Below are 56184 nucleotides of genomic sequence, written 5' to 3' on the forward strand. Positions count from 1 at the left end.
GCCGAGACCCGGATCAGCAATGCCCGCGCCACCTTGTTCACCCTGTCGGCCATGGCGCTGGCGACCTGTTTCCTCGCGCTGTCGGGTGCGGGTGTGGGCCTGGTGGTTGCCTATGTGCTGGTTCAGGGCGGTGCCTTCGGTATCATGACCATCCTGCGGCCCGTGCTGATTGCCGATATGCTGGGCCCAGAGGATTATGGCGCCAACGCCGGGCGCATTCAGGTGCCCGCCATGGTCATCAATGCGTTTGCGCCGATGATTGGCGCATTGCTGTTGGAAGGGCCCGGCTTTTGGGCGTTGATCGGCCTGAGCCTCATGCTGTCCCTGACATCCATCGCGGCCTTGCGCGCCCTCAGGGGATGAGGGTGGCGCGACTTGCTAGTGCGGCATCCGCTGTTCAGATGCGGCGCCGGATCATGGGGCGATGATCGGCGAGGCTTTCAACCGTGACTCCGCCGGCGTCAGACCAATGAAATGTGACCCTTCCTCGAACCACGACCGGGGGGCGGGTGCGCCCCACAAAGTCTGTCGCTGCGGGTCTTTCAGATCCCATTTGATCGGCTCCAGATCCGGATCGCAGGTCTGGTAATCGGAACAGTAGATCTCGATCCGGTGCCCATCGGGATCGCGGATATAGAGGAAGAACGCGTTCGAGATCCCGTGCCGCCCCGGCCCACGTTCGATATTGGCCACCCAGCCCGTCGTCGCCATCAGATCCAGAAGGTCGATGATGTTCAAGGGCGTCGGCACCCAGAAAGCCGTGTGGTGCAGGCGTGGCCCCAACCCGTTGGTGAACGCCATATCGTGCACGCCGCCCTTGCGGTGCATCCACGCGGCCCATAGCTGCCCGGTGTCCTCATCCTCGGTATATTCGGTGGTGCGAAAGCCCATGTCGGTCCAGAAGGCGACGCTGGCATCGACATCGGGGGAAAAGGTATTGAAGTGGTCGATCCGCAGGGGTTTGACGCCGTGGTACAGCTTGTATTGCTGGTGGATCGGCGGCAGGCGATCCATCCGCGCATAGAATTCCAGCGGCACCCCGAACAGATCGCTGGTCCGCAGGGTGCGGCCCTGATGCGGGCGATCCACCCAGTCCACCGGACGGCCTCTGGCGCTGAACCAGCCATGGGCGCGATCCAGATCATCCTCGTGCCAGACCTTGAACCCCAGTGCCTCGACGCCCGCCTCTGGGGCCTGATGCAGCGCGACGCAATGGTGCCCGCGTTCCTCCATGGCGCGCAGGTACAGGGTGTCTGCGGTTTCCCCGGTGACTTGCAGGCCGAGTGTGTCGACATAGAACGCCCGGCTGCGCGCAAGATCGGTCACCCGGTACGCGACATGGCTCAGGCGGACAGTGTTGAAGTCGGGGTAGAGGTTCGGTGCAGGAACCGGCATCTTATCCTCCCAGTTTCGGAATGCCGTGTGCGGCAGTGGCAAAGGCCACGTTCTTGGTTTCCATGTAAAAGTCGAACGACCAATCGCCACCGTCGCGCCCGATCCCGCTGGATTTCACACCTCCGAAGGGCGTGGGTAGATGGCGGACATTCTCCGAGTTCACCCAGATCATGCCCGCCTGCATCGCCTCGGTCATGCGAAGTGCGCGGGTCAGGTCGCCGGTCCATAGATAGCCAGCCAGCCCGTATTGCACGTCATTGGCCAGCGCCAGCGCCTCGGCCTCATCTGCAAAGGGGATGGCGGTCAGTACGGGACCAAAGATCTCTTCCTGTGCGATGGCCATGTCGTTGCGTGCGTTTGTGAACAGCGTGGGGCGGACATAGCAGCCCGGCCCATCAAGCTTTTCGCCGCCGGTTGCAATGGTCGCCCCTTCGGCGCGGGCCTTTTCGAAATAGGACAGCACCTTGGCCTCGTGCACCGGGTGGATCAGCGGGCCGATCACCGTCCTGGGGTCCAGCGGGTGGCCAATCGGGATGCGCGCGGCCTTTTCGGCCACCTTGGCGGCAAAGGCATCGTAGACAGATTCCTCGACCAGCAGGCGACTGGACGAGGTGCACCGCTCGCCGTTCAACGAATAGATCATGAAGACCGCCGCATCGGCGGCACGATCAAGATCCGCATCTGCGAACACGATCACCGGATTCTTGCCGCCCAGTTCGAAATGCACCCGTTTCAGCGTCGCGGCGCCCTGAGCCATGATACGGCTGCCGGTCCGCGATTCTCCGACAAAACCGATGGCCTTGATCAATGGATGCTCGGTCAGCGCGCGGCCTGCATCTTCACCCATGCCGTTCACGAGGTTCCACACGCCGGGGGGCAGGCCCGCCTCTTCCGCGATTTCGATCAGCAGGCGGGCGGTCAGGGGGCTGAACTCCGCCGGTTTGTGCACCACGGTGCAACCCGCCGCCAATGCGGGCGCGATCTTCCACGTCGACAGCATGAAGGGCGTGTTCCACGGCGTGATGATCCCGACGGGGCCGATAGGGGCGCGGCTGGTGACGTTCATCTGGCCAGGGCCAAAGATCGACCGTCCATCGCGGGCCTCGGGGGCCTTGTCGGCGAAGAAGCGGAAGTTCTCGGCCCCGCGCAAGGCGGCCTTGGACATGAAGCGCAGCGCCTGCCCTGTGTCCAGGCATTCCAGAAAGGCGATTTCCTCGGCCCGTTTTTCGATGGCATCGGCGATGCGGTGCAGCAGCTTGCGCCGCTTGCCGCCGTCCATGCGGGCCCAATCGGCAAAGGCGGCCTGCGCGGCTTGCGCCGCCTGGTCGATATCCGGGCGGCCACCATGCGCGACTTTGGCCAGTGTAGTCAGGTCGACAGGTGAAATCGTGTCGAACCAGCCGAGGCTGCCCTCTACTGCGTGCCCGCCAATGTGGTTCAGCACGCCGCCGTCCTTGAAACGCTGCAGGTGCGCCCCGGCGCGGGACAGATTGCTCGCAAGATCGTTCATCTGAGCTGGCATGACATCCTCCGCTATTAATTAACACGTTAAGTTAAGGCTGGCGTTCTGTCAACCCTCCGTGTCTTGCGGTCTGGCGGCGCGCAGGAGTACACATGGTCATGGCCTCCGAAAAACCAGACTTCTTGCCGACGAACGTTCATCATTCGCTGCCCATGGCGTTGCTGAGGGCGCGCGAGTCGGTGATGCGCCAATATCGTCCCATGCTGGAGGCGCATGGGGTGAACGAGCAGCAGTGGCGTGTGTTGCGAGTGCTTGCCGAGGAAGACCAGCTCGATGCCAGCGAAGTCGCGGCGCGGGCCAATGTTCTGGCGCCGTCCCTGACCCGGATGATCCGCTTGATGGTCGAGAAAGGGCTTATCGAAAAGGGGCGCGATGGCGCGGACGCCCGCCGCGTGATGCTGAAGATCGCTCCGAACGGCGTGCAGGTGATCCGCACCGCAAGTTCGGAATCACGGCGCATCTATCAGGATATCGAGGCGCGATATGGTCCCGAACGGATGACGCTGCTTGTGACTCTTCTGAACGAACTCTCGGTGCTGGACGGCGACTAAAGCCGCTTTTCAAAGAAGAAATCTGCGTAGGGATTGTCGTTATAGCGCGGGATCTCGATCCATCCGTCGCGACGATAGAGCGCGATGGCCTCGGCAAGGTGGCGACTGGTATCCAATCTCAGGCAGATATAGCCGAAATCACGGGCCGCCTGTTCAACAGCCGCCATCAATCGCCGCGACAGGCCAAGGCCCCGCGCCTCGGGTGCAATCCAAAGACGTTTCACTTCGCCGCTTTCGCCATCCGGGCGCAAGCCGACACATCCCAGACAACGGCCATCGCGCTCGGCGAGCAGGAAAATTCCCTTGGGTGGATCGTAGCAGGCCGGATCCGGGTCCGCGCCCGGACTGAACACTTTGCCAAATCGACTGGAGAGTTCGTCATAATAGGCGGTCAGGCATTCCTGTGCCTGGGGATCGGTGACGGAAACGGTGCGCAGGGTGATGTCTGTCATAGTGCCTCGGTGCCGTTGATCAGTAGTGCCGCGCCCGGATATGCGTTGCAAGGGTTGCATGGCTGCTTCACTGCCCCCAAATTGTATTGAGACTTCGGGCCAAACCCGTTACACGCCGCCCGCGCACGCCCGCGCACTTTCGACCACCGTTGCCGGAAGGGCCCGCCATGCTTCCAACCCCATGCTATGTCATCGACAAGGCACGTCTGCTGCCGAACATGGAGAAAATCGCCTGGCTGCGAGAGCAGTCCGGCGCGAAATCTCTGTTGGCGCTGAAGTGCTTTGCCACATGGTCGGTCTTCGACTTCATGTCGCAGTACATGGACGGCACGACCTCGTCCTCGCTGTTCGAGGTGAAACTGGGGCGCGAGAAGTTCCCTGGCGAAACCCATGCCTATTCGGTTGCCTATGCGCCGGATGAGATCGACGAGGTGCTGGCAAGCTCCGACAAGATCATCTTCAATACCATCGGCCAGCTTGACCGCTTTGATAGCGTGTCCGCAGGTCATGTGCGTGGGCTGCGGGTGAATCCCGGCGTCTCGACCTCGGGCTTTGATCTGGCCGATCCGGCGCGGCCGTTTTCGCGCCTGGGCGAGCATGATCCCGACACCATCGTCACGATTGCCGACCGTGTGACGGGCTTCATGTTTCACAACAACTGCGAGAACGCTGATTTCGACAGGTTCGACGCGATGCTCGGCCATATCGAACAAAGGTTCGGATTCCTGATTCGCCAGATGGACTGGATCAGTCTTGGTGGCGGTATCCACTTTACCGGCGAGGGGTACCCCCTGGACAGGCTGGCGGAACGGCTGAAGCGATTTGCCGGCGAAAACCGGGTGCAGGTGTATCTGGAGCCGGGCGAGGCGGCGATCACCAATGCCGCCACGCTGGAGGTGACGGTGCTCGACACGCTGTTCAACGGCAAGAATCTTGCCATTGTGGACAGCAGCATCGAGGCCCACATGCTGGATCTGCTGATCTACCGCCAATCGGCCAGGATGGCACCCGATATCGGCCCGCATGAATGGATGGTCTGCGGCAAATCCTGTCTTGCCGGGGATATTTTCGGAGAGTTCCGTTTCGACAAACCGCTGAAACCGGGCGACCGTCTTTCGATTCAGGACGCCGCAGGTTACACAATGGTCAAGAAGAACTGGTTCAATGGCGTGAAAATGCCGTCGATCGCCGTGCGCGAGCTGGATGGCACGGTAAAAGTCGAACGTACATTCGGTTACGATGAATTCGTGACCGCCCTTTCGTAGAACTGCAATACCCCAAGGAGGTGCATGGGCGAAATGAAACGCAATGTCCTGATCATCGGCGCCGGTGGCGTGGCCCAGGTCGTCGCGCACAAATGTGCGCAGAACAATGACCTGCTGGGCGACATTCACATCGCTTCGCGGACCGTCTCGAAATGCGAGGCGATCATCGCAAGCGTCCGCGAAAAAGGCAGCCTGAAGGTCGATGGCGTGCTTCAAGCCCATGCCGTGAACGCCCGTGACACGGCAGAGGTCGCCGCGCTGATCCGTGAAACTGGTGCGCAGATCGTGATCAATGTGGCGCAGGCATTCGTGAACATGCCGGTTCTGGATGCCTGTATCGAGACGGGTGTGGCGTATATGGACACTGCGATCCACGAGGATCCGGAAAAGGTCTGCGAGGCGCCGCCATGGTATGGCAATTACGAATGGAAGCGGCGCGAGGCTGCGGCAAAGGCTGGCGTGACCGCAATCCTGGGCGTCGGCTTCGATCCGGGCGTCGTCAATGCCTATGCCAAGCTGGCGATTGACGACTATGTGCCGGAGCCTGCCTCCATCGACATCGTGGACATCAATGCCGGGTCGCATGGGCGCTGGTTCAGCACCAACTTTGATCCCGAGATCAATTTCCGCGAGTTCACTGGCACGGTCTACAGTTGGCAGAACGGTGGCTGGCAGGAAAACCGGATGTTCGAGGTGGGCAAGACCTGGGCTCTGCCGGTGGTGGGTGAGCAAAAGGCCTATCTGACCGGCCATGACGAGGTGCACAGCCTGGCGACCAACTATCCGCAGGCGGACGTGCGGTTCTGGATGGGCTTTGGCGATCACTACATCAACGTCTTTACCGTGTTGAAGAACCTGGGCCTGCTTTCGGAAAAGCCGGTGACCACTGCCGAAGGCTTGGAAGTGGTGCCGCTCAAGGTGGTGAAGGCGGTGCTGCCGGATCCCTCCAGCCTTGCGCCGGACTACACCGGAAAGACCTGCATCGGAACGCTGGTCAAGGGTATGAAGGACGGGCAGCCAGCCGAAGTCTTCATCTACAATGTCGCCGATCACAAGGAAGCCTATCTTGAGGTCGGATCGCAGGGGATCAGCTACACTGCGGGTGTTCCGCCGGTTGCCGCAGCGATGCTGATTGCGGACGGAACCTGGGATGTCGGCGCAATGAAGAACGTCGAGGAACTGGATCCCAAGCCGTTCCTGGACATTCTGAATCGCATCGGCCTGCCCACCTGCATCCGCGATGCACAGGGTGATCGGCCTCTGACGTTCTGAGCGCCAGGACAACGTGGATGTGAACCGGGGAAGCCGTTTTCCCCGGTTTTCGTTTCCCTGCTGCATTGCCCTTGATTCCGGGCTGTGCGACGCTTGATGTGTAGTTTGGGGGTGTCGCGGTGGGTCGGTTGCGTAATCACATCGTTGGGTCGCTTGCTCTGTCGGCCGTGCTGATCGCGCCGTCGGCAGGCGCGCTGGAATCCGTAAATTTCAATCTGAGCGGCGCGTCGGATGATCTTGCAGCCAGCCTCCAAGGCGCTTCCCTTGTCGAGGCTGCCCGGCGCGATCGGCGCACGGATCCCCAAGAGATATTTGGTGCCGCACAGGCCGATTATGCCCGATTGCTGGGTGCGCTTTATGCGGCGGGTCGGTATTCCGGCACCATCTCCATCAAGATTGATGGGCGCGAAGCTGCGGATATTGCGCCATTGAATGCGCCGGCCCGCATCGGGACCGTAACCATAGCGGTCAATCCGGGGCCGGAGTTTGTCTTTAGCCGCGCCGATGCCACGCCGCTGGCGCAAGGCACCGAATTGCCAGACGGTTTCGCGGTGGGCCAGCCTGCCTTGTCCGGCACGATCCGTCAGGCTGCCGATGCCGCAGTAGACGGTTGGCGCGCAGCAGGTCACGCAAAGGCGCAGATCGGCAGTCAGCAGTTGCTGGCCAGCCACCCGCGCCAGACACTGGACGCGCGCCTTGGCGTGGCTCCGGGGCCACAGGTGCGGTTTGGCAAGCTGACCTTTACCGGCCAGAACCGGATGCGGTTGGCGCGGCTGTACAAGATCGCAGGGCTGACCGAAGGGGTGGTCTATTCCCCTGAAGAGCTGCGCAAGGCGGCGGATCGTTTGCGCCGCACGGGTGTTTTCAGATCGGTTGCGCTGACCGAGGCGGAAACACTTGGTCCGGGCAATACACTGGACATCACGGCCAGCGTCGTAGAAATGCCGTGGCGGCGTCTGGGGTTCGGGGCGGAAGTGACCAGTACCGAGGGCGCCAGCGTTTCTGCGTTCTGGATGCATCGAAACCTGCGTGGCGGCGGCGAGCGCATGACCGTCGAGGCCGAGGTTTCCAAGATCGGTCTCAAGAACAGTGGCGGCGTGGACTGGACCCTTGGGGTCACGGTCGAACGCCCTGCCAGCTTTACGCCCGACACGACGGCCAAGCTGACCCTCGGGTTGGGGCGCGAAAGCGATGTCGGCACGCGCACCGATCTGGTCCGCTTTGGCTTTGGGCTGAGCCATATCTTCTCTGACCGGCTGACGGGACGCGCGGACATTCTGTACACGATTTCGCGGGCCACCGACTCGTCGGGCCGCCGCGTGTTCCGCAGCCTGTCCCTGCCGGTCGGTGCGACTTGGGACCGGCGGGACAACAAGCTGGACCCGAGCCGCGGCTTCTGGATCGACGCCGAAGCCATGCCCTTCCTGGGGTTCAAACAGACCGGATCGGGTCTGCGGGCCAAGATTGATGCACGGGGGTTCTATCCGCTGGGTGAACGGGTGGTTCTTGCCGCCCGGTTGCAAGGCGGCATCGTGACCGGCACGACGTTGCCGGAAACGCCGACCGACTACCGATTCTGGTCAGGCGGCGGCGGAACGGTCCGTGGCCAGCCCTACAAGTCGCTTGGTGTGACGATTGGGCGTCTGACGGTCGGTGGCACGCAATTCGTGGGTGGTTCATTCGAAGTGCGGGGCAAGGTGACGGACAAGATCGGTGTGGTCGGATTTGTCGATTACGGTCGCATCTCTGATGCAGATTTCTCGGCCGCGCCATTGTCCAACTGGCATGCCGGAGCGGGCATCGGGGTGCGGTATGCGACGCCGGTCGGCCCGCTGCGGCTGGATCTGGCGGCGCCCGCAGGTGGGCGCAAGGGGGATGGGGTGCAGTTCTATCTTGGCATCGGGCAGGCATTCTGATGCGGCGCCCTTTTCTTGTCGCCGCCTGTCTTGTCCCGCTGGCCGCATATGGTCAGGGCACCGATGATCGTAGTTTTCTGACCGGCTTGCTGGAGGACAACCTGTCCGGCGCCGGGCGTCAGGTGCGGATCGAGGGCTTTCAAGGGGCCTTGTCGTCACGGGCACAGATCGCAGAACTGACCATCGCCGATGATGAGGGTATCTGGCTGCGGCTGACGGATGTCGCGCTTGACTGGAGCCGCGCCGCCCTTCTGGTCGGGCGGGTCGAGGTCAACAGCCTGACCGCCGGTCGTATCGAGCTGACGCGGCTGCCCCAGACCGACCCCGAGGCGCCCAGCCCCGAGGCTTCGCCGTTTGCCTTGCCGGAACTGCCTGTCTCTGTGCGGATCGGCGCATTGACGGCGGATGCGATCAGTCTGGGGCCAACCATTCTGGGCGAGCCGGTGGTGGCGCGTCTTGAAGGCTCCGCCAATCTTGCGGGCGGGGATGGACAAGCCGAACTGCGCCTGGAACGCACGGATGGAACGATGGGCAGGCTGGCGCTGGAAGGCGCGTTTGCCAATGCCAGCCGGGAACTGTCGTTGGATTTGTCCTTGCAGGAACCACAAGGCGGTATCGCTTCACGTCTGATCGGTCTGCCCGGAGAGCCTGCGCTGGATCTGACCATTGCTGGCGCGGGACCGCTGGCCGACTTCACCGCCGATGTCGCATTGGCCTCTGACGGCGAAGACCGGTTTGCCGGCACGGTCGCGCTTGCCGCGGATGCCGATGGTACACAGCGGTTCGGCGTCGATCTTCAGGGCGATGTGACGCCACTGTTCCTGCCGGAGTATCGCGCCTTCTTTGGCCCGGATGTCGGGCTATTCGCCGAAGGCAGCCGCAGCCCAGAGGGGCTGATGTCGCTGGATGATCTGCGTGTGCGTTCTGCGGCCCTGACTGTGGACGGTGCGGCGTTGATTGCCCCGGATGGCCTGCCTCAAATGCTCAAGTTGGCGCTCAATCTTGGGTCTTCCGATGGAGAGCCGGTGCGGCTGCCGGTTGCAGGAGACCCCGTGCTGGTTGCGGGTGCGGTGCTGGACCTGAGCTATGATTCACTGACCGACGGGGAAGGCTGGGCGCTGAGCGGTCAGATTGCCGGGCTTGACGCCGCTGCGGGCCGTGCCGAACGGCTGGATCTGACTGGCAGCGGTCGCATCGCGCGCCAGCCCGATGGGCGGAACACCGTGGGCGGGGCGTTGGAGTTTGACGGTGTTGGCCTGCAACTCGCCGACCCGGCACTGGCCGAGGCGCTTGGGTCTGCCTTGCGTGGGACCCTGCGCTTTGACTGGGCCGAAGGGCAGCCGCTTTCCGTGCCGCAGTTGCAGTTGTCCGGAGCCGGTTTTGCCGCCGATGCCAATGTGACGGTCGGCGGCGAGGTTGCGGCTTTGGCAATAGATGGCCGGGTTCAGGCGCGGGTTGACGATCTGTCGCGCCTGTCCGCGATTGCCGGACGCGAGCTTGCCGGGGCGGGGCAGGTGGCGTGGCAGGGAATGGTCGTTCCCTTGTCGGGCGCGTTCGATGGCGTGGTATCCGTGCAGGGGACGGATATCAGCCTGGGTCAACCAGAGGCTGATGCTCTCTTGCGCGGCCGCAGTTCTGTCCGTCTTGATGCCGCCCGCACGCAGCAGGGAACCCAGATCCGGGCATTCTCGGTCGAGGCCCAGACGTTGACGCTTGGCGGGCAGGGCTGGATCCGCTCTACCGGCCCCGATCTGATGGTCCATCTCAATTTTGCGGATCTTTCCAGCCTTGGCGGTGGGCGCGGTGGTCGGCTCGTGGCGGATGCCACCCTCAAGGGTAGCGCGCTGGACAATGATCTGACAGTGACGCTGAACGGCACCGGAGCCGACCTGAGAACCGGCATCGCCGAGGTAGACGGTTTGCTGCGAGGCAGATCGACATTCGAAATGGCCGCGCATCTGCTGGACGGGACGGTCACGCTGCATAAGGCGATGGTCAATGGCAACGCATGGCGCGCAGATGCAACCGGCAGCGTTTCGGAAACCGCCCGAGATCTCTCGGCCCGTTTCGATTTTGCCGATCTCTCCGTCGTTGGCGCTGGTTTTGGCGGCGCGGTCCAAGGGGATGTGGCCTATACATTGCAGGCAGGCCGCGAACAGGCGGCGCTGTCGGCGAATGCGCAAGGCCTGTCCGTAGGTCAGGCCGAGGCCGATCGCCTGCTGCGTGGGGCGACCAGCCTTTCGGCCGATGTCAGCCGTGAGGCTGGCGTCATCCGGCTGGAAGGGCTGCGACTGGACAACCCGCAAGTGACCGCCCGTGCCGATGCGCAACAAGCCAATGGGCAACGGCGCGTCGATCTGACCGCGCGGCTGAGCGACCTTGCCTTGCTTGTCCCCGGCATTCCTGGGGCCCTGACGGCAACGGGCCGGGTGGACGAGGAGTCTGGCCGCCTGACCCTGGATCTGACCGCCCAGGGGCCGGGCGGGATCAACGCTCGATTGGGTGGAACGGCGGCAAGTGACTTTTCCACCGTGGCGCTGACGGTGGCAGGGTCTGCGGATGCTGCCTTGGCCAACGCATTTCTGGGTCCGGTGGCGATGCGCGGGCCTTTGCGCTTTGATCTGGCGGTGAATGGACGTCCTGCCCTGCAAGCTGTGTCCGGTGTTGTTTCCTTGGCCGATGGTCGCGTGACCCTGGCCAATCCTCCGTTCGCGTTCTCGGGCATCGCCGCCAGGGTAAACCTTGCCGCCGGGCAGGCAACGCTTGATCTGCGGGCACCGTCCGACGCCGGGGGCGTTGTCTCGGTTTCGGGCCCGGTGTCATTGACCGCGCCGTATTCAGGTACTTTGCGCGTTGCGTTGCAGGCGCTGACGCTGCGTGATCCGCAGTTGTACGAAACCCGTGCCAGCGGCGCATTGACCATCTCTGGCCCCTTGACCGGCGGCGCGCGCATCGCGGGTGACATCACGCTTGCGGATACCGAGTTGCGCATCCCCTCGACAGGTCTTGGTGGTGCGGCGGCGATTCCGGATCTGCGCCATATCGGAGAGCCTGCTGCCGTCCGGCGCACCCGCGCCCGTGCGGGTCTTCTGGGGGATGCGGGCGCTGCTTCTGGCGGAAGCGCCCGTGCCTTTCCGCTGGATGTCACGATCTCGGCCCCGAACCGGGTGTTCATCCGTGGCCGTGGGTTGGATGCAGAGCTTGGCGGCGCTTTCCGCATCACCGGCAGCACCGCGAATGTGGTTCCGGCAGGGGGGCTGGAACTGATCCGGGGGCGGCTTGACCTGCTGGGCAAGCGATTCTCGTTCACCGAGGGCCAGATGCAGATGGAGGGAAGTCTGATCCCGACAATCCGCCTGGTGGCAACGACGGAAACGGTCGATGGCACAGCCAGCGTGGTGGTCGATGGCCCTGCCGATGCACCAGCCATCAGTTTTCTCTCATCGCCCGAACTGCCCGAGGAAGAAGTGGTCGCCCGGCTGCTGTTCGGTCGTGGCCTGACCACACTTACGCCGATCCAGGCGGCGCAACTGGCCTCTGCGGTCGCGACACTGACCGGCAAGGGCGGGAGTGGGGTTGTCGATCGGCTTCGCAAGTCCTTTGGTCTGGATGATTTCGATGTGTCGACCACGGAAAACGGTTCGGCTGCCGTCCGTGCCGGAAAATACCTGTCGGAGAATGTCTACGTTGACCTGACTTTGAGCGGTGCGGGGGAATCTGAAGTGTCAATCAACCTTGACCTTAGTCCGACCGTCACAGTCCGGGGACGTACGTCTGCCAGCGGCGATACCGGCATCGGGATCCACTATGAGCGCGATTACTAGGCCTTGCCGTTCTGAACGGCATTGACGGCCGCGCCCATCAACACGGCCCAGGCGCTCAGGTAGAACCACATCAAAAGCGCAATCACTGCGCCGATCGAGCCATACACCTTGTTGTAGTTGGCAAAGTTCGAGAGGTAGATCGAGAACCCGGCCGACGCGGCCAGCCACAATAGCACCGCCACGCCCAGCCCCAGCGATAGCAGGGGCTGCCGCTGACCTTCGACATTCGGGCCATATCTGTAGACCAGCGCCACCCCCATGATGGTTGCCAGCGGCGCAATGGACCAACGGGCAAAGGCGACAAGATAGCTTTCAAACAGGCCCAGCGGGACAAAAGCCAGCACAAGGGGCACCACTATTCCGGCAGCAAGCGCCACGACGGCCGCGCCCACCATGGCCAGAGTCAAGGCCATCGACACCGCCTGATGATGCAGCCCGCCGCGATTGCCCTGCCCGAAGATCGCGTTGATTCCCTGAACCAGGGCAGCCATGCCCGCACGGGCCGACCACAGCGCAGCGCCAAGACTGATGATGGTTGTCCAGCCTAGACGACCCGCTCCGGCACCGACCAGCCCCTGCACCTGTCCATTCAGGATCTGGAATGCCTGAGGCGGCAGAAACTCTGCCAGATCGGCCATGTTGGCCGCGACAACATGGGGGTCCGCGAATAGGCCCCATATGGCCACAAGGGCTGCAAGTGCGGGAAAAATCGCCAGAACGCAGAAAAACGCAACGCCGGCTGCGATCAGGCCAAGATGGCGTTGGTCTGCGACATACCAGACACGCTTGATTGCCGCAAAGGTCGCGCGAAGCGCGGCGGACTTCGTTCGCGGCATAAGCAGTCACCCGAAAAACGAACAGGGGGCTGGAAATATCCCAACCCCCGGACGACCCCCGTCAGGGGATCAGGAACAGGCCGTTCAGTTCGAAGCAGGAGCCGCAGTCGTGGTGCCCGTTGCGTCGTCACCGCTGTTGGCCAGAGCCGCGACCAGCGCCAGGCCAGCCAAGCCAGCAACAACTGCACCACCGCCTGCGCCCAGCGAGCCAACGCCAGGTGCGCTCGACGGCACGATGACCGGCGGGGTGGGTTCTTTTTCGGTTTTCGTTACAACTGGTCCGCCGGCAAAGGCAACGCTGGACAGGGTCAGCGTGGCAACTGCAGCGATTGCCGTGATCATTTTCATGGCAAACTACTCCTTGGGTGAATTACTCTAGTGGTCTTGATACCATCGGCACCACCTCAAGTATAGGCCAAAATCCGTAGCTTATCCGTGAGGGTCCGATAGTCGCAAATTTCCAACACTTGTGCCGGTCCACTGACGGGACTGCCTGATTTTTCCGCGATTATCTACCCAGAACCGATTCTCGAACACCGATCCATCGCCGATACAGACCTCGTCGATCACGCGCGTTGCGTAGCGGCGGCCAGCAATTTCCAGCGTTTCCTGTCCTTCGGGGCGCAGGTGGCATTCATAGGTCAAGGTCACCGTGCGGTCGGCGCCATCGAGGCTCTGATAGCTGCGCGGGTGGCTGCCCTGACCCAGGGCAATCGCCTTGGCGGATGGGGCCAGCGACGACATCAGGTCCGGCGGAAGGCCGCGGGTCGAGATCAGCACCCCGTCGCGCAGTGTCAGGGTGATGCCGTCCAGCGAGGCGAAAGTCTCGGTTCCAAGGTTGGTTGCGATCCGTCCAAAGCCGGTGCCGCGCCCATCCGATTCGACGACGACAAACATCAGCTTGACAGGCGAGCTATCGACCTGCGCCGGCGTCAGGGCTGGCACACGCGATGGCGGCTTGCGGGAGTCGCCAATCGCACTCAGCGCCTGCCGGGCCTTGTCCCAGCCGACAGTGCGCGCCGGGTCGTTGGAACAGGCGGCCAGTCCCAGGCCCAGGGACAGGACCAAGGCGCTACGCAACGCGATTGTCATCGCCAGACTCTCCCCCACTGGTCTTCCAGCTTTTGGCTATGACCGCCGCGCACGGTTTCGTACAGGCGATTGTTCACATTCAGCCTCGCGCCGCCATCGCGCTGGATCGGGCGCAATGTGGTGGTCGAGGCGCCGCGTATGGGGGCGCCGCTGATCCAGTTGAAGGGAATCGAAAGCCGGATCCCCTTGTCAAACGACCCTTCGCCAAAGCGTGCGGCCGAGACGTTGGTCTTTGTGGCAAAGGCGCCGACGCGCCAGCCGTTGGCGAACTCGCGGTCCAGCGACAGGGTGGCGCCAATATCTCCGGCCAGATAGCGGCCGATGTCCAACTGGACATGATAGTCGCTTGGCAGCGCGTAATAGGCCGACAGATGCCCGGTGGCGATCGAATAGGTGCCGAAGGACGTTGCCGATGTGAATGACCGCTGCCGCACATAGTTGATCTCGGCCCCAAGGGCGAGGCGGCTGTCTACGGGCTTCCACAGCAGTTCGGCGGACACGCCGCCAAAGCTGCGCTCAAGATACCCGGCGGTGATGCGGCTGTACAGGTTGGGGCCGGGGCGCGCGAACCAGTCCAGGGTCAGCCGTTCCAGTTCCGTGTCCTTGCGGCTGCGCAGGTAGTCTTCGGTGCGGACGCGAGGCAGGACCGAGTTCGAAGGCCGGTTATACGACTTCAGGTTGCCCGCCAGGCGGTGCGTGACGGCGCCGGACAGGAACAGGCCCTGTGCCAGGCGCAATTCGCCAGAGAACCGAAGACCGACATCGGCGCGCAGCGGCTCTGCCGGATCAAACAGGCCATAGCGCAGATAGGGCGCGATCCCCCATCCAAGACGCGGCTGCGGGGTCGGGTTGGCCACATGGCCGACCGACAGGCGCGCGGCATCCGTGACTTCGGCCTGCCGCCACAATGCCGCGGCATTGTCCGGCGCATTCTCCAGCGACTCGACATCCGACCGCTTCACGCGCACACGCGCGAGATCCATGCCGCGATCCACGGGCACAATATCAAAATACTCGACCGTTGCGGGCATCGTGGTGGTCAGGGCGCGCAGGGCGCGTCCGATGGCCTGGGCGCGGGAATCATACCCGCCGGTGCGCAGCCGCAATTCGACATGGGTGCCGGTGATGGCCAGAGATTCCATCCCCAGCCCGTCGGCTTTCAGACGGTCGGCGACCTTGCCGGCAAGCCCTTGGGCCGCCGCCGTGCCCCCAGCGGCGGCCCAGCTGTCGGACCATGCGGCAGGATTGGCCGACGGCGAAGGGCGCAGCGCAACAGGGGCAGGGGCAGGGCCGGAAACCCCCGCCACGGCGCGACGTTTGGGGTTCAGCGCGATATTGGCCGAAAAGCCGATCTCGGAACCGTAGAGGTAATAGGCACCGACGCGAATGCCCTCGGACACTTGATATTCCGCGCCAAAGTTCAGCGGGCTGCGGCGTTTGAACAGGCCCTGCTTGACCGCCTCTTCGCTGTAGGCGTCAGAGGAATACTCGAACTTCAGCCCAAGCCGGTCATTGACCTGCCATTCGACGCCGCCGAACCCCGCAACCGGGCCGCGGAACCACTGCCGGAAGTTCGGCGTGCCGCCTGTGGTCGTCTGCGCCCTGGGGCGCGTGCCGGTGTTGGTGAACGCGCCATAGCTTCCCAGGCGTCCCCATCCCAGACCCGCGCTGACCTTGAGATCCGGCGTAACATGTTTGGTTGCAACGATATATTCGCCAGAGAAGATACCCGTGCCCACAAAATCCTGTAGCCCCACCGTGACAGCGGGCCACCAGCGCCCTTCATCCAGGGCCTGATAGCGGATGTCGAAGCTGCGGTCGAAATAGGTGTCGTTCGGCCCGAATCCCGCTAGGGCCAGCCCGCGCACGCCGGTATAGCGGAAGCTGCCCTGAAGACGCGGAGCGATCTGGAATGTCAGGGTCGTCCGCGTGGTGCGGGCAAAGCGCGAGACGGTCACGGACAAATCCCCGTCGGGCTGTGCCTCTGCCGTCGGCATGTCGATCAGGCCCGTTACGCCATAGAAGTTCAGCGTCGGTCGTGTGTCCGCGATGGCCGCGACCGGCAGCGCGGCTGTCAGCATCAGCGCGGCAGCGGAAGTGGCTGGAATGCGGCGCCAGGCAGATCGTGACATGCGGTGGTTCCTTGCGGTTTTGCGCACTCTATGCGAGTGGCGGCGGTGCGGCAAGGCAACTGCCACAGCCTATCGGGTGCCGCGCCGTCCGGGCAACACCTTTGCCGCCGTTTCCACCATCAGCCGCAGATCGACGCAGATGTTGCGTCGTTTCTGGTAGATCAGGTCAAGGTGTGCCTTGCGCGGAACGCACCGCCGCGCATAGACGGCATCGGTTTCCTCGGGCGTCCGGCATTGCGCCAGCAGCCATTCCTCGTGGCGGTGGTAATGCAGGCTTGCCAGTCCGGTGATACCGGGACGAGAGCGCAGAACCTGCGCATAGGTCTCGGGAAACCGCTCGACATATTCGCGCAGTGGCGGACGTGGTCCGACAAAGCTCATGTCGCCCTTCAACACGTTCCATAGTTGGGGGATCTCGTCCATCCGTGTCCGGCGCAGCAGGCGGCCGGTGCGCGTGACGCGGTCGGATTTGTCGCCCCCCGAGACACCGCTGTTCTCCTTTGGTGCGGCTGTTCGCATGGTGCGCAATTTCCATAGGGCAAAGGGCTGGTCCGGAGTTTTCATCCGTTCGGCCACATAGAACAGCGGCCGTCCTTCGCGCAGCAGCAGCCAAAGCAGCAGCAGACCAAAGGGCACAGCCAGGAGAATGGCAAGGAAAAGCGCAACCGATATGTCGAGCAGACGTTTTGCCGGTGTCATGCGCGCGCAGCCTCCAGCCATTCCTGCGCAAGGCCAGCAGCCGATTCCTGCGGTGGATTTGCAGGGATCAGGCTGGCAAGGCGCGTACAATCCATGGAAACGTGCTGGACGGCATCGCGCCCGGCGTCCTGCCAGTCGAACGGCAGCATCGCCGCGTGAAGGATGTCCGCCATCGCAACCGGCTGTTGACCGGCGACATTCAGCACGGCGGGCAGGGCGCCCCCACGCAGAACGCGGTGGGCCAATCCTTCGACGACCCGTGCCAGATGGCCAGGGCCGACATAGGATCGCACCGGTCCGTGGCCATCGGCGAAACGGTCCAACACCACGCGGCGGCCCGTCGCAACGACAGACCCCAGCATATCCGCCCCCGCAACATTCCCCAGCCGCAGCGCGCACAGCGCGGTCGATGTTCCGTGCAGGTGGTCCGCCATCGCCTTTTCCATCGCCAGCTTTGCCAGCCCATAGGGGCGCGGAGTCTCGGCGGGCGTATCCTCTGACGCGCCTCCGCGTGGTGTCAGCCCATAGACGGCCATCGTGGACGCCAGCAGGATGCAGTCCACGTCGGCCGCGATTGCCGCCTTGGCGACCTCCAGCCCGATCTTGCGATTTTCTTCCAGTGCGGTCGTATCGCCTGCGGTGACACCGGACAGCAGGCACAGGATGTGCGTCGGCGGCATGGGCATTCCCGCCTCCCACCGGACCCAGCCGGGGGCAAGCCCTGCGCTGCGGCCTTGCCAGGCGGTCGCCATTCCCGTTCCGCGCCAATGCGCGCGCAGCAGGCGCCCGACCTTGCCGGTTGCGCCCATCACCAGAATGTCGGCTTTTGTCATGCCCAGTCCCTTGTTCGCCCGTCCCTATCCTTGGCGCGAGGGTTTGCCATATGTCCAGCGCCAGTTGCGCGGTCATGCCGGAACCGTCCTGCCCCCGGTTCGAGGGGTGGCTATGCGGTGCCTTGGCATGGTAGCACATTGTCATGTGCCGTCTCGCCCTGGTCCTCTTGTCCATGCTTGCTGCCGTTCCCGCGGTGGCGGACCCGCGCATCACCTGCCGCGGTCCAGAAGGTGGGCATCTGGGTGCCGGTCCGGCCTGTAGCAGCCTGACGGGACTGCTGGCGGGGCGCAATGTTGTCGTCACCTTGCAACTGACCAGAGACGAACCGCAGGCCCTGGCCGGTCGCCTGATCTGGCAGACCACGGGCGGCATGGTCAGCGGGCCGATCGTCGAAGTCACCTCTGCCGATCGCCCGCTGGACCGCCGCGCGGGCGAACGGCTTGCCCGTGGTTTGGTGCAGGTCAGCGATCTGCCCTGACCGTTAGTCCGCCGTGATCAAGGCACCCTCGGCACCGCCCGAGATTCCGGCGGCATTCGCCTCATCCGTGTCGATGTGCATCTCGGTGAAGGCGGTCGGCTGCACGCGCACGATCACACCCGAAAAGGTCATGCCCCGCCCGGTTCCAGTCACGCGCACCTCGACCTCTTCGCGGTCTGCAACGCCCCAGCGTTCGGCATCGTCGGGATGCATGTGAATGTGGCGCGCGGCAATGATCAGGCCGTCCGTCTCTATGCTGCCTGCGGGGCCTTTCAGCCGGATCTTCGGCGTTGCGTCCAGATCGCCCGACAGCCGAACCGGCGCCTCGACACCCAGCGCAAACGTATCCGTGCGGGAAACCTCGATCTGGGTGCGGCTGCGGGTCGGCCCCAGAATCCGCACCTGGTGCAATGCGCCTTTGGGGCCCTCTATCGTCACCTTCTGATGCGCCGCGAAATTGCCTGGCTGCCGCAAGGGGAACTCTGGTGTCAGCGTCGCGCCGGGTCCGAACAGGGCCTCGACATGTTCCTGGCACAGATGAACATGGCGGGCGGACACCGCCACGGGCAGCACCAGCCGGGCAGGGCGCATGACGGCCAGCGCAGTGGCGGTCTCGCGGGCGATCTGCAACTGTTCCTGCGTTTCCGTCACGATCACGCGCACGCGGCTGCCCCAGCTTTGCAACTCGGGTGCTGCACGGTCGGCGAGGTCCACACGCTGGTTGCGGTCGATGTCCAGCGTCACGCCCATGAATTCCAGCCCGTCACAGATGCGCCGCCGCATCGAGGCGGAGTTTTCGCCAATGCCGCCGGTGAACACCAGCGCGTCGATCCCGCCCATGGCCGCCGCATAGGCGCCGATATACTTGCGGGCGCGATAGGCGTAAATCTCGATGGCCAGTTGCGCCGCCGTATCGCCCTGCGCCGCGCGATCTTCGGCATCGCGCATATCGGGACTTCCGGTCAGCGCCTTGAGACCGGAGTCGGTGTAAAGCGCGGATTCGATCTCTTCGATGGTCAGTCCCAGCCGCCGTGACAGAAAGCCGAAGGCGCCGGGGTCCACGTCGCCGGACCGCGTGCCCATCACCAGCCCCTCCAGCGGCGTGAGGCCCATGGAACTGTCCATGCTGCGGCCCCGGTTGATCGCGCAGACCGATGCGCCGTTGCCAAGATGGCAGGATACGATCTGTAGCCGGTCCAGCGGTTGGCCAATGACCTCGGCCGCGCGCAATCCCACATATTTATGCGAGGTGCCATGAAAGCCGAACCGTCTCAGGCCCGCATCACGCCAGGCTTGGGGCACGGCATATGTGGTGGAAAACTCGGGCGCCGACAGGTGGAACGATGTGTCGAACACGCCAACCTGCGGCAGGTCGGGCCAGACCTGTCGCGCCAACGCCACGCCTGCCAGATTGGCCGGATTGTGCAGCGGCGCAAGCGGGGTCAACTGTTCGACACGCGCGAGTGTCGATGTGTCCAGCACGGCAGGTTTGTCGAACAGCGCCCCGCCATGCGCTATGCGATGACCGATGGCGTTGATCCCGTCGATGCCCTGCGCCGCCAGAATCCCCGGTACGGCAGCGATCGCCGCCGCCAGATCGCCATGTGGCGCGCGCAGCCTGTGATGCGCCCCGTCCACTGTCAGCTTCAGGTCGCACGAACCATCGTGAAAACGGTCAAACCCGCCCTTGACCCGCAGGGTCTCGGTTCCGGCAATGTCGTATAGGCCGAACTTCAGGCTCGAACTGCCTGCGTTGAACACCAGAATGCGCATGGTACCTCTCCACTTTCAGACAACATGCCCTGTGGCGGTCACAGGGGAAAGACGGCTGGCCGTCGCATGTGGCGCTTTGTGCTGCAATCGGCATGTGGCACAGTGACGGTCAAGGCGTCGGGGGGCAACATGTCGGTTGGTGGTGCGGTGCTGGGCGGGGTTCTTGGTCTGGCGGGAGGGGCCGCAGCGGTATTCACGCTGGGGCTTGTGGCCGCCGAAGTCTTTTCGATCAGCCAGGCCGAGGGTGCCTATGCCATGGGGCTGGCGTTTTTCTGGACGCCGCTGGGTGCATTGGCCGGTGTGGTCGCGGGCGCCGTCATCGGCGCCCGGCGGCTTTAGGCGGTCTCTTGCAGTCCGCCCATCCGGCAAACGATGGCCCATTCCTCGGGTGTCACCGGCTGCACCGAAAGTCGCATCGAGGTGACAAGCGACATGTCCGCCAATTCAGGGGTCGCCTTGACGGTCTTGAGGCTGACAGGCTGCGGCATTGGCCGGACCGCGCGGATGTCCACGCAATCCCACCGTTCATCGGCGCCCCGCGTGCTGTCGGGGTGCGACAGGGCGCAGACCTCGGCAATGCCCACGATCTCCAGCCCGATATTGGAATGGTAGTAGAAGACCCGGTCGCCCAGTTCCATCGCGCGCATGTTGTTGCGCGCCTGATAGTTGCGCACGCCGTTCCATTCCTCGCCCGTTTCGCCGGTGGCGACCAGATCATCCCAACTGAAGACGTCGGGCTCTGATTTCATCAGCCAGTAGCGCATCAGCCGATGACCTTGCGCCATTCGCGGATCGTGACGTCATGAAACAGCCCCGCCTTGGCATAAGGGTCGGCGGTGGCAAATGCCTCGGCCTCGGTCCGGTCGGCGGCCTCGATCACCACCAGGGATCCGACGGGTGTGTCGGCCTCGATGAACGGCCCGGCAAAAACCACCTTGCCCGAGGCATTCAGAAAGTCCAGATGGGCAGCGCGGTTGTCGAGCCGGATTTGCAGGGCACCGGGTTTGTCGAGACAGGTCAGGGCGAACAGCATTCATTCCTCCTTGGGGGATGGGTCATCGAAACTGCGTCATGGCACTGGGGATATTGCGCCTGGGTCACGCCTTGGCGCCCTTCTTTCCGGCGCCCAGCATCGGCGCCGCGCGCTGGTCCAGCGGCCAGCGGGGGCGGGCGGACAGGTCCAGCCCGTCGCGATGGCCCACACGGAACCGTTCGAGACCGGCCCAGGCGATCATTGCGGCGTTGTCGGTGCACAGCCGCAACGGCGGTGCCAGAAACGGCACGCCTGCCTGTCGGGCGATCTCGGTCAGCCGGGCGCGGATCGTGGCATTCGCGGCGACGCCCCCGGCGACGGCAAAGGCCGTCATGCCGGGACTCGCGTCCAGCGCCCGACGGGATTTCTCGGCCAGAACGTCGCTGACGGCGGCCTGGAAACCGGCACACAGATCGCGCCGGTCCTGCAACGTCAGACCTGCCTTTTCCGCGATCACGCCGTCGCGGGCCCGCAGCAGCGCCGTTTTCAGGCCGGAAAAGGACATGTCGCATCCGGCGCGGTCCAGAAGCGGGCGCGGAAAGGTGAAGCGCCGCACATCCCCCTGCGCGGCCTCTTGTTCGACAGCCGGGCCGCCGGGCTGTGAAAGGGCCAGCAATTTGGCGGTCTTGTCAAAGGCTTCGCCGGGCGCGTCGTCGATGGTCCCGCCAAGGCGCGTATAGCTTTCCGGCCCTTCGACCCGCAGGAACTGGCAATGCCCCCCAGAGACCAGCAGCATGAGGTAGGGGTAGTCAACGCCGTCGGTCAGCCGGGGGGTCAGCGCGTGCCCGGCAAGATGGTTCACCCCGACCAGCGGCAAGCCGGTGGCGGCGGCCAATCCCTTGGCGCACATCACGGCGGCCAGCACGCCGCCAATCAGCCCCGGCCCCGCCGTCACAGCGATACCGTCGAGTTCCGCAAGCGCCAGTCCGGCCGTGTGCAGCGCCTGTTCCACGCACAGATCGATTCGTTCCGCATGGGCGCGGGCGGCGATTTCCGGCACGACCCCCCCAAAGGCCGCGTGCAGCGATTCCTGCCCGATCACGATGTTCGACAGGATCTCCGGGGGCTGACCGGGCGCGTGGCGCACGACGGCGGCGGCTGTATCGTCGCAGCTGCTCTCCAACCCCAGAAATGTCAGTGTCTGCGCCATTCGCCCCTCCGCCCCGTTGCCGGGGGTTGTCGTTGCAGGTAACACCGGACCCATGGTCGCACAATCCCGCCCGATCCTGCTGCTGACGCGGCCCGAGCCGGCCGCATCGCGGTTTGCCGGGCTGGTCCGGGCGAAGCTTGGCGACCGGCTGGCCATCGTCATCTCGCCGTTGATGGCGCCGGTTTTTCTGCCTGCGGCGCTGCCCGAGGACGATTGGCAAGGAACGATCTTCACATCGGAGACCGGAGTCGAGGGTTTGCGGCGCCTGACGGCCCGGCGGGGCCCGGCGCTTTGTGTTGGTCCACGGACCGCCGAGGCGGCCACCGCAGCCGGGTGGCAGGGTGAGGTTCTGGGCGGCGATGCCGCGCGGCTGGTGGCCGCGCTGTCTGTCGCGCCGCGTCAGGGGGCTTGGCTTCACGCACGGGCGCGCGATGCGGCGGCGGATCTGGTTTCGCCTTTGCGCGCCGCAGGAATGCAGATCGCAGAGGCCATCGTCTATGCACAGGAGCCGTGTTCCCTGAGCGAACAGGCCCGGTCGGTTCTGGATGGTCGGATCCCGGTCATCGTGCCGCTTTTTTCACCGCGCAGCGCCCGGCTGTTCGTGGCAGAAGCGCAGAAAGCCTTGGCGCCTGTGAATGTTGTTGCAATCAGCAAGGTGGCAGCAGATGCGGCGGAACCTTTGCGCCCCGCGCGCGTAGAGATTGCGCCGACCCCGGATGCACCGGGGATGTTGGCCGGCCTGCTGCGACTGTTGGCTGCGGGTGCCACCGCTTGAACCCCGGCGGCGGATCGTTACGTTAGACAGGTGGGGTATCTGTGAACCGGAAGGAGATTGGCATGGCTGGCCGCAGGAAAAAGTCCGAAGAAACGCCAGAGCTTGCCGCAGGTGACGATGCACCTGCCCTGCCGACGGAGTCTGTTTCGACCGAAACGGGGGCAGACCATCCGGCAACCGCCCTGCCGGAACCGGATGTTGCGCCGCCCGCCGATCCGCCCGACCTGCACGCCGGGGGGCCCCAGCAGGATGTGCCCGACAGCGAGCCGACGCCCGAAACCGAACAGCCCCCAGCCCCCCGCCCCCCGGAGGACGTGCCTCCGGCACGCAGCGGAAACCCCCTGCTTCTGGTGCTTGGCGGCGTTGTGGCCGCCTTCTTTGGCTTTGCGCTGGCGCAGGTCGTGCCCAACGGCTGGCCGCTCGAGGCAACGGGGCGCCAACTGTCGGAATTTGACGCCAGATTGACGGCACAGGATCGCAAGCTGTCGGAACTTGCCCCGGATAGCGAACTTGCCGAACGACTTGCGACGCTGGAGGCCCGGCTGGCAGGGCTCGCCGATCCGCAGGATGGCATCGAGGCGCTGCGTATCGAGCTGGAAAACCTGAAACAATCCATTGGTGTCCCCGGTCCCGAACTGGACGCGCTGAAAGCCGAAGTGGCCGATTTGCGCAACGAGCTTGCCGCCGTGCCGCGCGAAGCCAGCCAGGAGCTGGAGGCGTTGCGGGCCGCAGCCCAAGCCGAACGTGAGGCAGCAGAGGCACGCACCGCAGCCTTGCGCGCCGATGCCGAGGCGACGGCGCGTTCTGCGGTTGCGCGCGGGGCCGTGCTGCGGATCCAGGCGGCGTTGGATGCCGGGGGGGCCTTTGATGCGGCGCTCGGCGATCTTGCCCTGGCAGGTGTCGATGTGCCTGCCGCCCTGGCCACGCACGCCCAAGGCGTTCCGACAATGGCGCGGTTGCAGGCCGACTTTCCCGATGCGGCCCGTGCTGCGCTTGCCGCCGCACATGTCCCCGATGCTGATGCGCCGTTGACGCAGCGGCTTGGGTCGTTTCTCAAGGCCCAGACGGGAATGCGATCTGTGACCCCGCGCGATGGCGATGAGCCCGATGCCATCCTGTCGCGCGCCGAAGCTGCGCTTTCCAAGGCGGATCTGGCGGCGACCCTTGCCGAGCTGGACACCCTGCCGTCCGAGGCCGCAGTGTCTATGGCGGACTGGCGGATGCAGGCCGATGCGCGGGCGCAGGCCGGTGCCGCGCTGGCAACTCTCGCTGCTGAACTCAACGCGAACTAGGAGGCGTCTGATGCTCTGGTCCCTTGCAAAGGCCCTGCTGTTCTTCGCGCTGGTCGCGGTGCTGACCTGGGGGGCGGCCCTGCTGTCTGAAACCGGCGGTGGCATCCGTATCTCCATGCTGGGATGGGAGGTCACGCTGGGCCCGTTGCAGGCGGCCATCGCTGCCATCCTGCTGGTAGTGGCGATCTGGCTGTTGATGCGGATTGCAGGTCTGACGATTGCCATCCTGCGTTTTCTCACCGGGGACGAGACGGCGCTGTCGCGTCATTTCGACCGGAACCGCGAACGCCGGGGCTATGCGGCGCTGTCCGAGGCGCTCATGGCGTTGGCGTCTGGCGAGCATCGGGTCGCGGCTGCCCGTGCCGCCAAGGCGGAAAAGCTTCTGGCCAAGCCAGAGCTGACCACGCTGATCAAGGCCGAGGCCGCACAGGCCTCTGGGGATCGTGTCACGGCCGAGGCGGCATACCGCGAACTCTTGGCAGATGATCGTAGCCGGTTTGTGGGCGTCCGCGGCCTGATGAAGCTGAAGTTGGAGCAGGGCGATACCGAAACGGCCATGAAGCTGGCCGAAAAGGCGCTGGCGCTAAAGCCAAAGCACGGCGAAACGCAGGATATCCTGCTTCAGTTGCAGACCGGCGGCAAGGATTGGCATGGGGCGCGGCTGACGCTTGGCTCCAAGCTGAAATCGGGTGGGCTGCCCAAGGATGTCTGGCGCCGTCGTGATGCCGTGCTGGCACTGCAAGAGGCGCGGGTTCTGCTGGATGACGCCTCCAGCGTGGAGGCGCGCGAAGCCGCGATTGCGGCCAACAAGGCCAGCCCGGACCTGATTCCCGCTGCGGCAATGGCCGCACGAAGCTATATCGCGCAAGGCAATGGCAAAGCCGCCGCCCGTGTGCTGCGCAAGGCGTGGGAGGCGCAGCCGCATCCCGATCTGGCAGCGGCCTTTGCCGAGATCGTTCCCGAGGAGACCGCGTCCGACCGCGTCCGTCGCTTTCATGCGCTGACCGACATCAAGCCGGATCACGAGGAAACCCGGTTGCTGATGGCAGAGTTGAACATTGCGGCCGAGGATTTTCCGGCCGCGCGCCGCGCCTTGGGCAGCATCGCGGTTGATCATCCGACGACGCGGGCGCTGGCTATCATGGCGGCCATCGAACGCGGGTCGGGGGCTGATGATGCCGTGGTCCGTGGTTGGCTGGCCCGGGCCCTGACTGCGCCGCGCGGGCCGCAATGGGTGTGCCAGACTTGCCATGCGATCCACACCGCCTGGGCGCCTATATGCGAAAATTGCGCGGGGTTCGATACTCTTGCCTGGGCCGAGCCGCCGGAAACCTCTGGCCCCAGCCCGACTCAGACAGAGATGCTGCCACTGATCGTCGGCCGCCCCGAAGCCGCAGGGCCAGAGATGGTCGAGGTGCCGGATGCCGAAGTGCTGGAGCCGGAGGTTACTGGCGCAGACCTTTCGGAACCCGCCCCACCCGTCACCCCTGACGAGCTTGCGCGCAAGGGTGCGTTCTAGGCCATGCCGTTGCGGCTGACGGCTGACGGCTGATGGCCTGCCCGAACGGCAGGCTTTCATCTTGGGCAGTCGGGAATGCTCGGGCCGTGACATCAGCCCGGATGTGTGCGCAGGCAAGGCGGAATTGGCGACCCCGGGAGGACTCGAACCCCCGGCCAGCCGCTTAGAAGGCGGCTGCTCTATCCAGCTGAGCTACGGGGCCGTCTGGCCTTGATACCTGTTCGCAATACGCTTCGCAACTGACCAGAGCCGGGAAAAGTCAGGCAGGCGCGTGTGCCCTTTTGCGGGGTTGGTCCAGCCCGTGCCGGACAATTGTGCGCCATGACAGCACCGCCTGGATCTCCTGCGACAGCAGGTGGTTGTCCGTTTGACCGCTGATCCGGTCGGGCGCAAATGGCCGCAACATGGCCCCGTTCTGCCCGCTTGTTGCCGCATTTGCGGGCTATCACGGCAAAGTCTGAAAACGAGTGAGTCCCATGCACAAGCACAGAACCCCATCGGAGACCATCGAGCGCCTAGAGGCCGAAATGCGTGCGGTGCGGCTGGAGCTGGAAGGGGCGGAACTGGCGTTTCTGATGCTTGGTCGGGCGTTCGCTTCTGTCACGCCTGAAATTGCCGGGGCGCTGACACAGGCCGTGGGTGCGCTTGATCATCCGTCCTGCGACACGCCGGCGGTCAGGGCGCTCATGGATGGCTTGCAGAACACCCGTCAACGGTCAAAGATTGCCCGGACATCGCAACGGCTGCGCCTTGTGATCGACAATGTGCAGGATCGGTCTGCCTGACCCGGACAATGCCGGATCGCCTTGACGCCCGGCTTGCACGATCCAGCAGAGGGTTTCGCAGGCGTGCCGCGAAACTCCCACAGACTTTTGCCGATCCGGGCCAGTGCGCAGGCAGTGGCCGGTGCGCGGCCCGAGCGGCCGCGCCATGGCCCCGGTGCGGGCTTAGTCGCGCAGAAGCTCGTTGATCGAGGTTTTCGACCGGGTTTGCGCATCGACGCGCTTCACGATCACGGCGCAATACAGGTTCACACCGTTCTTGGACGGCAGCGACCCCGAGACGACAACCGAACCCGCCGGAACCTCGCCATACATGACCTCGCCGGTTTCACGGTCGACGATCTTGGTGGATTTGCCGATGAAGACACCCATGCCAAGGACCGAGCCTTCGCGCACGATGCAACCTTCGACCACTTCGGACCGCGCCCCGATAAAGCAGTTGTCCTCGATGATGGTCGGGCCGGCCTGCATCGGCTCCAGAACGCCGCCAATACCGACACCGCCGGAAAGATGGACGTTCTTGCCGATCTGGGCGCAAGACCCGACCGTGGCCCAGGTATCCACCATGGTGCCCGAATCCACATAGGCGCCGAGATTCACGAACGACGGCATCAGTACGACACCCGGCGCGATATAGGCCGACCGGCGGACGACACAGTTCGGCACGGCGCGAAAGCCGGCCGCGCGCCATTGGTTTTCACCCCAACCGGCGAATTTGCTGTCCACCTTGTCCCACCAGCCGCTGCCCTGCGGGCCGCCCTGCTGCATCTCCATGTCCTTCAGGCGAAAGCCCAGAAGAACCGCCTTTTTCGCCCATTGGTTCACATGCCAGTCGGCGCCGCGCTTTTCCGCCACCCGCAATGTCCCGGCATCGAGGGCGGAGAGCGTATCTTCGATTGCCTCGCGCGTTTCCCCCTGGGTCGCGGGGGTGATTGCGTCGCGTGCGTCCCAGGCGGCCTCGATGGCGGCTTCGAGGGCTGCGTTGGTGACGGCGTTGGACATGGGGGGCCTCGTGTCGCTGAAGGGTCAGTGTCGCTTAAGGGTCGGGTCAGGCTATAGGACGTGGGCGGTCGCGGTGCAATCGCCGCGTGGGCCTGCTGACCATGGAAACCGACGCCCGGATGTGCCACCTGTAAAGACCCATGCAAGAGAGTGACTCCATGACCGACGACAGCCGCAGCCACCCCTTCCGCGACAGTGTTCAGGACATCGAGGCCGCCGCCGGTGTGCCCGACACACCCCAGACTCGTGCGCCCGCCTATCGTCTGGCGTTCACCGACCCCGATTTCATGACGCGCGAGGAGTTGCGCCCCGTCCGCTTGCAACTGGAATTGCTCAAGCCGCAGATCGTCATGGACGAACGCGGGATCCAAAGCACCATCGTGCTGTTCGGTGGCGCGCGCATTCCTGCGCCTGACCGGGCAGAGACCGCCCGCACCCCCGCGCTGGCCGAATTGTCCAGCTATTACGAGGAAGCCCGCCGTTTTGCGCGCCTGATGACCGAACGCAGCATGACAAGCTATGGGCGCGAGAATGTCATTGCCACAGGCGGCGGCCCCGGCGTGATGGAGGCGGGAAATCGCGGCGCGCATGAGGCGGGGGGCCAGTCCATCGGTCTGAATATCGTCTTGCCGCATGAACAGGCGCCGAACGAATTCGTGACACCGGATCTGTGCTTCAACTTCCATTATTTCGCCATCCGCAAGATGCATTTCCTGATGCGGGCCAAGGCGGTCTGTGTGTTTCCTGGCGGCTTTGGAACGCTGGACGAGATGTTCGAGTCACTGACCCTGATCCAGACGGGACGGATGAAGCGGGTGCCGTTCCTGCTGTTCGGCAGGCCCTTCTGGGACAAGGTGGTGAATTGGCAGGCATTGGCCGAGGCGGGAACGATCAGCCCCGAGGATCTGGATCTGTTCCGATACGTCGAGACCGCCGAGGAGGCCATTGCAGAGATCGACAACTGGAAGTCGGACTGCTGAGAGGACCGTTCCCGTCTGCGCCGCTGGATTACCGCGCCCAGAAGCGTACTGTCAGCAACACATAGACCGACATCAGTTCCAGCCGCCCCACCAGCATCCCGCCGATCATCAGCCACTTGGCGCTGGTGGGAAAGCCGTCGACGGCCCCGGTCGGGCCAACCATCGGCCCATAGACCGGGCCAATATCTGCGATCGAGGTCCATGCCGCGGTCAGCGCGGTGCGGGGCGGCAGCCCGGCCATGGACAGCGCAACCGCCAGCAAGCCGAAGCTGAGGACAAACATGGTAAAGAACACGATGACGGAGTTGATCACATCGTCATCGACCGTGCGCCCGTCCAGCCGTACAGGCTGCACCGAATAGGGCATCAGGATGCGCCGGATCTGGGTTCCGATGGCCTGGAACATCACCAGATAGCGAAACACCTTGACCGAGCATCCGGTGGATGAGGTGCATCCCCCGATAAAGCCGACGATCAGCAGGATGACAAAGGGCAGATGCCCCCAGACCAGCACGTCACCACTGCTATAGCCCGTGCCGCTGAAGATCGAGATCACGTTGAATACGGTATCGTGCAGAGCGCCGGGCAGGGTGTCTTGACCGGCCAGAACGCGCCAGGCGATGATGGCGCCGATGGCATAGCCCGTCCAGCGCAGATAGGCCCGGACCTGTCCGTCTTGCCACATCGGCCGAGCATGGCCCTGCATCAGCTGGATGAAGCGGATGAAGGGCAAGGTGGCAAGGATCATGAAAATCCCGGCAACATAGTGCAGCGGCTGCGAGAATTCTGTGAACGACGTGTCGCGGTTGGAAAACCCCCCGGTAGACACCGCCGAAAGCGCGTGAATCACGGCCTCGTATCCGTTCATTCCCAGCGCCCAGAAAGCCGCCGCACAGGCCAGCGTCATGAGAACGTAGATCTGCACAAGCGCGGCTGAAATATCCAGCGCGCGCGGCAGGACCTTGCCCAACGTGTCAAAGCCTTCGGCGCGGAAGAACTGCATCCCGCCGACCTTCATCACAGGCAAAAAGATCAGGGCGACCACGACGATGCCAAGCCCCCCAAGCCATTGCAACATGGCACGCCAAAGGTTCGTGCCGGGCGGCAGGCTGTCCAGCCCTGTCAGAACGGTGGTTCCGGTCGTGGTCAGGCCGGACATGGATTCGAACAGCGCATCCGTCAGCCCGACACCTGGAGCGCCCAGCATCAATGGAAGCGAACCGAAGGCGGGCAAGACGATCCAGACGCCTGTGGTCAGCACGAAGGACTGCCGCAGGTTCAATCCGCTGCCGGTGCCGTTGGCACAGGCCAGCGCCAGCAGAACCCCGCAGACAAAGGTGATGGCTGCGGATTCCGCAAAGGACCGCCAGTTGCCATCGCCAGCAGCCAGATCCAGCGCCAGCGGAAACAGCATGAGCACCCCCAGGGTGGCGGTCAGCAGTCCGATGACATATCCAACAGGGCGCAGGTCGAGCATGTCGCAGGCTTGGCGTCAGTGGCGCAGGCTGTCAAGCGGGGCCTTGCCGCAGACAGGGGCGGCAGGCTAGACCAACGGCCTTGGGGCGCCCGGTGCCGGTTCGGGCAAAAGGACCGCGTGCCACCTGCAACTGCCTGAAAGGGGGGTAGATCTGATGCCGCGCTATGCCTTTCTGGTGGAATATGACGGGGGGCCGTTCTGTGGCTGGCAGCGTCAGGCTGACGGGCAGGTCTCGGTGCAGGGTCTGCTGGAGGCTGCGCTCGCACGGTTGGATCCGGCGCTGCCGGTCGTGGCCGCAGCAGGGCGGACAGATGCGGGTGTCCACGCAACCGGGCAGGTTGCCCATGCCGATCTGTCCCGAGACTGGGATCCGTTTCGTTTGCAGGGGGCGCTGAACCATCATCTGCGCCCCGCCCCGGTCGCAGTGCTTGCCGTCGCACTGGTCGATGCAGAGTTCCACGCCCGGTTCTCGGCGCTAGAGCGGCGCTATCGGTTCCGCCTGCTGTGCCGACGGGCGCCCGCGACGCATGACCGGGGGCGGGTCTGGCAGGTGTCGCATCCGCTGAACGCCGGTGCGATGCGGGCAGGGGCGGCACATCTGATCGGGCTGCATGATTTCACGACGTTCCGGGCGGCAATGTGCCAGGCAAAAAGCCCGGTGAAGTCGCTGGACGAGATCCGCATCACCGAGGTTGCGGTTCCCATGGGGACCGAACTGCGCATTGATCTGCGGGCCCGCAGCTTCCTGCACAATCAGGTGCGATCCATCGTCGGCACGCTGGAGAGGGTCGGCGCCGGTGCCTGGGCCCCGGACGATGTCGGGCGTGCACTCCAGGCGAGAGATCGCGCCGCCTGTGGGCCCGTCTGCCCGCCACAAGGTCTGTATCTGACCGGCGTCCGCTATCCGCAGGAACCGTTCCCGGCGGCCCCGGCCCCCTGAGAGGGCACGCTCGCCAGAACAAGGCCCCGCACGCGACCGTGATGGCACCGCGCGCCGCGCAAGCGGCGATCCGCCACCCGATATTGATCTTGTGCGCTGGTATCCGCTTGGAATGCTTGATCAATTTTACATGATCTGCGGAACCCTTGTATGGGCTTGTGGGTTGTTTAGCTGTGCCGGACGCGGCCACGGCACTGTGCGGGCGAGTCCTTCGGGTCGATCCCGCGCGTGGCAACCGGGCCGCAGATGAACGCTCGCAACGAGCGAAATTACAGGTGATGAGATGAAAAACTTCCTTCTGTCTGCTGCCGTCCTGACGGCCTCTGGCGCCGCCGCCTATGCAGGCGGTCCGGTGGCGCCCGCGCCCGAGCCGGTGCTGGCCCCCGTCGCCCAGCCCGCGCCTCAACTGAGCTTCGGCAACTGGCAGGGTGGGTATGTCGGCGGCAACCTGAACTGGGGCAAGAACCCGGTCTCGGGTTTTCTGGATGATCCCGACGGGGCCAGCGGCGCGCTGCGCGGTGGCTACGACTGGCAGGCCGGGCGTACCGTGATGGGGCTGGGTGCCGAGTATGACTTCGGCAAGCTCAAAGGCAACAACGCAGCGGGCGCCGCGTCGTCGGTCGGCAAGGCGGCAACTGTGTTCGGGCGTCTGGGGTATGATGCCGGTCCCTGGCTGCCCTATGCCATGGCCGGGTATACCTGGGCCGATGGCCAGTCGGGCGGTGCCGATGCCAATCTTGATGGCTACACCGTCGGCCTTGGCGTCGAGCGCAAGTTCAACGACCGCTGGAGCGGCTATGCCGAATACAACTACACGGACTTTGGCCGTGTCGCGGCCTTTGGAAATTCCAAGGTCGAGACCCAGAAGGTCAAGCTGGGTGTGAACTTCAAGTTCTGATATCGGATGGGGCGCCACTGGCGCCCCATTTCCTTGTCAGGGTCATGCGACCGACAGGTCAGATCAGGCCAGCGTGGCGCATGGCGGCCTTGATCCTGTCCTTGGTGCCATCGGTCAGTCCGACAAGCGGCAGGCGCACTTCGTCAGAGCACAGGCCCAGAACCGACAGCGCGTATTTCGCGCCGACCAGACCCGGCTCGATGAAAATCGCCTCGTGAAGCGGCATCAGCCGGTCCTGATAGCCCAGCGCCACCTTGTAGTCGCCGCGCAGCGTGGCCTGCTGGAATTCCGCGCACAGTTTCGGTGCCACGTTTGCCGTGACCGAAATGCAGCCGACCCCGCCATGGGCGTTGAAACCAAGCGCGGTCGCATCCTCGCCTGACAGTTGGATGAAATCGGCGCCGCAGGTGATGCGCTGCTGGCTGACACGTTCCAGTTTGCCGGTCGCATCCTTGACGCCGATGATGCGCGGCAGTTGCGCCAGTTTGCCCATGGTCTCGGGGGTCATGTCGATGACCGAGCGAGGCGGGATGTTGTAGATCACGATCGGCAGAGCGCAGGCGTCGTGCATCGCGGTGAAATGCGCGATCAGCCCCGCCTGGGTCGGTTTGTTGTAATAGGGCGTCACCACCAGGGCCGCATCGGCCCCCGCCTTTTCGGCAAAGCGGATCAGGCGGATGCCCTCGGTCGTGCTGTTCGATCCGGCACCGGCAATCACCGGCACGCGGCCGGCCGCGGCCTTGACCACGGTTTCGATGACCGTCTCGTGCTCTTCATGGCTGAGCGTCGGGCTTTCACCTGTGGTGCCCACGGGGACAAGGCCGGTCGAGCCTTGTTCGATGTGCCATTCGACAAGCTTCTTGAGCGTGTCCAGATCCAGCTCGCCGTTCTTGAACGGCGTCACCAGCGCAGGCATGGAGCCTTTAATCATGGACGCGTCTCCTTCGAATGGGGCATCGAGTCGCCCTTGGTTGAACGCGCCCTTCCTAGCCGTGCTATGGCGCGTTGCCAAGCGGGGGGCTGGCGGGTTTGTGTGTTGCGCGCGCCCATGTTCCAGAGGCAAATGGGGCCATGATGCGCGCACTCACGTTCCTCCCCGCTCTTGCCCTGTCTGTCATGGTCACCCTGTCGCCTGCCGCGGCCCAGACAGACCCGTTGCGCGTGGCGCTGGATCTGGCCGGTCGCAAGGATTGGGCCGCAGCAACCAGCGCCGCTGAACCGCTTGGGCCGGTCGCCGTCGATCTGGTCGAATGGCAGCGGCTGAGAGCCGGAGAGGGGTTTCTGGGCGACTACGAGGCCTTTCTCAAGCGCCGTGCCGATTGGCCCGGATTGCCGTACCTTCAGAACCGGGGCGAGGTTGCCGTCGCACGATCCACCACGCTGGCCCGTATTCTGGCGTGGTTCGGTGATCGCGATCCTGCCACGGCGGATGGCCTGATGGCACTGGTGCGCGCATTGCGTGAGGCCGGACAGGGTGACCGTGCCAACGCCCTGTTGGTGCGCATGTGGCCGACGGTACGGCTGGATGAAACCGAACAGGTTGTCTTGCTGGCCGAAGCCGGGGCAGGGCTGGATATTCAGGCGCATCGCGCCCGTCTGGATGCGCTGCTTTGGGCAGGGCGCCATGCCGAAGCGCGGCGCATGTTTGCGCTGGTTGGCGAAGATTGGGTCAAGCTGGCCGAGGCACGCCTTGCCTTGCGCGAAGATCGCGACGGCGTTGACCGTCTGATCGCGGCTGTGCCCAAGTCGCTGGAGGGAGATGCCGGGCTGGCCCATGCCCGCTTTGAATGGCGTGCCCGCAAGGGCCGGACAGAGGGGGCCGCGGCGATCCTGATGGAACGATCGCGGTCGGCCGACCTTTTGGGGCGTCCCGAAGCCTGGGCAGGTCGCCGGGCGACCTTGGCGCGTGCGCTGTTGCGGCAAGACAATCCGAAACTGGCCGAGAGCGTGGCCGCCAGCCATCATCTTCAGTCGGGCGCCGACCGCGCCGATCTGGAATTCCTCGCAGGTTTCATCGCCCTTCGCCACAACAACGACCCCACCAGGGCATTGGGCCATTTTCAGGCGCTGGGCGATATCGTTTCCACGCCCATTTCGGTGTCGCGTTCGGACTACTGGCAGGCCCGTGCGCTGTCGGCCCTTGGGCGCGCGGATGAGGCACGTGCCGCCTATGCCCGCGCCGCCCGGCATCAGACCGCCTATTACGGCCTGCTGGCCGCCGAGGCGCTGGGCCAACCGCTGGATCAGGCGCTTGCCACACCCCCGGCGCCGCCCGACTGGCGCAAGGGTGCCTTTCTGAATTCCTCGGTCACAGAGGCGGCGCTTTTGCTCTACAAGGCAGGCGATGCGGCCCAGGCCCGCCGGTTCCTGTTGCATCTTGCCGAAACTCAGGACGAGGCGGAACTGGCCGCCATGGGCGCCTTTGCGCTGGAAAAGGGCGATGCCCATCTGGCAGTCCTGATCGGCAAACAGGCGGCGGCGCGTGGCATCATCCTGCCGGGGATCTACTATCCCGATCCGGATCGCACTCTGCTGCCTGATGGGCTGGCGGTGGACCGACCGCTTGCCCTGGCCATTGCACGGCGCGAAAGCGAACTGTTGCCCGAGGCGGTTTCCCCGGCCGGTGCGCTGGGCCTGATGCAACTGATGCCCGGCACTGCCAAGCTGATGGCCGACAAGTTGCGCTTGCCGCATCGGCCCGGTGCGCTGACGACCGATCCGGCCTACAATGCCAGCCTTGGCGCTGCCTATCTCGCGCATCTGGCCGAGGAGTTCGGCCCCTCGATCGCGTTGCGCGCGGCTGGCTACAATGCGGGGCCCGGCCGTCCCCGCGCCTGGATCACCCAGTTCGGCGATCCGCGCCAGCCCTCCACCGATGTGGTGGATTGGGTGGAAATGGTGCCTTTTACCGAAACCCGCACCTACATCATGCGGGTTGTCGAAGGGGTGGCGATCTATCGGGCGCGGCAGGCGTCGGGCCAGGCGGTTTCGGTCACGGCCCTGTTGCGCGGTACGGGCGGGTGATCAGCCGAACTGCTGGTTCAGTCGCCAGACCATCCAGGCCAGCGGTATCGCCGCCAGCCCCCCGAAGATCCACGCAAGGGGCTGATCGCCAAAGCTTTCGAACGCCTGTGTATAGCCATGAATGGCGCCGAAGGTGATGGCGGCATTGAACAGGCCGCGCCGCAACGTATGCGCTGCCCAGACCGCGCAGGCGACCAGCAGCACCGCCCAGATCACGGAGAAAACTCCGGCGGAAATGCTCAGGGCGCGGGCGCGGAACATTTCCTGCCCGACCCAGACAGCCTCCCAGTCGTTTGGGTGCCGGGCTTCTAGCCAGTCGCGCAGGAACGTATCGCCCACCGTGTCACCCCAAAGCGAACCGACCAGAAAGCACAGGTTCCCGACCACAAAGGCCATCATGGCGAATATGCCCGCATGGCGGCCGTCGCGCTCTGGCCTTTGCGCCATGATCCAGAGACACAACGCAAGCGCCGCCGCCATCTGCAAGATGCTCAGTGTCGGTTCGGGCGAATAGAAGACATAGGCCGCATGGAAATAGGCGGTCGAGGTGCTCAGAACCTGCGCAAAGGGCACAATCGCCAGCGCCGTGACCAGCCGCACATCCAACTGCCACCCCAGCGCAGCCACCAGCGCGGCGGCATAGAGACTGACCAACATGATCAGGATGCCGGGAATATCATGGACATAGGCGACCATGTAAAGGCCGGCCAGATGCAGCGCGGCGCCCCCGAGCGCCAGAAATCCGGCGATGAACGCCAGGCCGGACACACGCCACCTGAACACCGCAAACGCGGCGATCCCCAGCGCGGCCCCTGCGATGACAAGCACGATGCCCGCGTTCCCCGGTGTCAGCCGATCAAGACATTCGATCACGCCGCCGCCGATCAACATTCCCGCGCCGATCAAGGCCGCAGCATGTCCGAACATCCGCCAGGTCGCAGTGGCTTGCGTCAGCACGAGGATGCCCAGAGCAAGAAAGCCCAGCCCTGCGCCCGCGACCGACATCGTGTCGGCCAACAAGACGACGAATCCTGCGGCTGCCGCCAGAACTCCGCCGGCCAGCAGCACGTTGACCGCCAGAGCGATCATTGCCCCGCGCGATCGCGCGCGGATCGTCGCGGCTTGCGACGGCGTCAGGACACCCTCGCTGACCAGCATGTCCAGATCTGCGACCACGGCCATGGGGCGACCTCCTGCCTGTTGCGGTGCAAGTGTTGCATCCCCACCCGTCCGGCACAAGCTGGCCACTGGACTCGCGGCCCCTGCTCGCCTATCTCGGGACGACCATGCAAAAGAAACACGACCCGAACAGCAAACTGATCGCCGAGAACCGCCGCGCCCGCTTCGATTACTTCATCGAAAGCGATCTGGAGGCTGGCATCATGCTGACCGGGTCCGAGGTGAAGTCGCTGCGCACAGGCCAATCCAATATTGCCGAAAGCTATGCCTCGGTGGAAGGCGGGGAACTGTGGCTGATCAACGCCCATATCGCCTCGCTGCAACAAGCGGGCGTCTTCGGGCATGAGGAACGTCGCCGCCGCAAATTGCTGGTGTCCAAGCGCGAACTCGCGCGGCTGTGGCAAGCGGTCGGGCGCGAGGGCATGACCATCGTGCCGCTGCGGATGTATTTCAATGATCGTGGCATCGTGAAACTTGCCCTGGGTATCGCCAAGGGCAAGAAGGCGGCGGACAAGCGCGATACAGAGGCCAAACGCGACTGGAACCGCCAGAAGCAGCGGCTATTGAAACAGGGCTGACAGCGGCACCTGCCGCGCGGCCTTGCGAACCGCTCTGCTTGGGCATGTGGCGGGGGCTGGCCCCGCCTGCGCGGTTTCAGATCACTGCGGCGATGGCGCGGGCCAAGATCGGCACGCTGTTTGCGTTCAGCCCTGCAATGTTGATGCGGCTGTCACCCACCATGTAGATCGCGTGATCGGTGCGAAGTCTTGCGACCTGATCCGGCGACAGGCCAAGGCGCGAGAACATGCCCCGGTGGCGGGCCACGAAATCGAAGCGGTCAGAGTTGGTCAGGCGCCGCAATTCGTCTGCGAGTTGCTTGCGCAGGCCCAGCATAGACAAACGCACGTCTTCCAGTTCTGCCTGCCAGCCGGCCATCAGGTCGGTATCGTTCAGCACCGTCTGAACCAGCCTTGCGCCGTGATCGGGCGGGAACGAATAGTTCAGTCGGTTCAGCATGGCCAGATTGGCCTGCACGGTGGCGTGTTCGGTGCCTTCGGGAATCACGGCGAGCAACACGCCGACGCGGTCGCGGTAAACCCCGAAGTTCTTGGAACATGATGCGGCCACCAGAAGTTCCGGCAGGCGTTTCGCAAGCAGGCGGGTTCCGTAGGCATCTTCTTCCAGCCCGTCACCAAAGCCTTGATAGGCAATGTCGATCAACACCGTCAGCTTGCGGGCGGCCAGTACATCGGCCAACTTGTCCCATTGCGCCGGTGTGAGGTTGGCGCCGGTGGGATTGTGGCAGCAGCCGTGCAGCAGCAGCACGTCGCCATCGGGAATCGATCCGATGTCAGAGAGCATCCCGTCGAAATCGACATCGCCGGTCGCACTGTCGAAATAGCGGTAGTCGCGCGTTTTCAGGCCAAGATCCGACGCCAGTGCGGGATGGTTGGGCCATGTGGGGTCCGACATCCAGATCGTCGCGCCGGGGGCGGTCTTGTGGATCAGGTCAAATCCGATGCGCAGCGCGCCCGTGCCGCCCGGTGCGGCGGCGGCGGCCAGACGCGCCGGGGGCACGGCATCGCCAAGCACCAGCCGACCCATCGCCGCATGAAATCCGGGATCCCCGGCCAGCGCGACATAGGTCTTGGTGGTTTCGCTGTCCCACAGGCGCCTGCCTGCCTCGCGCACGGCGCGCATCACCGGGGTGTGGCCGCTGGCGTCCTTGTACACGCCGACCCCAAGGTCGATCTTGGCGGGGCGCGGGTCATCCCTCAGCAATGCCATCAACTGGATGATCTTGTCTTCGGGTTGGGGAAGCAGCCGTTCCAGCATGATGTCAGCCTTTTTCGACCGGAAGGTCGTCGTACATGCCCCATTCGGCCCAGGAACCGTCATAGAGCGCATGGTTCCGCTGCCCGATCCGTTCCAGTGCCAGGCTGAGGATTGCCGCTGAGACACCAGACCCGCAGGTTGTGATCACAGGCCGGGAGAGATCTACGCCCGCAGCATCAAAGGCGCTGCGTAGGGCGTCGGGAGATTTCAGGGTATTCCCGGCGGTCAGCAGGTTCTGCCATGGCAGGTTCTGCGAGCCGGGAATGTGGCCCGCGCGCAAGCCGGGGCGCGGTTCAGGCTCGGAACCGGCGAAGCGGCCGGGGCTGCGGGCGTCGATGATGGAATGGCTGCCCAGCTTGGAGGCCTGGGCCACCTGGGTCACGTCCTTGACCAGGCCAGCCTGACGGGACACCGTGATATGGCGGTCCCGCATCAGCGGGGGCATATCCTCGACCGGGCGGCCTTCGGCCTGCCATTTCGGGAAACCGCCGTCCAGCACGGCGACATCGGTCTTGCCCATCAGCTTGAAGGTCCACCAGACACGCGGGGCGGAAAAGATGCCCATTCCGTCGTAGACCACCACCTGATGGCCGTCACCGATGCCCATCGCGCGCATCCGGCTGATGAATTTCTCGGCAGGCGGGGCCATGTGCGGCAGTGGGCTGCGGGTATCGGAGATACCGTCGATGTCGAAGAAGCGCGCGCCCGGAATATGGCTGGCATCATACTCGGCCTTGCCATCGCGGTTCATCGCGGGCAGATACCACGACGCATCAATGATCCGCAGGTCGGGATCCTTCAGATGCGCTTCCAGCCAGTCGGTGGACACCAGCGTCCGGGGGTCGTCACTCGCCATAGCGGCCTCCCTTGCAATGGTTCCTTCCTAGCGGCAGGGGCGCTGCAGGGCAAGCGGTGCGGGTGGGCCATGGACATTCCTGCAAGACCGCGTTTCATTCGCAACGCAGACCGCGCAGAACAGTGTCCAACGGAGCAGATCATGCAGAACACGTCCGAAATCCCCTCGCTTGTCGAACGGCACAAAGACGATCTGATCGGGCTTGCCGACCGTGTCTGGGGCACGCCCGAGCTGTTGTATGGCGAGTTCAAATCCTGCGCGGAACACACCGACATGCTGCGGGCCAAGGGGTTTCGCGTGACGGAAAATGTGACCGGCATTCCCACCGCCGTGATGGGCGAGGCGGGTGAAGGCGGCCCGGTGATCGCGATTCTGGGCGAATATGACGCCCTGCCGGGCCTGAGCCAGGAGGCCGGGCTGGACTTTCGCAAGGAGGTCGAGGCAGGAGGCAACGGTCACGGTTGCGGGCACAATCTGCTGGGGTCGGCGGCCTTGTTGGCCGCCTGTGCCGTCAAGGACTGGCTGGAGGCGACGGGAACACCTGGGCGCGTGCGCTACTACGGTTGTCCGGCAGAGGAAGGCGGCGCGGCCAAGGCATTCATGGTGCGGGACGGGGCGTTTGACGATGTGGATGCCGCGATCACCTGGCACCCCAGTTGCATGACGCGGGTGGACGACCCTCTGGCGCTGGCCAATACGCGGATGGATTTCACCTTTACCGGCCGGGCAGCCCATGCGGCAGCGACCCCGCATCTGGGGCGCTCGGCGCTGGATGCGGTGGAGCTGATGTCGGTGGGGGTGAACTATCTGCGTGAACATGCCCCGCAGGATGCGCGCATTCACTATGCCTATCTGGAAACCGGGGGAACCGCGCCCAATGTGGTGCAGGCCCGCGCCAAGGTTCGCTATTCCATCCGGGCGCTGAAGCTGGCGGAAATGCTGTCACTGGTCGAACGGGTGAAGAAGGTGGCTGAAGGCGCCGCCTTGATGACCGAGACAAAGGTCGAGGCAAAGGTGTTCTCGGCCGTGTCGAACCATCTGGAGAACCTGACGCTGGACCGCGCCATGCAGGCGGTGCTGGACGAGATCGGCGGCGTGCCGTTTGACGATGAAGACCGCGCCTATGCCCAGCGGATCAGGGCCACCCTGTCGGAGAACGACATCGCCAGTGAATGGCGCGGTGTGGGGCAGGAACCGCGGATGGATGTGGCGCTGTGCGACTGGGTGGTGCCGATGCGGCCGGGGGGCGAGGTGATGATCGGCTCGACCGACGTGGGCGATGTGACCTGGAAAGTGCCGACGACCGAGGTGCTGGTGGCCACCTGCGCCATCGGAACCCCTTTCCATAGCTGGCAACTGACCGCGCAGGGCAAATCGGGTATGGCGCACAAGGGCATGACCCATGCCGCCAAGGCGATGGGCCGTCTGGCGCAGCAGTTGCTGGCCGATGCCGGCCTGTTGGCCGAGGCAAAGGCGGAACATTCCCGCCGACTGGCTGTCACGCCCTACACCTGCCCGCTGCCGCCCGATCTGGCCCCGCCACTTGTGCCCCGGCCCTGAGCCAACCGAACGGGGCCGCGCCCCGGCGTGGCGCCTGTGGCGAGGGCAGTGCGGGGGGCAACCCCCGCACGGGATCGCTGCATCAGAACGAAGGCGCGCGGATGGCGGCGTCAGCGCGCGGCGAGCACGGTGCTGCACTGGCCCGGCAGATCGGCCATGGTGTAGTCGCGCGGGCCACGCTGGCGCGGCTGGGGTGTCTTCGGCTTCTTTGGGTCGGCCTTGGGCGGGTTCAGGTAGTCGGTGACCCACCACATCAGGGTGTCGTCGCAGCCATTGCCGCCCTTGGACAGTTGGGCCACCGTCGGCGTCTGGGTTTCACACCCCGGAGAGCCCGCCGGGCATTTCAGCCGGACATGGAAATGCGTGTCATGGCCATAGATCGGCCGGATCTTTTGTAGCCAGCGGGTATCGGCGCGTTTGGCTGTCTTGCACATCTCTATCTTGACTGCGGCTGCGACGAAGATGCGGTCCACCCGGTCATCCAGGGCAGCGGCGCGCATGATGGCATGATGGGCGGCAGACCAGTGTTTCGTGACGCTGCGCTGGTCGGCGCTGCGGACGGGGATGGAGCCGATCTTTTCCCGCTCGGCGCGCGACAGGTTCAGGCGGGCGGCGGGCCGCATCCAGATATCTGCATCGAGTCCGATCTGGTGGCTGGCATGGCCAGAGGTCATCGGGCCGCCACGCGGTTGGCTGATGTCGCCGATGTAAAGCCCGCTCCAACCCTGACGCGCGGCTTCGGCCGAGAGATCCTGCAAGAAGCGGATCATTTCCGGGTGCCCCCAGTTGCGGTTGCGCGACAGGCGCATGGCCTGCCAGGTGGGGCCGGTTTCGGGTAGCTGTACCAGACCCGCCGCGCAGCCCTTTGCATAGGCGCCGAAGACCTGCGGCTGATGAGGACTCGCGGTCTTCATCGCGCCGAACAACTGGTTGGCCTTGGTCTGGGCCATTGCAGGCGCGGCAAGCAGCAGCGCGGCAATCACGAGGAGGTGTCGGACCATCTGTCTTTGTCTCCATGAGGTTTGACGAAGACTAGCAGAACCAGTCCGATGACAAAAAGCACGATGAGCGGAACTATGCCAAGCTGCTGACTGCCCGTGATCTGGGTGGTGACGGCGATGGAAAGCGGGGCGATCCAGGACATTGCCTTGCCGGACAGGGCATAGAGCCCGAAGGCTTCGGTCATGCGGGCAGGGTCGGCCTGGCGCACCATCATGGTCCGGCTGGCCGATTGCAGCACGCCGCCCCCGGCACCGATCAGGCAGCCCAGCACATAGAACGCGATGTCGGGCAGGCGGCTGTCAGGACCAACAGAGAGGCCGAAGACCGACTCGCGCCCGACATAGACGATGCCAAGACAGACCAGGGCCAGCACGACGACCGAAGCCAGGATCACCGGCTTTGGCCCAAAGCGGCTGTCGGCCTTGCCGCCCAGCCAGGCAAAGACGGCGCCGGTGATGGCCGCGAGAATGCCGAAGATGCCAACATCGGTTACAGCCCATCCCAGCACGCCCGCCGCGTATATGCCGCCAAAGGTGTACATGCCGTTCAGCGCGTCACGATAGAAGGTCGAGGATGCCAGATAGGCAAACAGGCTGCGCTGGCGGGGCAGGTTTCGCAGCGTTGTCATCATCTCGGGAAAGGCGCGGCGGGCTGCGGCAGCAATGCCGATGCCGGGGCGCCGGGGTTCCCGGACCCAGAGAAAGAAGGGAACCATGAAGACGGCATACCAGATCGCCGTCAATGGGCCGACAAAGCGGGTGCCCTCCCGTGCCTCTGGGTCCAGCCCGAACAGGGGCGACAGCCCGATAATGGTGCGGCCCGTGGTCTGTTCTGCAAAGAACAGCAGCATGATGGCCAATGCCAGCACTCCTCCGGCATAGCCGAAGGCCCAGCCAGAGCCAGAAATGCGCCCCAATTCCTCGGGGGGGGCAAGGTCGGGCATCATCGCGTTGGTAAAGGTGGTGGCGAATTCCATGCCGATCATGCCGATGCAGAACGACACCATCACGAACCAGACGTTGAAATCGTCGGGCGCCGACCACCAGAGTCCCGCCGCGCCAACGACATACATGACCGAAAACAGCCAGATGAAGGCCATACGGCGCCCGGCGCGATCGGCAATCGCGCCCAGAAGCGGCGATACGATGGCGATCAGAATCCCGGCAGCCCCGACGCCATAGCCCCAGATGGTCTGCGCGTCGGCCCCATCGCCGATGATCTTGACCACATAGGGCCCGAAGATGAAGGTTAGCAGCAGTGTATTGTAGGGCTGGCTGGCCCAGTCAAAGAACCACCATCCCCAGATTCGCCGCCGTGCTTCGGTCATGTTGTTCCCTGCCGCTGCTCGCGGCCGATCAAACAGGTCGGCAGGTAGCTTGGCAAGCGAAGGTTTCGTGGCGGTCGCTCCCGGCAGGCACAGGTGATCACCGCAGCGTCAGGCGATGCAACGCCGATCCCGCCGCCCGCGCTGGCGGCCGATGCTGTGACCCGCCGTATCGCCTGGTTGCCGAAAGTACGCGAAAGCCGACCCCGAAGGGTCGGCCATGCGGCAATCTGTGGCGCCGTGTCAGATCCAGTAGGGATGCACGCCGTAGTGGTCATACGACCGCTTTTGCCACTCGCGGTTGGAGCGCCAGTCATCCTGATGGCGCGGCGCGCCCTCAAGCTGGGTCTTGGTCAGATCGGTGACATAGGCGTCGCGCGCCTGGTCGTACCGCAACTTGGCGAAGGGAATCGGATGGTGGTCGGAGCCGATACCCAGAAAACCGCCGAATTGCAGCACGCCATAGACGATCTTGCCCGAAACCGGGTCGATCATCACATCGTCGATATGGCCGAGATCATCGCCGGATGGGCTGAAGACCTTGGTTCCGTTCACATCGTCCTTGCCGGAAATCAGGTTCGTCGCCGTGCTGCCGGTCTGCGGGGTTGTGTTGAGGGTCATGTCGGGTTTCCTTGTGATACTGAGGGGTTCGGGCCGAGCGGAGGCCCGGTGCGCGTGCAACCGGACCCCCAGCCTTGGGCAATCGAGGATCAGCCTTCGTGTTTGGGCATGCCTTCAAGCTGTGCGCGGGTCAGCGAAGTCTCGACACGCTCGACCGAGTTGTCGGCGTCGCGGACGATGACCAGCGCATCGACGGGCACAACGACGCTGTGCGAGCCGATCCCGAGAAAGCCGCCCACGTCGATCAGCGCGCCGGTCACGGCATCGCCTTCCAGCATGAGGTCGCTGACAGTCCCGATCGACTCTCCTGCCATGTCGTGAACGTCGGCGCCGGTCAGCTCTTCGGCGGTTGGCGCCATTGCCATGCCGTCAGTCATCGGTGCGGTCGCTGTGGGGGCATCGGTGGCCATGCCGGGGGCCGCAGCCATCGGGGCTGTGCTGCCCATTGCGGGGTCTGCCGATGCGCCATCCCAAGCATAGCCGATGCGGAGGCTTTCCTCATCCCACTCCGGCAGGGCTTCGAGTTGTTCGCGCGACATGCTGGCCACCACGAAGAAATCGCCAAGATCCTCGGGGGTCGCCGTATCCGCCACGAAATACAGGCTGTCCATATCGACCATCACGGTACGGGCGCCAATGCCCAGGAAGCCGCCGATATCCAGCAGGACACCGCGTACCTCGCCGTCCTGGCTCATGACGATGTCGTTGATCGCGCCAATGTCTTCCCATTGATCGCGGCCAGCGATGAAGGTCTCGCCGCTGGTCCAGCGCGCGGTGCGTTCGTCCCAGGACGGGTTGGGGCTTTGCTGGGCCCGCAGTTCTGTCACCACCTCCGGGTTGAGCGTATAAAGGTTCATCCCATCGAAGTCCGAGGCGCGGAAGCCAGGAACATTGGTCGCCACAGGGGTGGTTGCCGTGGTTTCAGCCGTTGTCGTCGCAGGTGCCGTGGTTTGGGCCATGACGCCGCCTGCGGTGGTCAGAACGATCGCGGTGGTAAGCATCAGGTTCTTCATTTTCAGCTCCTGTCATTGTTGCAGTGGTCCGCTTGGGACATGCAAACAGAACGCCCGAGCAGGGCAAAGCGTTCCGGGGCTCTGCGAAGAATCTAAAAATAATATTTATTTATCAATATTATAAATAGAGGCGCACGACGCCCGTAGGGCGTCGCGCGACAGCGATGTCTGCGGAATCTGAAATGTGGCAGGCAGGGGTCTGCGCTTGCGGGACATCAACGTCGCCACGGGCAGCGGGTTCCGGGCCCGTCATGCAAATGCAGCGGGCCCGGCGATAGTCCGCGCAGCGACCCCAGGGTCGCTGACAAGAACACTGCGCAGGTCTTGCCTGCGCAATCGTCTCAACTCAGGCGCGAGAGTTCAGCAGTCCGGCACCCGCCATCGCCGCCCGCAGCAGGGCATCCCCTTTTGCAGAGAGCGGCACCAACGGCAGGACTCAGGCGCGAGAGTTCAGCAGTCCGGCACCCGCCATCGCCGCCCGCAGCAGGGCATCCCCTTTTGCAGAGAGCGGCACCAACGGCAGGCGCACGCCATCGGAGATCACACCCTCCATGGCCAATGCCCGCTTGACGGGGCCGGGGCTTGCCTCGCAGAACATGGATGCGGCCAGCGGCGACAGCCAGTCGTGCAGGCTCAGGGCCTCGTCCTGGCGGCCTTCGGCCCAGGCACGGTACAGCGCCACCACTTCGGCCGGTCGCCAGTTCGACAGGACCGAGGTCAACCCCCGCGCCCCCAGCGCAAAGAAGGGCAGGGCCAGCCCGTCATCGCCGCAATGCACCACAAAGCCCTGACCACAGGCCGCCCGCAGCGCCGTGACGCGGGCCGGATCGCCGCCTGCCTCTTTGATCGCCACGATATTGCGATGGCTGCGGGCCAGTTCTGCGGCGGTGTCGGGGGCAATCGCCACGCCTGTCCGGCCTGGCACCGAATACAGCATGACGTCTGCCGCTCCTGCGGCTTCGGCGGCCGCTCCGAAATGCGCGATCAACCCTTCGGCCGAGGGCTTGTTGTAATAGGGTGTGATCAGCAACACGCCATGCGCCCCGGCCTCGACCGCGCGACGGGTGGCAGAGACGGTCTTTTTCGTCACATTGCTGCCCGTTCCCGCCAGCACATAGGCGGCATTCCCCGCGCGGCGCACGGTATGGGCGATGACGGCCAACGCCTCGTCCTCGTCCAGCGTCGCCGCCTCGCCCGTGGTGCCGACGGGCACCAGACCCGCGATACCTGCCTCCAACTGGCGGTCGATCAGGCGATCAAACGCGGCCCAGTCAATCTCTCCGCTGTCGGTAAACGGGGTGACAAGCGCAGTGAACACGCCGTCGAAACGGGTCAGGTCAGTCATGTTTCGATCCTTTCGGGTCTGCATCAGTCGATCACCACGCGGGGTTCCGACATTTCGCGGATGGCGATGCGCACACCCTCGCGCCCGAGGCCCGAGGATTTGACACCACCGAATGGCACGTGTTCGGCGCGGAAGTCCGGGCCTTCGTTCACCATGATCCCGCCGACCTGCAAGCCGCGGGTCAGCTTGCGGATGGCCGCGTGGTCGTTGGTGAAGACGCCAGCCTGTAGCCCGTAGTCGCTGGCATTGACCTCGGCCATGGCGGCATCCAGATCGGCAAACTGCCTCATCGCCAGAACAGGGCCAAAGGTTTCCTGTGCCACGAGGTCCATTGCAGGCAGCACATCCGCGATGACCGTAGGGGCCATCAGCGTGCCCTGCGCGGTGCCGCCTGTCAGCAGGCGGGCGCCCATGGCCTGGGCCCCGGCCAGACGTTGCAGGATCGTGTCGGCGGCGGTTGCGTCGATCACCGGGCCCATCTGGGTGGCCGGATCTGCCGGATCGCCAAAGCGATGGGCGGCCACCTTGTCCAGCAGGATGCCGGTAAATGCCTCGGCCACTGCGTCGTGAACATAGAGCTTCTTGACCGCCGCACAGCTTTGGCCTGCGATTTCATAGCGGTGGCCGATGGCCGTGGCGGCGGCAAGGTCCAGATCCGCATCGGGCAGGACGAACAGCGGATCGTTGCCGCCCAGTTCCATCAGGCAGCGCACAAGGCCGCTTGCCCGTTTCAGCGCCAGTCCGCCCTGCGGCCCGCCGGTGAAGGACAGCAGGTCGATGGGTGCGCGGGCCAGCGCCAGCGCGGTGTCCGCGCCCCCATGCACCACCTGCACCAGATCTTGAGGAAAACCGGCCTCGACCGTCAGGCCGACCAGGTGATCGGCCGCCAGCGGTGCCTTGGGCGACGGTTTCACCACCACCGCATTCCCGGCAGCAATGGCGGGGCCAAGTTTGTGGCACAGCAGATTGACCGGATAGTTGAACGGCGTGATCGCCGCCACCACGCCCACCGGAACATGGGTGACAACCGCCTGCCGGTCCACCCCGCCCGAGACGATGGCGCAGTGCATCACCTCGCCATCAAGGAAGGTCGCGGCATCGCCGGACAGGCGCAGCGTGTTCTGCGCGCGGCGCGTCTCGTTGCGCGCCTCGGTGATGGTCTTGCCCATCTCTGCGCAGATGGTCTGGGCCAGTATCTCGGCATCTCGGGCCAGCAGGTCGGCCAGCCGGTTCAGCAACTCGCGCCGCTGATGCGGTGTGGTGGCACGAAAGGCCGCCGCCGCCTGTTTCGCGCGCAGGACAGTGGACTGGACCTCTGCGTCCGAGGCGGCAGGCACATCCCCCACAGGGGCGCCGCTGAAGGGGTTCAGAACGGTGACGCGCGCAGATTGAGCGCGCAGCACGGGGGCGGCAAGGGTCATGCCGGATCTCCTTGGGTTTCATCGGGGGCGGCCAGAAGGTCCGCGATTGCAATGGGGCGGGCGGGCCAGCGGGCGGCGCCCAGCCGGGGTTTTTCCGTGTCGGGGGCGGCCAGTCGGGCCACCCATTCGGCGCAGAACCGACCCTGACAGGCCCCCATGGAAAACCGCCCGTCCAGCCGCAGTTGCCGGTCGGTGGGGCCAGGGCCAAGGGCACGCAGGTCGTTCAGGCTGCGTCCTTCGCAGCGGCACAGAATGGTGTCGCCGGGCAGGGCGGCCAGTCGCGCTGCGCCGTCATGGGCGTGCAGCCGCGCAACCAGTACCTGCGCGGCGCGCTGGCGGATCACTTCGGCCGCGGGGGCGGGCATTGGCTGGCCCAGAAGCCGTGCCGCCAAGGCCGCGCCCTGTGCCTGGCCGTCGGCCAGCGCGGCGCGTGCGCCCAGCGCCTCGCGGCAATCGCCAGCGCGGACCATGGGCAGGGCAGGGCAATCCGGCAGGCCGATGTCGTTGGGCGCGATGCCATCATGCAGGGCGATACGGTCCGCGCTCTGGCTGCGGCGTCCGGTCGGTGTGTCCAGATCGGCCAGCAGCGCGCCTGCCTCGGCCCGGATCGCCACCAGATGGGTGGCTGGCAGCACCGGCACGCCTGCCAGCCGCAGCCGGGCCAGGTACCCCGCCCCTTCGGTCAGATAGGAGAGGGGCAGGCCAAGGGCCGCCAACGGGCGGGCCAGCGGTCGCCCCGCCTCGACGATGGCAATGGGCGGGCGGCCAAGCCGCGTCAGTTCTGCCCCCAGCGCCAGCAGTAGCGGCCCCGATCCTGCCAGCAGCACCCGGCCTTCGGGCGGCTGGGCCAGCATCTTCAGCCGGGTCTGCAAGCTGCCGGCGGTTTCCACGCCCGGCAGGGTCCAGCCGGGGCGCGGCTGCACCCGTTCGCGTGCGCCGGTGGCGAGCACCAGTGCGCGGGGCCGGAACAGCCGCGCCCCCGCCCCGGTCAGCAACACGGCGCCGGTATGGTCCACCCCGCCAAAGGCGGTGCCCATGGCCAGCGTGATCCGCGCACCCTGGGCCTGCACTGCCGTCATCAGCCCGTCCCAGCGGCGGCGCTGCGTCCGGCTGGCAACAGACCGGACCCCCGGCAGCGGCTGGCGATGCACCGCCCCGCCAGGCGCTTGCGCCTGATCCGCGACCAGTACTTGCAAGCCCGCGCGGGCCAGTTCCACCGCCGCAGCAAGCCCGGCAAGCCCGGCGCCGATCACCAGAACGGGGCGCTCAGACATCATGCTCTCCATCCTCGGGGAAAACGTCCATTCCGGTGCGGCAGGGGGTCAGGCAGGCCTCGACCAGCCGCCCGCCGACCCGGACCAGACAGCCCTGGCATTGACCGATCCCGCAGAATACCGCGCGGGGCTGGCCGGTGGGGGCCTGCCCCAGAATGAGCACCCCCGCGCGGATCAATGCGCTGGCGAGTGACTCGCCGGGATGGAAGGGAATGGGGCGGCCCTGCCACAGGATCGTGCTCATGCCCGGCCCTCCTGCCGTTGGGGGGTGAACCGGCTGGGTGACAGCGCGTTCAGATCGGCGGCCACGGCGTCGGACGGCGGCAGACCCCGCGCCATGCGGGCAACCTCGGCGCCGATCAGGGCCGACAGGCAGATGCCATCGCCCTCGAATCCGGTGGCCATCAGGATGCGCGGCGCATCCGGCAGCGGCCCGACGATGGGCAACCCGTCGGCAACGGCCGCGCGGATGCCCGCAAAGGCCCGGATCACCCGCAACTCCGCCAGCATCGGCCAGGCGGCCACCGACCGCGTCATCAACTGGCGCAGCGTTGCGAAATCCACCCGCAACGGATCGCCATGATCCTCGCGGCTGGAGCCTATGATGAATTGTCCGGTCGCCAGCGGGTCGATCACGACGGGCGGCAACGGGGCCGCAGCGGGGGAATCGGTCTTTGCCAGCAGATAAGCCGCCGCAGTCAGCGAACCGGGCAGGGCGCCCGCAGGCCCCCGGTCGGTGATGAACAACTGACCCGCACGAGGGATGACCGGCAGGGCAGGGAAATGATCGGGGGTCGAGACCCCCAGCGCCGCCACCAGCCGCCCGGCCCGCAGGCGCCGCGCGCCCAGATCCAGCGTCACGCCGGCGTCGTCCGCAGTGATTCCCATGATGCGCGCAGGCCAGACAGGCGTAATCCCCGGTCGCGCAAGATAGGCGCGCACGGCCTTGTGCCCCGGCATATGCCCTTCGCCGTCCAGCGCCACCAACCGTTCGACCCCGGTGCCAAGGCCAGGCAGCACGCCGCGCCCGCCATCGGCGCTGACCCGTACCGGCCCGGCGATCTGGCCCAGCTTGACGATCAGCGCATCCATGGCCGCCAGTTCTGCTGCACCCTGGCCAAAGACATAGGAGGGGCGCGCCTGGAACGCGCCTGCCAGCGGGCCGCCTTGCGACAGCACACGGGTATAGAGCAACGAGGCAGAGGCCAGCCGCGCCAGCGGTCCGGGCTTTTTCGAGGCCACCGATACCGCGCCATCCGACGCCCCCGAAGCCGCAGCAGCCGGGCCTGTGGCGTCGATCACCGCCACGCTCAGCCCGGCCCCGGCAAGATGCCAAGCGACCGAGGCGCCGACGATTCCGGCACCGGCAATGGCCACGTCAAAGTCTGGGGGCTGGGGCAAGGGGGGCCTCATGGGTGCGGTGGGGCGGCATTGCGGCGCGCTGACAGATGAACGGTAGCCCGGCCTCTGGCATCCGGCGATGCAAAATTGCAGCTCGGACTTACAACAATATTTGCAAGATTTCGGGAATGACCCCGGAATACCCAAGTACGATAGGTAATGCTTCAAGTCTGTTTATACCTTGGGCCTGCTTTCTTGTATTGATCGGCGTGATGAAAACAGGCTGCTATGGGGCAGCCGGCCCGACAGAAGGTCCGGGCACGAGAAACCCGTCAGAACCCGCGCGGTCCGCCGCGCCCACACGGAGGTGACAATGTTCCTGAAATCCCTGGCCGCCGGCATGACCGCGGCTGCCCTTGCCCTTGCGGCGACCTTTGGCGTCGCGCAGGCGCAGCAGAAATCCACCGTCGATGAAATCCGCGACCGGGGCGTGCTGCGCATTGCGGGTATCCTGAACGAAGACCCCTATTTCTCCAAGGATCCGCGCACCGGCGAATGGCGCGGCTTTGTTGTCGAGATGGGCAAGAATATGGCCGAGGAACTGGGCGTCAAGCTGGAGGTTGTCGAATCCAGCTGGTCGAATTCCATCCTCGACGTGCAGTCCGGCAAGGTCGATCTGGCCTTTGCGCTGACCGCGCTGCCGAAACGCGCGCTGGCGGTGCACTTCTCGGCCCCGACCTACTACAACAGTTTTACCATCATCTCGCCGAAAGCCGAACTGGCCAGCAAGACCTGGGCCGAACTGAATGACCCGGCCTATACCATCGCGGTGGATCTGGGATCGTCGCAGGATCAGATCACGCGGGCCTATCTGCCGAAAGCCAATATCCTGCGCTTCAAGACCCGCGACGAGGCTGTTCTGGCCGTGGCCACCGGCAAGGCCGATGCGATCATCAACACCGTGTTCAACAGCATGGTGATGACCAAGAAGAACGCGGCCATCGGCAAGGTCTATGTGCCGCAGCCCATCCTGTCCTCGCCCTCGGTCGTGGGCATGAACCAGAACGCCGATGATGTGTGGCGCGGTTTCGTGTCGGCCTGGGCGGACTACAACCGCCGTGTCGGCAACAACCAGACCTGGATCCTGATGGGCCTGGAACCCTTTGGCATCGGGCTGGACGATCTGCCCGAAGGCTTTGACATCAACGGCTGAGGCCATTCGCGCGGGCCTTTGCCTGGCCCGCGCCAACAACCGGATCAACGGTCAGGGAGACAGGCATGTACAGCTGGGACTTCTACACCGTCATGCAGTCCTTCGATCTGTTCCTGATCGGGATCTGGACGACGTTTCTTTATACCATCGGCTCCATCGCGCTGGGCGTGGTGATCGGCCTTGCGGCCTGTTTCGCCCGGCTGTCGCGCTTTGCCGCGCTGCGCGTTCTGGCCCGCAGCTATCAGGAGCTGTTCCGCTGCACCCCGCTTCTGGTGCAGATCCTGTGGGCCTACTATGCGCTGCCCATGCTGTTGGGCGTCTCGATCTCCAACACGACGGCCGGGGTGCTTACGCTGTCGCTCTATGTCGGGTCGTTTTATGCCGAGATTTTCCGTGGCGGCATCAACGCCATAGACAAGGGCCAACGCGAGGCGGCGGCGGCCGTGGGCATGTCGGGTGTGCAGTCGATGACCCACATCATCCTGCCACAGGCCGTCAAGAAGATGCTGCCCGCCTTCATCAACCAGTCGGTCATTCAGGTAAAGAACACCTCGTTGCTGTATGCGATTTCGGTGGCGGAACTGACCTACATGACCTCTGTGGTGAATTCCGAAACTTATCGCCCGCTCGAAGCCTATTCGCTGGCCGCGCTGATGTACTTCGTCATGCTGTTCCCGCTGACGCAGATCGCCGACCACTTTGAACGCCGGATGCGGCGCAGCGACTGAGGACAGGACCATGACCGAACCCGTGATCGCCGTGCGCGGCCTGACCAAATCCTTCGGCTCGCTGGATGTGCTGAAGGGCATCGACCTTGACCTCATGCCCGGCGAAGTGCTTGGCCTGATCGGGCCATCGGGCTCTGGCAAGTCCACGCTGATCCGTTGCCTGAACATGATGGAAACGCCATCGGGCGGCCGTTTCACCTTCAAGGGCCAGGAGGTGACGACCCGTTTTCGCGGCAAGGGCGCGCGCATAGGCACCGGAGAGCTGCGCCGCGATGTGGGGATGGTGTTTCAGCACTTCAACCTGTTCCCGCATCTGACGGTGATCGACAACATCACCAAAGGTCCGCGCATCGTGCGTGGCCAGTCGCGGGCCGAGGCCGAGGCGCTGGCCATGGATCTGCTGGCGCAGGTCGGGCTGGCCGACAAGGCAAATGCCTATCCTTCGCATCTGTCGGGGGGGCAGAAACAGCGCGTGGCGATTGCCCGTGCGCTGGCGATGAAACCCGATGTGCTGCTGCTGGACGAGGTGACATCGGCCCTGGACCCCGAGCTGGTCGGCGAGGTGCTGGCGGTGATCCGCCGCCTGGCCGAAGGCGGCATGACCATGGTTCTGGTCACGCATGAAATGGGCTTTGCCGCCGATATCGCCAGCCGCGTGATCTTCATGGAGCAGGGCCGGATCGCCGAGGAAGGCAGCCCCGACGAGATCCTGCGCAACCCCCGGTCAGAGCGCCTGCGCAGCTTCCTGTCGCGGTTCCATGGGTAATGGCGATGGAGGGTGGCGCCTTTCCGGTTCTGGTGCTTGGCTCGGGGCGTATGGCGCAGCGCATCGCGCATACCTTTGCCGATGATCCGCGTTTCGCCCCCACGCTGGCCGCGCGGGATGCCGATGCGGTGCTGGGCCCCGGCTTTGCGGTTCTGCCCCCGCTGACGGGCGCGTTGTCCGAGGCGCTTGCGCGGGCGTTGCGAGGGCAGCGGGCGGTGGTGCTGGCGGATCCGGCACTGACGGGCGCCGAGGTGGCGCGCGCGGCCCTGATGGCGGGGTGCCACTATCTCGACATTGTGGAAAGTGCGGCATCCGGCGCCGCTGTGGCGCGGATGGCAGACGAGGCGCGCGCCGCAGGCGTCACGCTGGCGCCGGGCTGCGGCCTTGCGCCCGGCTGGGTGACGGCACTGGCTGCCGAGACTCTGGCCGAGGCCAGTCCGGGCGATGAAATCACCGTCTTTGTCGGGGTGTTGCCCGCGCAGCCCGCGAACCGGCTGGGCTATGCCAATATCTGGGGGATCGAGGGGCTGGTGGCCGAATATACCGCGCCCTGCCTTGCAGTCCGCAACGGCGTCTTGGCCGATCTGCCCCCGCTGGCCGAAGAAGAGACGGTGCATTTCGCAGGACAGCGGCTGGAGGCATTCACCACGGCGGGCAGTCTGGATGTGCTGGCCCGCGACTGGCAGGGCCGCATCGGCGGGTTGGTGTTCAAGACCCTGCGCCATCCCGGCCATCTGGAGTATATCCGGTTCCTGCTGGACGACTTGGGGCTGGGCAAGCGGCTGTACCAGTTCCGCACCCTGCTGACCACCGCGCTGCCCCGAACAGAGGACGACCGGGTTCTGATCGCCATTCGCCGCCGCAGCGGCGCGACAGAGCATTGGGCCTCGCATGTGATGCAGGCCGGGTCCGACGGGTCCGGCACGCCGGTCAGTGCCGTCTCGACCGTCACCGCCGCGCATGTCTGTGCCACGCTGGATCTGATCCGCCGGGGCGATGTGGCGCCGGGGCTGGCGGCGCCCGGCGATCTGCGGCCGGGGCTCTTGCGCCGCTCTGCCTTCTTCGGTCTTCTGGAACCGGACCGGATGGTGGGGCAGGCGGTGTGAGCGGGACAGGCCGATGACGCGGCGCGGCAGCAAGGACGAACCGACCCCGGCCGCCGATGAGCGGCGGCCGAAGGTTGATATTTCGCTGTTGCAGACCTTTCACCTTGTGGCGCGCACGGGCTCGTTTTCTGCGGCATCGCGAGAGTTGAGCATCTCGTATCAGTCCGCCGCCAATCATGTGCGGCGGCTGGAACAGATCTATGGCGCCCGGCTGATCGAGGCAGAGAAAGGCTCGCGCTCTGTGACCCTGACCCCACAGGGGCGGGCGCTTCATGCCTCGCTGGGCGGGGAACTCGACACGATCCTGTCGCGGATATCGGTGCTGCTGCATGATGTGCGCTCGGTCCTGCGGGTGGGCGTGCCACAGGCACTGTTCCACCATTTCTTTCCCGCCATTCTTCAGGAGTTCCGCGCTCAGGCACCGGATCTGGAACTGGCGTTCTTCGAACGCGATACCACGCTGGAAAAGATGATGATGGACGGGGCGCTGGATGCCGCCGTCAGTGAACGCAGCTTCAGCCATCCGGCCATCACCCAGCACCTGTTGGGCAGCTATCGCCTTGCGCTGGTCTGGCCTGCCGACTGGGGCATTCCCGAAGATGGGGCGGATCTGGCGGTGTTCCGTGACCGGCCCTTTGTGACCTATGAACCCGGCCAGCCGGTGCGCACCGGGTCGATCGACTATCTGACGCGCCAGATGGGCGCCCCGCCACGTGTGGCGACATCGGTTTCGGGTTCGACCAGCATCACCCGGCTGATTGCCGAAGGATTGGGCTATGGCGTTCTGCCCGAATGGGCGGTCGAGGATGATGGCCACCGCGTGTTGCGCCGCGTGTTGACAGGGATGGAGCCGATGAAGCTGTGGTTCGCGCATACGGCGTTTCTGGGCACCAACCGATATGTCCAGACATTGCACCACTGTTGCCGCAAGGCGTTGGGCTGAGTGCAGGCGGGCCATTCCCGACCGCCATGCGGCCCGGCGACGGCAGGTTCAGGCGCCACCGGCGGTGTCACGCAAAATTCGCCCACCCTCTGGCATGTTCGATTTGATATCCACCGCGATCCCGGCGTAGTCTGATGTCGGGGAGTACACTGCGCGATGACCAGCCAACCAGGATCGGCGCCTGATAGTGCGTCGACAGTAGCGGGAATTATCGAACGGCATCACGACAGGGAAGGCGCGCTTCTTCCCGTTCTGCATGATGTGCAGGACAGGTTCGGTCATATCCCCCCCGAGGTTCTGCCGCAGATCGCAGATGCGCTTGGCATGTCGACGGCCGAAATTCACGGGGTTGTCACCTTTTACCATGATTTCCGTCAGGCCCCCGCAGGGCGCCATGTGGTGAAGATCTGCCGGGCCGAGGCGTGTCAGGCGGTGGGTGCCGATCAGCTTGCCGCCCTGGTGCGGGACCGGCTTGGGCTGGATTGGCATGACACATCGCGCGATGGCCGGGTAACGCTGGAGCCGGTGTTCTGCCTTGGTCTGTGTGCCTGCGGTCCGGCGGCAATGGTCGATGGGCGGTTGGTGGCCCGTCTGGATCGGGACAAGCTCGACCGGCTGCTGGAGGGGCTGACATGATGCGGGTCTATGTTCCCATGGACGCGGCCGCGCGGGCCTTGGGGGCCGATGATGTGGCAGAGGCGATCCAGACCGAAGCGGCCGCGCGGGGGGTGGACATTGCCCTTGTACGCAATGGCAGCCGGGGCATGGTCTGGCTGGAGCCGCTGGTCGAGATCGCGACGGATCAGGGCCGCATCGCCTTTGGCCCGATGACGCCGGCGGATGTGCCGGCCCTGTTCGAAGCCCCGGCCACGCACCCCAAGGCGATGGGGGCGACAGAAGACCTGCCCTGGATGCGGCGCCAGACCCGGCTGACCTTTGCCCGCACCGGGGTGGTCGACCCGCAAAGCCTGTCAGATTACGAGCGGCACGGCGGCTTGCGCGGCCTGCGCCGTGCGCTGGACATGACCCCCGCGCAGATCGTGGCCGAGGTGACGGCCTCGGGCTTGCGTGGACGGGGCGGCGCGGGATTCCCCACCGGCATCAAGTGGAAAACCGTCCACGATGCGCCGGGGCCGCAGAAATACATCGTCTGCAACGCGGATGAAGGCGACAGCGCCACCTTTGCCGACCGGATGCTGATGGAGGGCGACCCCTTTACGCTGATCGAGGGCATGGTGATCGCAGGCATCGCGGTCGGTGCGACGCGGGGTTACGTCTATACCCGGTCCGAATATCCCGATGCGGTGGCGCAGATGCGGCGGGCCATTGCGGCGGCGCATGGGGCGGGGCTGCTCGGGGCATCCGTCCTGGGATCGGCCCATGCCTTTGACATCGAGGTGCGGGTCGGCGCCGGGGCCTATGTTTGCGGCGAGGAAACCAGCCTCCTGAACTCGCTGGAGGGCAAGCGGGGCGTGGTGCGGGCCAAGCCGCCGCTGCCTGCGTTGCAGGGCTTCATGGGGCGGCCCACGGTGGTCAACAATGTGATCTCGCTGGCTTCTGTCCCGGTGATCCTGGATCGGGGGGCGGCGGCCTATGCCGCGTTCGGTCTGGGCCGTTCGCAAGGCACCATGGCGCTGCAACTGGCCGGAAATGTGAAATACGGCGGCCTGTTCGAAGTCGCCTTTGGCCTGACCCTGGGCGAGATTGTCCACGACATCGGCGGCGGCACTGCCACGGGGCGTC

53 protein-coding genes and 1 tRNA gene (2 of these 54 cut by a window edge) are annotated in these 56184 nt (G+C 65.0%); 25 read left to right on the forward strand and 29 right to left on the reverse strand.

The window, feature by feature from the left end; genetic code table 11:
• Positions 1 to 363: the 3' portion of an MFS transporter gene (locus tag BW970_RS14615; protein WP_076532676.1), read on the forward strand. It extends 810 nt beyond the left edge of the window; only the last 363 of its 1173 coding nucleotides appear in the window; the start codon falls outside the window, past its left edge; the stop codon is at positions 361 to 363.
• Positions 364 to 414: 51 nt separating this feature from the next.
• Here BW970_RS14615 and hpaD read toward each other — a convergent pair whose 3' ends face one another.
• Both hpaD and hpaE read right to left on the reverse strand, forming a co-directional pair.
• Positions 415 to 1395, reverse strand: a complete 981-nt coding sequence (gene hpaD / locus BW970_RS14620; RefSeq protein WP_076532679.1) for a 3,4-dihydroxyphenylacetate 2,3-dioxygenase — start codon at positions 1393 to 1395, stop codon at positions 415 to 417.
• A gap of 1 nt (position 1396) precedes the next feature.
• Positions 1397 to 2905 carry a 5-carboxymethyl-2-hydroxymuconate semialdehyde dehydrogenase gene (gene hpaE / locus BW970_RS14625; protein WP_076532682.1) on the reverse strand — a complete coding sequence of 503 codons (1509 nt, stop codon included), beginning with the start codon at positions 2903 to 2905 and terminating at the stop codon, positions 1397 to 1399.
• A gap of 104 nt (positions 2906 to 3009) precedes the next feature.
• Between hpaE and hpaR the strand changes: the two genes are divergently transcribed.
• Positions 3010 to 3468: a homoprotocatechuate degradation operon regulator HpaR gene (hpaR, locus tag BW970_RS14630; RefSeq protein WP_076532684.1), complete on the forward strand. Its 459-nt coding sequence runs from the start codon at positions 3010 to 3012 to the stop codon at positions 3466 to 3468.
• Here the strand turns inward: hpaR and BW970_RS14635 are convergent.
• Positions 3465 to 3920 (reverse strand): GNAT family N-acetyltransferase, encoded by a 456-nt coding sequence (locus BW970_RS14635; protein ID WP_076532687.1) that lies wholly within the window; start codon positions 3918 to 3920, stop codon positions 3465 to 3467. The genes hpaR and BW970_RS14635 overlap by 4 nt on opposite strands.
• Positions 3921 to 4087: 167 nt before the next feature.
• On the opposite strand from BW970_RS14635, the gene BW970_RS14640 reads away from it, so the two are divergent.
• From BW970_RS14640 to BW970_RS14655, 4 genes are all read left to right on the forward strand, one after another.
• Entirely contained in the window at positions 4088 to 5185 is a 1098-nt protein-coding gene (locus BW970_RS14640) for a carboxynorspermidine decarboxylase (RefSeq protein ID WP_076532690.1), read from the forward strand.
• A 33-nt stretch (positions 5186 to 5218) separates the two neighbouring features.
• Entirely contained in the window at positions 5219 to 6457 is a 1239-nt protein-coding gene (locus BW970_RS14645) for a saccharopine dehydrogenase family protein (RefSeq protein ID WP_076532980.1), read from the forward strand.
• 119 nt (positions 6458 to 6576) lie between these two features.
• Positions 6577 to 8373: an autotransporter assembly complex protein TamA gene (locus tag BW970_RS14650; RefSeq protein WP_076532693.1), complete on the forward strand. Its 1797-nt coding sequence runs from the start codon at positions 6577 to 6579 to the stop codon at positions 8371 to 8373.
• A complete protein-coding gene (locus BW970_RS14655) occupies positions 8373 to 12197 on the forward strand; it encodes a translocation/assembly module TamB domain-containing protein (protein WP_076532696.1) in 3825 nt (1274 codons plus the stop codon). The genes BW970_RS14650 and BW970_RS14655 overlap by 1 nt, the downstream gene beginning before the upstream one ends.
• Here the strand turns inward: BW970_RS14655 and BW970_RS14660 are convergent.
• The 6 genes from BW970_RS14660 to BW970_RS14685 all read right to left on the reverse strand — a co-directional run bounded on the left by BW970_RS14660 (position 12194) and on the right by BW970_RS14685 (position 17789).
• Entirely contained in the window at positions 12194 to 13033 is an 840-nt protein-coding gene (locus BW970_RS14660) for a YihY/virulence factor BrkB family protein (protein ID WP_076532699.1), read from the reverse strand. The genes BW970_RS14655 and BW970_RS14660 overlap by 4 nt on opposite strands.
• Before the next feature lie 84 nt (positions 13034 to 13117).
• Positions 13118 to 13381 (reverse strand): hypothetical protein, encoded by a 264-nt coding sequence (locus BW970_RS14665; protein WP_076532702.1) that lies wholly within the window; start codon positions 13379 to 13381, stop codon positions 13118 to 13120.
• An 81-nt stretch (positions 13382 to 13462) separates the two neighbouring features.
• The gene (locus BW970_RS14670) at positions 13463 to 14125 is read right to left on the reverse strand and encodes a YjbF family lipoprotein (RefSeq protein WP_083701289.1); all 663 of its coding nucleotides are present in this window, start codon (positions 14123 to 14125) and stop codon (positions 13463 to 13465) included.
• Positions 14122 to 16257: a YjbH domain-containing protein gene (locus BW970_RS14675; protein ID WP_076532704.1), complete on the reverse strand. Its 2136-nt coding sequence runs from the start codon at positions 16255 to 16257 to the stop codon at positions 14122 to 14124. Before BW970_RS14675 ends, BW970_RS14670 begins: the two co-directional genes overlap by 4 nt.
• 69 nt (positions 16258 to 16326) lie before the next feature.
• Entirely contained in the window at positions 16327 to 16956 is a 630-nt protein-coding gene (locus tag BW970_RS14680) for a sugar transferase (protein WP_076532707.1), read from the reverse strand.
• A complete protein-coding gene (locus BW970_RS14685) occupies positions 16953 to 17789 on the reverse strand; it encodes an NAD-dependent epimerase/dehydratase family protein (RefSeq protein ID WP_076532710.1) in 837 nt (278 codons plus the stop codon). The genes BW970_RS14680 and BW970_RS14685 overlap by 4 nt, the downstream gene beginning before the upstream one ends.
• A 143-nt stretch (positions 17790 to 17932) precedes the next feature.
• Between BW970_RS14685 and BW970_RS14690 the strand changes: the two genes are divergently transcribed.
• Positions 17933 to 18268, forward strand: a complete 336-nt coding sequence (locus BW970_RS14690; protein ID WP_076532713.1) for a hypothetical protein — start codon at positions 17933 to 17935, stop codon at positions 18266 to 18268.
• Between the two features lie 3 nt (positions 18269 to 18271).
• Here BW970_RS14690 and BW970_RS14695 read toward each other — a convergent pair whose 3' ends face one another.
• On the reverse strand, positions 18272 to 20041 hold the full coding sequence (locus BW970_RS14695) for an acetate/propionate family kinase (RefSeq protein ID WP_076532716.1): 1770 nt from the start codon (positions 20039 to 20041) through the stop codon (positions 18272 to 18274).
• 66 nt (positions 20042 to 20107) lie between these two features.
• Between BW970_RS14695 and BW970_RS14700 the strand changes: the two genes are divergently transcribed.
• Complete coding sequence (locus BW970_RS14700) at positions 20108 to 20380, forward strand: hypothetical protein (protein WP_076532718.1); 273 nt, start codon at positions 20108 to 20110, stop codon at positions 20378 to 20380.
• Here BW970_RS14700 and BW970_RS14705 read toward each other — a convergent pair.
• The 3 genes from BW970_RS14705 to tsaD form a co-directional block, all read right to left on the reverse strand.
• A complete protein-coding gene (locus BW970_RS14705) occupies positions 20377 to 20805 on the reverse strand; it encodes an EVE domain-containing protein (RefSeq protein WP_076532721.1) in 429 nt (142 codons plus the stop codon). The genes BW970_RS14700 and BW970_RS14705 overlap by 4 nt on opposite strands.
• On the reverse strand, positions 20805 to 21074 hold the full coding sequence (locus BW970_RS14710) for a YciI family protein (protein WP_076532724.1): 270 nt from the start codon (positions 21072 to 21074) through the stop codon (positions 20805 to 20807). Before BW970_RS14710 ends, BW970_RS14705 begins: the two co-directional genes overlap by 1 nt.
• Positions 21075 to 21138: 64 nt before the next feature.
• Entirely contained in the window at positions 21139 to 22224 is a 1086-nt protein-coding gene (gene tsaD, locus BW970_RS14715) for a tRNA (adenosine(37)-N6)-threonylcarbamoyltransferase complex transferase subunit TsaD (protein ID WP_076532727.1), read from the reverse strand.
• A 52-nt stretch (positions 22225 to 22276) separates the two neighbouring features.
• Between tsaD and BW970_RS14720 the strand changes: the two genes are divergently transcribed.
• The 3 genes from BW970_RS14720 (at position 22277) to BW970_RS14730 (ending at position 25810) form a co-directional block, all read left to right on the forward strand.
• A complete protein-coding gene (locus BW970_RS14720; RefSeq protein WP_076532729.1) occupies positions 22277 to 22999 on the forward strand; it encodes a uroporphyrinogen-III synthase in 723 nt (240 codons plus the stop codon).
• A gap of 62 nt (positions 23000 to 23061) precedes the next feature.
• Complete coding sequence (locus BW970_RS14725; RefSeq protein ID WP_076532731.1) at positions 23062 to 24291, forward strand: COG4223 family protein; 1230 nt, start codon at positions 23062 to 23064, stop codon at positions 24289 to 24291.
• Positions 24292 to 24301: 10 nt separating this feature from the next.
• Positions 24302 to 25810: a heme biosynthesis protein HemY gene (locus tag BW970_RS14730; protein ID WP_076532733.1), complete on the forward strand. Its 1509-nt coding sequence runs from the start codon at positions 24302 to 24304 to the stop codon at positions 25808 to 25810.
• A gap of 125 nt (positions 25811 to 25935) precedes the next feature.
• On the opposite strand, the gene BW970_RS14735 is transcribed toward BW970_RS14730, so the two are convergent.
• Positions 25936 to 26012, reverse strand: a tRNA-Arg gene (locus BW970_RS14735).
• Between the two features lie 274 nt (positions 26013 to 26286).
• Here BW970_RS14735 and BW970_RS14740 point away from each other — a divergent pair.
• Positions 26287 to 26595, forward strand: coding sequence for a hypothetical protein (locus tag BW970_RS14740; RefSeq protein WP_076532735.1), 309 nt, complete (start codon positions 26287 to 26289; stop codon positions 26593 to 26595).
• Positions 26596 to 26757: 162 nt separating this feature from the next.
• Here the strand turns inward: BW970_RS14740 and dapD are convergent, their stop codons facing one another.
• On the reverse strand, positions 26758 to 27594 hold the full coding sequence (gene dapD / locus BW970_RS14745) for a 2,3,4,5-tetrahydropyridine-2,6-dicarboxylate N-succinyltransferase (protein ID WP_076532737.1): 837 nt from the start codon (positions 27592 to 27594) through the stop codon (positions 26758 to 26760).
• 158 nt (positions 27595 to 27752) lie between these two features.
• Here dapD and BW970_RS14750 point away from each other — a divergent pair, with 158 nt between their 5' ends.
• Complete coding sequence (locus BW970_RS14750; protein ID WP_083701290.1) at positions 27753 to 28574, forward strand: LOG family protein; 822 nt, start codon at positions 27753 to 27755, stop codon at positions 28572 to 28574.
• 28 nt (positions 28575 to 28602) lie between these two features.
• Here the strand turns inward: BW970_RS14750 and BW970_RS14755 are convergent, their stop codons facing one another.
• Positions 28603 to 30051 (reverse strand): TrkH family potassium uptake protein, encoded by a 1449-nt coding sequence (locus BW970_RS14755; RefSeq protein ID WP_076532741.1) that lies wholly within the window; start codon positions 30049 to 30051, stop codon positions 28603 to 28605.
• A gap of 154 nt (positions 30052 to 30205) precedes the next feature.
• Between BW970_RS14755 and truA the strand changes: the two genes are divergently transcribed.
• Positions 30206 to 30991, forward strand: coding sequence for a tRNA pseudouridine(38-40) synthase TruA (gene truA, locus BW970_RS14760; protein ID WP_076532743.1), 786 nt, complete (start codon positions 30206 to 30208; stop codon positions 30989 to 30991).
• A 283-nt stretch (positions 30992 to 31274) separates the two neighbouring features.
• On the forward strand, positions 31275 to 31889 hold the full coding sequence (locus BW970_RS14765; RefSeq protein WP_076532745.1) for an outer membrane protein: 615 nt from the start codon (positions 31275 to 31277) through the stop codon (positions 31887 to 31889).
• A gap of 58 nt (positions 31890 to 31947) precedes the next feature.
• Here the strand turns inward: BW970_RS14765 and dapA (BW970_RS14770) are convergent, their stop codons facing one another.
• The gene (gene dapA, locus BW970_RS14770) at positions 31948 to 32820 is read right to left on the reverse strand and encodes a 4-hydroxy-tetrahydrodipicolinate synthase (RefSeq protein ID WP_076532747.1); all 873 of its coding nucleotides are present in this window, start codon (positions 32818 to 32820) and stop codon (positions 31948 to 31950) included.
• A 140-nt stretch (positions 32821 to 32960) separates the two neighbouring features.
• Between dapA (BW970_RS14770) and BW970_RS14775 the strand changes: the two genes are divergently transcribed.
• Positions 32961 to 34913, forward strand: coding sequence for a lytic transglycosylase domain-containing protein (locus tag BW970_RS14775; RefSeq protein WP_076532748.1), 1953 nt, complete (start codon positions 32961 to 32963; stop codon positions 34911 to 34913).
• Here the strand turns inward: BW970_RS14775 and BW970_RS14780 are convergent, their stop codons facing one another.
• Positions 34914 to 36095 (reverse strand): hypothetical protein, encoded by a 1182-nt coding sequence (locus BW970_RS14780; protein WP_076532750.1) that lies wholly within the window; start codon positions 36093 to 36095, stop codon positions 34914 to 34916.
• A 104-nt stretch (positions 36096 to 36199) separates the two neighbouring features.
• Between BW970_RS14780 and smpB the strand changes: the two genes are divergently transcribed.
• Positions 36200 to 36670, forward strand: coding sequence for an SsrA-binding protein SmpB (gene smpB / locus BW970_RS14785; RefSeq protein WP_076532752.1), 471 nt, complete (start codon positions 36200 to 36202; stop codon positions 36668 to 36670).
• Between the two features lie 76 nt (positions 36671 to 36746).
• Here smpB and BW970_RS14790 read toward each other — a convergent pair whose 3' ends face one another.
• On the reverse strand, positions 36747 to 37928 hold the full coding sequence (locus BW970_RS14790) for an amino acid aminotransferase (protein ID WP_076532754.1): 1182 nt from the start codon (positions 37926 to 37928) through the stop codon (positions 36747 to 36749).
• A 4-nt stretch (positions 37929 to 37932) separates the two neighbouring features.
• The gene (gene sseA / locus BW970_RS14795) at positions 37933 to 38784 is read right to left on the reverse strand and encodes a 3-mercaptopyruvate sulfurtransferase (RefSeq protein ID WP_076532756.1); all 852 of its coding nucleotides are present in this window, start codon (positions 38782 to 38784) and stop codon (positions 37933 to 37935) included.
• A 141-nt stretch (positions 38785 to 38925) separates the two neighbouring features.
• Here sseA and BW970_RS14800 point away from each other — a divergent pair, with 141 nt between their 5' ends.
• Entirely contained in the window at positions 38926 to 40344 is a 1419-nt protein-coding gene (locus BW970_RS14800; protein WP_076532759.1) for an amidohydrolase, read from the forward strand.
• A gap of 110 nt (positions 40345 to 40454) precedes the next feature.
• Here BW970_RS14800 and mepA read toward each other — a convergent pair whose 3' ends face one another.
• The 9 genes from mepA to BW970_RS14845 form a co-directional block, all read right to left on the reverse strand.
• Positions 40455 to 41345: a penicillin-insensitive murein endopeptidase gene (gene mepA / locus BW970_RS14805; RefSeq protein ID WP_076532761.1), complete on the reverse strand. Its 891-nt coding sequence runs from the start codon at positions 41343 to 41345 to the stop codon at positions 40455 to 40457.
• Positions 41324 to 42673 (reverse strand): MFS transporter, encoded by a 1350-nt coding sequence (locus BW970_RS14810; protein WP_076532763.1) that lies wholly within the window; start codon positions 42671 to 42673, stop codon positions 41324 to 41326. The genes mepA and BW970_RS14810 overlap by 22 nt, the downstream gene beginning before the upstream one ends.
• Positions 42674 to 42913: 240 nt before the next feature.
• A complete protein-coding gene (locus BW970_RS14815) occupies positions 42914 to 43291 on the reverse strand; it encodes a PRC-barrel domain-containing protein (protein WP_083701291.1) in 378 nt (125 codons plus the stop codon).
• Between the two features lie 89 nt (positions 43292 to 43380).
• On the reverse strand, positions 43381 to 44304 hold the full coding sequence (locus tag BW970_RS14820) for a PRC-barrel domain-containing protein (RefSeq protein ID WP_076532766.1): 924 nt from the start codon (positions 44302 to 44304) through the stop codon (positions 43381 to 43383).
• Between the two features lie 436 nt (positions 44305 to 44740).
• Positions 44741 to 45649 (reverse strand): 4-hydroxy-tetrahydrodipicolinate synthase, encoded by a 909-nt coding sequence (dapA, locus tag BW970_RS14825; protein ID WP_076532768.1) that lies wholly within the window; start codon positions 45647 to 45649, stop codon positions 44741 to 44743.
• Between the two features lie 23 nt (positions 45650 to 45672).
• Positions 45673 to 47070, reverse strand: coding sequence for an aldehyde dehydrogenase family protein (locus BW970_RS14830; protein WP_076532771.1), 1398 nt, complete (start codon positions 47068 to 47070; stop codon positions 45673 to 45675).
• On the reverse strand, positions 47067 to 48344 hold the full coding sequence (locus BW970_RS14835; protein WP_076532987.1) for an FAD-dependent oxidoreductase: 1278 nt from the start codon (positions 48342 to 48344) through the stop codon (positions 47067 to 47069). Before BW970_RS14835 ends, BW970_RS14830 begins: the two co-directional genes overlap by 4 nt.
• On the reverse strand, positions 48337 to 48588 hold the full coding sequence (locus BW970_RS14840) for a (2Fe-2S)-binding protein (protein WP_076532777.1): 252 nt from the start codon (positions 48586 to 48588) through the stop codon (positions 48337 to 48339). The genes BW970_RS14835 and BW970_RS14840 overlap by 8 nt, the downstream gene beginning before the upstream one ends.
• The gene (locus BW970_RS14845) at positions 48585 to 49745 is read right to left on the reverse strand and encodes an NAD(P)/FAD-dependent oxidoreductase (protein ID WP_159441446.1); all 1161 of its coding nucleotides are present in this window, start codon (positions 49743 to 49745) and stop codon (positions 48585 to 48587) included. Before BW970_RS14845 ends, BW970_RS14840 begins: the two co-directional genes overlap by 4 nt.
• Positions 49746 to 50058: 313 nt before the next feature.
• Between BW970_RS14845 and BW970_RS14850 the strand changes: the two genes are divergently transcribed.
• From BW970_RS14850 to BW970_RS14880, 7 genes are all read left to right on the forward strand, one after another.
• Complete coding sequence (locus tag BW970_RS14850) at positions 50059 to 50898, forward strand: transporter substrate-binding domain-containing protein (RefSeq protein ID WP_076532784.1); 840 nt, start codon at positions 50059 to 50061, stop codon at positions 50896 to 50898.
• Between the two features lie 65 nt (positions 50899 to 50963).
• Positions 50964 to 51626, forward strand: coding sequence for an amino acid ABC transporter permease (locus tag BW970_RS14855; protein ID WP_076532787.1), 663 nt, complete (start codon positions 50964 to 50966; stop codon positions 51624 to 51626).
• Between the two features lie 10 nt (positions 51627 to 51636).
• Positions 51637 to 52392: an amino acid ABC transporter ATP-binding protein gene (locus BW970_RS14860; RefSeq protein ID WP_076532790.1), complete on the forward strand. Its 756-nt coding sequence runs from the start codon at positions 51637 to 51639 to the stop codon at positions 52390 to 52392.
• The gene (locus tag BW970_RS14865) at positions 52392 to 53498 is read left to right on the forward strand and encodes a saccharopine dehydrogenase family protein (protein ID WP_076532792.1); all 1107 of its coding nucleotides are present in this window, start codon (positions 52392 to 52394) and stop codon (positions 53496 to 53498) included. The genes BW970_RS14860 and BW970_RS14865 overlap by 1 nt, the downstream gene beginning before the upstream one ends.
• 13 nt (positions 53499 to 53511) lie before the next feature.
• Positions 53512 to 54441 carry a LysR family transcriptional regulator gene (locus tag BW970_RS14870; protein ID WP_076532794.1) on the forward strand — a complete coding sequence of 310 codons (930 nt, stop codon included), beginning with the start codon at positions 53512 to 53514 and terminating at the stop codon, positions 54439 to 54441.
• Positions 54442 to 54597: 156 nt separating this feature from the next.
• Positions 54598 to 55077, forward strand: coding sequence for a formate dehydrogenase subunit gamma (locus BW970_RS14875; RefSeq protein ID WP_076532796.1), 480 nt, complete (start codon positions 54598 to 54600; stop codon positions 55075 to 55077).
• On the forward strand, positions 55077 to 56184 hold the 5' portion of the coding sequence (locus BW970_RS14880; RefSeq protein WP_076532989.1) for a formate dehydrogenase beta subunit. It continues 419 nt past the right edge of the window; the window shows 1108 of its 1527 coding nt (coding positions 1-1108); its start codon is at positions 55077 to 55079; its stop codon lies beyond the right edge, outside the window. Before BW970_RS14875 ends, BW970_RS14880 begins: the two co-directional genes overlap by 1 nt.

Origin of the sequence: Gemmobacter megaterium (genome assembly GCF_900156815.1) — a bacterium.
GTDB classification, from domain to species: Bacteria; Pseudomonadota; Alphaproteobacteria; order Rhodobacterales; family Rhodobacteraceae; genus Wagnerdoeblera; species Wagnerdoeblera megaterium.

Excerpts from the sequence above, each read along its gene's own strand:
- BW970_RS14690 (WP_076532713.1), top strand. The coding sequence starts at position 17,933 with ATGTGCCGTCTCGCCCTGGTCCTCTTGTCCATGCTTGCTGCCGTTCCC.
- BW970_RS14725 (WP_076532731.1), top strand. The coding sequence starts at position 23,062 with ATGGCTGGCCGCAGGAAAAAGTCCGAAGAAACGCCAGAGCTTGCCGCA.
- dapA (WP_076532768.1), bottom strand. The coding sequence starts at position 45,649 with ATGACTGACCTGACCCGTTTCGACGGCGTGTTCACTGCGCTTGTCACC.
- mepA (WP_076532761.1), bottom strand. The coding sequence starts at position 41,345 with ATGGTCCGACACCTCCTCGTGATTGCCGCGCTGCTGCTTGCCGCGCCT.
- BW970_RS14705 (WP_076532721.1), bottom strand. The coding sequence starts at position 20,805 with ATGCGCTACTGGCTGATGAAATCAGAGCCCGACGTCTTCAGTTGGGAT.
- tsaD (WP_076532727.1), bottom strand. The coding sequence starts at position 22,224 with ATGGCGCAGACACTGACATTTCTGGGGTTGGAGAGCAGCTGCGACGAT.
- BW970_RS14695 (WP_076532716.1), bottom strand. The coding sequence starts at position 20,041 with ATGCGCATTCTGGTGTTCAACGCAGGCAGTTCGAGCCTGAAGTTCGGC.
- BW970_RS14820 (WP_076532766.1), bottom strand. The coding sequence starts at position 44,304 with ATGAAGAACCTGATGCTTACCACCGCGATCGTTCTGACCACCGCAGGC.
- BW970_RS14655 (WP_076532696.1), top strand. The coding sequence starts at position 8,373 with ATGCGGCGCCCTTTTCTTGTCGCCGCCTGTCTTGTCCCGCTGGCCGCA.
- BW970_RS14710 (WP_076532724.1), bottom strand. The coding sequence starts at position 21,074 with ATGCTGTTCGCCCTGACCTGTCTCGACAAACCCGGTGCCCTGCAAATC.
- BW970_RS14645 (WP_076532980.1), top strand. The coding sequence starts at position 5,219 with ATGAAACGCAATGTCCTGATCATCGGCGCCGGTGGCGTGGCCCAGGTC.
- hpaR (WP_076532684.1), top strand. The coding sequence starts at position 3,010 with ATGGTCATGGCCTCCGAAAAACCAGACTTCTTGCCGACGAACGTTCAT.
- BW970_RS14765 (WP_076532745.1), top strand. The coding sequence starts at position 31,275 with ATGAAAAACTTCCTTCTGTCTGCTGCCGTCCTGACGGCCTCTGGCGCC.
- BW970_RS14790 (WP_076532754.1), bottom strand. The coding sequence starts at position 37,928 with ATGCTGGAACGGCTGCTTCCCCAACCCGAAGACAAGATCATCCAGTTG.
- BW970_RS14775 (WP_076532748.1), top strand. The coding sequence starts at position 32,961 with ATGATGCGCGCACTCACGTTCCTCCCCGCTCTTGCCCTGTCTGTCATG.
- sseA (WP_076532756.1), bottom strand. The coding sequence starts at position 38,784 with ATGGCGAGTGACGACCCCCGGACGCTGGTGTCCACCGACTGGCTGGAA.
- BW970_RS14665 (WP_076532702.1), bottom strand. The coding sequence starts at position 13,381 with ATGAAAATGATCACGGCAATCGCTGCAGTTGCCACGCTGACCCTGTCC.
- BW970_RS14870 (WP_076532794.1), top strand. The coding sequence starts at position 53,512 with ATGACGCGGCGCGGCAGCAAGGACGAACCGACCCCGGCCGCCGATGAG.
- BW970_RS14830 (WP_076532771.1), bottom strand. The coding sequence starts at position 47,070 with ATGACCCTTGCCGCCCCCGTGCTGCGCGCTCAATCTGCGCGCGTCACC.
- dapA (WP_076532747.1), bottom strand. The coding sequence starts at position 32,820 with ATGATTAAAGGCTCCATGCCTGCGCTGGTGACGCCGTTCAAGAACGGC.
- BW970_RS14800 (WP_076532759.1), top strand. The coding sequence starts at position 38,926 with ATGCAGAACACGTCCGAAATCCCCTCGCTTGTCGAACGGCACAAAGAC.
- BW970_RS14640 (WP_076532690.1), top strand. The coding sequence starts at position 4,088 with ATGCTTCCAACCCCATGCTATGTCATCGACAAGGCACGTCTGCTGCCG.
- BW970_RS14700 (WP_076532718.1), top strand. The coding sequence starts at position 20,108 with ATGTGGCGCTTTGTGCTGCAATCGGCATGTGGCACAGTGACGGTCAAG.
- BW970_RS14675 (WP_076532704.1), bottom strand. The coding sequence starts at position 16,257 with ATGTCACGATCTGCCTGGCGCCGCATTCCAGCCACTTCCGCTGCCGCG.
- BW970_RS14810 (WP_076532763.1), bottom strand. The coding sequence starts at position 42,673 with ATGACCGAAGCACGGCGGCGAATCTGGGGATGGTGGTTCTTTGACTGG.
- BW970_RS14635 (WP_076532687.1), bottom strand. The coding sequence starts at position 3,920 with ATGACAGACATCACCCTGCGCACCGTTTCCGTCACCGATCCCCAGGCA.
- BW970_RS14680 (WP_076532707.1), bottom strand. The coding sequence starts at position 16,956 with ATGACACCGGCAAAACGTCTGCTCGACATATCGGTTGCGCTTTTCCTT.
- BW970_RS14720 (WP_076532729.1), top strand. The coding sequence starts at position 22,277 with ATGGTCGCACAATCCCGCCCGATCCTGCTGCTGACGCGGCCCGAGCCG.
- BW970_RS14670 (WP_083701289.1), bottom strand. The coding sequence starts at position 14,125 with ATGACAATCGCGTTGCGTAGCGCCTTGGTCCTGTCCCTGGGCCTGGGA.
- dapD (WP_076532737.1), bottom strand. The coding sequence starts at position 27,594 with ATGTCCAACGCCGTCACCAACGCAGCCCTCGAAGCCGCCATCGAGGCC.
- BW970_RS14815 (WP_083701291.1), bottom strand. The coding sequence starts at position 43,291 with ATGACCCTCAACACAACCCCGCAGACCGGCAGCACGGCGACGAACCTG.
- hpaE (WP_076532682.1), bottom strand. The coding sequence starts at position 2,905 with ATGAACGATCTTGCGAGCAATCTGTCCCGCGCCGGGGCGCACCTGCAG.
- BW970_RS14780 (WP_076532750.1), bottom strand. The coding sequence starts at position 36,095 with ATGGCCGTGGTCGCAGATCTGGACATGCTGGTCAGCGAGGGTGTCCTG.
- BW970_RS14835 (WP_076532987.1), bottom strand. The coding sequence starts at position 48,344 with ATGTCTGAGCGCCCCGTTCTGGTGATCGGCGCCGGGCTTGCCGGGCTT.
- BW970_RS14855 (WP_076532787.1), top strand. The coding sequence starts at position 50,964 with ATGTACAGCTGGGACTTCTACACCGTCATGCAGTCCTTCGATCTGTTC.
- BW970_RS14860 (WP_076532790.1), top strand. The coding sequence starts at position 51,637 with ATGACCGAACCCGTGATCGCCGTGCGCGGCCTGACCAAATCCTTCGGC.
- BW970_RS14840 (WP_076532777.1), bottom strand. The coding sequence starts at position 48,588 with ATGAGCACGATCCTGTGGCAGGGCCGCCCCATTCCCTTCCATCCCGGC.
- BW970_RS14850 (WP_076532784.1), top strand. The coding sequence starts at position 50,059 with ATGTTCCTGAAATCCCTGGCCGCCGGCATGACCGCGGCTGCCCTTGCC.
- BW970_RS14685 (WP_076532710.1), bottom strand. The coding sequence starts at position 17,789 with ATGACAAAAGCCGACATTCTGGTGATGGGCGCAACCGGCAAGGTCGGG.
- smpB (WP_076532752.1), top strand. The coding sequence starts at position 36,200 with ATGCAAAAGAAACACGACCCGAACAGCAAACTGATCGCCGAGAACCGC.
- BW970_RS14660 (WP_076532699.1), bottom strand. The coding sequence starts at position 13,033 with ATGCCGCGAACGAAGTCCGCCGCGCTTCGCGCGACCTTTGCGGCAATC.
- truA (WP_076532743.1), top strand. The coding sequence starts at position 30,206 with ATGCCGCGCTATGCCTTTCTGGTGGAATATGACGGGGGGCCGTTCTGT.
- BW970_RS14875 (WP_076532796.1), top strand. The coding sequence starts at position 54,598 with ATGACCAGCCAACCAGGATCGGCGCCTGATAGTGCGTCGACAGTAGCG.
- BW970_RS14750 (WP_083701290.1), top strand. The coding sequence starts at position 27,753 with ATGACCGACGACAGCCGCAGCCACCCCTTCCGCGACAGTGTTCAGGAC.
- BW970_RS14865 (WP_076532792.1), top strand. The coding sequence starts at position 52,392 with ATGGCGATGGAGGGTGGCGCCTTTCCGGTTCTGGTGCTTGGCTCGGGG.
- BW970_RS14755 (WP_076532741.1), bottom strand. The coding sequence starts at position 30,051 with ATGCTCGACCTGCGCCCTGTTGGATATGTCATCGGACTGCTGACCGCC.
- BW970_RS14730 (WP_076532733.1), top strand. The coding sequence starts at position 24,302 with ATGCTCTGGTCCCTTGCAAAGGCCCTGCTGTTCTTCGCGCTGGTCGCG.
- hpaD (WP_076532679.1), bottom strand. The coding sequence starts at position 1,395 with ATGCCGGTTCCTGCACCGAACCTCTACCCCGACTTCAACACTGTCCGC.
- BW970_RS14740 (WP_076532735.1), top strand. The coding sequence starts at position 26,287 with ATGCACAAGCACAGAACCCCATCGGAGACCATCGAGCGCCTAGAGGCC.